General features: G+C 72.6%; 47 protein-coding genes (2 of these 47 only partly in view). 25 read left to right on the top strand and 22 right to left on the bottom strand.

The features are described 5' to 3' along the window. From aceA to pgm, 5 genes are all read left to right on the top strand, one after another. Positions 1–1,191, top strand: the 3' portion of a protein-coding gene (aceA, locus tag A3Q37_RS15940) for an isocitrate lyase (protein ID WP_065484820.1). 90 nt of this gene lie to the left of the window's left edge; 1,191 of the gene's 1,281 nt are visible here — the last part of the coding sequence; its start codon lies off the left edge, out of view; the stop codon is at positions 1,189–1,191. An 80-nt stretch (positions 1,192–1,271) separates the two neighbouring features. After that, positions 1,272–2,864, top strand: a complete 1,593-nt coding sequence (gene aceB, locus A3Q37_RS15935) for a malate synthase A (protein WP_065484813.1) — start codon at positions 1,272–1,274, stop codon at positions 2,862–2,864. Further along, the gene (locus tag A3Q37_RS15930; protein WP_065484812.1) at positions 2,861–3,730 is read left to right on the top strand and encodes a 3-hydroxybutyryl-CoA dehydrogenase; all 870 of its coding nucleotides are present in this window, start codon (positions 2,861–2,863) and stop codon (positions 3,728–3,730) included. Before aceB ends, A3Q37_RS15930 begins: the two co-directional genes overlap by 4 nt. Before the next feature lie 263 nt (positions 3,731–3,993). After that, positions 3,994–5,061, top strand: coding sequence for a chitinase (locus A3Q37_RS15925; RefSeq protein ID WP_065484809.1), 1,068 nt, complete (start codon positions 3,994–3,996; stop codon positions 5,059–5,061). A gap of 239 nt (positions 5,062–5,300) precedes the next feature. Continuing rightward, positions 5,301–6,944 (top strand): phosphoglucomutase (alpha-D-glucose-1,6-bisphosphate-dependent), encoded by a 1,644-nt coding sequence (gene pgm / locus A3Q37_RS15920; protein ID WP_065484804.1) that lies wholly within the window; start codon positions 5,301–5,303, stop codon positions 6,942–6,944. Here pgm and A3Q37_RS15915 read toward each other — a convergent pair. From A3Q37_RS15915 to A3Q37_RS15890, 6 genes are all read right to left on the bottom strand, one after another. Continuing rightward, entirely contained in the window at positions 6,941–8,212 is a 1,272-nt protein-coding gene (locus tag A3Q37_RS15915) for a DUF6357 family protein (protein WP_065484797.1), read from the bottom strand. The genes pgm and A3Q37_RS15915 overlap by 4 nt on opposite strands. A gap of 133 nt (positions 8,213–8,345) precedes the next feature. Beyond that, positions 8,346–8,576 carry a phosphopantetheine-binding protein gene (locus A3Q37_RS15910; protein WP_225681615.1) on the bottom strand — a complete coding sequence of 77 codons (231 nt, stop codon included), beginning with the start codon at positions 8,574–8,576 and terminating at the stop codon, positions 8,346–8,348. A 5-nt stretch (positions 8,577–8,581) separates the two neighbouring features. Continuing rightward, a complete protein-coding gene (locus A3Q37_RS15905; protein WP_065484793.1) occupies positions 8,582–9,214 on the bottom strand; it encodes an isochorismatase family protein in 633 nt (210 codons plus the stop codon). 29 nt (positions 9,215–9,243) lie between these two features. Further along, positions 9,244–10,881, bottom strand: coding sequence for a (2,3-dihydroxybenzoyl)adenylate synthase (locus tag A3Q37_RS15900; protein WP_065484790.1), 1,638 nt, complete (start codon positions 10,879–10,881; stop codon positions 9,244–9,246). Next, positions 10,878–12,083 carry an isochorismate synthase DhbC gene (dhbC, locus tag A3Q37_RS15895; protein ID WP_065484782.1) on the bottom strand — a complete coding sequence of 402 codons (1,206 nt, stop codon included), beginning with the start codon at positions 12,081–12,083 and terminating at the stop codon, positions 10,878–10,880. Before dhbC ends, A3Q37_RS15900 begins: the two co-directional genes overlap by 4 nt. A gap of 107 nt (positions 12,084–12,190) precedes the next feature. Next, positions 12,191–13,021 carry a 2,3-dihydro-2,3-dihydroxybenzoate dehydrogenase gene (locus A3Q37_RS15890; protein WP_065484776.1) on the bottom strand — a complete coding sequence of 277 codons (831 nt, stop codon included), beginning with the start codon at positions 13,019–13,021 and terminating at the stop codon, positions 12,191–12,193. 99 nt (positions 13,022–13,120) lie between these two features. Between A3Q37_RS15890 and fhuB the strand changes: the two genes are divergently transcribed. Continuing rightward, a complete protein-coding gene (fhuB, locus tag A3Q37_RS15885) occupies positions 13,121–15,433 on the top strand; it encodes a Fe(3+)-hydroxamate ABC transporter permease FhuB (protein WP_107471541.1) in 2,313 nt (770 codons plus the stop codon). Positions 15,434–15,586: 153 nt separating this feature from the next. Then, positions 15,587–16,795 (top strand): enterochelin esterase, encoded by a 1,209-nt coding sequence (gene fes / locus A3Q37_RS15880; protein ID WP_255311829.1) that lies wholly within the window; start codon positions 15,587–15,589, stop codon positions 16,793–16,795. A 74-nt stretch (positions 16,796–16,869) separates the two neighbouring features. Here the strand turns inward: fes and A3Q37_RS15875 are convergent, their stop codons facing one another. From A3Q37_RS15875 to A3Q37_RS15865, 3 genes are read right to left on the bottom strand one after another with little or no spacing between them, the layout of a single operon-like run. Next, positions 16,870–18,336, bottom strand: coding sequence for a DHA2 family efflux MFS transporter permease subunit (locus A3Q37_RS15875; RefSeq protein ID WP_065484764.1), 1,467 nt, complete (start codon positions 18,334–18,336; stop codon positions 16,870–16,872). Then, entirely contained in the window at positions 18,333–18,542 is a 210-nt protein-coding gene (locus A3Q37_RS15870; RefSeq protein ID WP_065484761.1) for an MbtH family protein, read from the bottom strand. Before A3Q37_RS15870 ends, A3Q37_RS15875 begins: the two co-directional genes overlap by 4 nt. A 5-nt stretch (positions 18,543–18,547) precedes the next feature. Beyond that, complete coding sequence (locus tag A3Q37_RS15865) at positions 18,548–25,996, bottom strand: non-ribosomal peptide synthetase (RefSeq protein WP_107471540.1); 7,449 nt, start codon at positions 25,994–25,996, stop codon at positions 18,548–18,550. Between the two features lie 134 nt (positions 25,997–26,130). On the opposite strand from A3Q37_RS15865, the gene A3Q37_RS15850 reads away from it, so the two are divergent. Beyond that, positions 26,131–27,324 carry a M20 family metallopeptidase gene (locus A3Q37_RS15850; protein ID WP_065484754.1) on the top strand — a complete coding sequence of 398 codons (1,194 nt, stop codon included), beginning with the start codon at positions 26,131–26,133 and terminating at the stop codon, positions 27,322–27,324. 76 nt (positions 27,325–27,400) lie between these two features. Here the strand turns inward: A3Q37_RS15850 and A3Q37_RS15845 are convergent, their stop codons facing one another. After that, complete coding sequence (locus A3Q37_RS15845; RefSeq protein ID WP_065484749.1) at positions 27,401–28,408, bottom strand: iron-siderophore ABC transporter substrate-binding protein; 1,008 nt, start codon at positions 28,406–28,408, stop codon at positions 27,401–27,403. Positions 28,409–28,557: 149 nt separating this feature from the next. Between A3Q37_RS15845 and A3Q37_RS15840 the strand changes: the two genes are divergently transcribed. Next, positions 28,558–29,346 carry an ABC transporter ATP-binding protein gene (locus A3Q37_RS15840; RefSeq protein WP_065484745.1) on the top strand — a complete coding sequence of 263 codons (789 nt, stop codon included), beginning with the start codon at positions 28,558–28,560 and terminating at the stop codon, positions 29,344–29,346. A gap of 94 nt (positions 29,347–29,440) precedes the next feature. Here A3Q37_RS15840 and meaB read toward each other — a convergent pair whose 3' ends face one another. From meaB to A3Q37_RS15825, 3 genes are read right to left on the bottom strand one after another with little or no spacing between them, the layout of a single operon-like run. Beyond that, a complete protein-coding gene (gene meaB, locus A3Q37_RS15835) occupies positions 29,441–30,445 on the bottom strand; it encodes a methylmalonyl Co-A mutase-associated GTPase MeaB (RefSeq protein WP_065484742.1) in 1,005 nt (334 codons plus the stop codon). 12 nt (positions 30,446–30,457) lie between these two features. Next, positions 30,458–32,689 carry a methylmalonyl-CoA mutase gene (gene scpA, locus A3Q37_RS15830; protein ID WP_065484737.1) on the bottom strand — a complete coding sequence of 744 codons (2,232 nt, stop codon included), beginning with the start codon at positions 32,687–32,689 and terminating at the stop codon, positions 30,458–30,460. Then, positions 32,689–34,551 (bottom strand): methylmalonyl-CoA mutase subunit beta, encoded by a 1,863-nt coding sequence (locus tag A3Q37_RS15825; protein ID WP_065484734.1) that lies wholly within the window; start codon positions 34,549–34,551, stop codon positions 32,689–32,691. Before A3Q37_RS15825 ends, scpA begins: the two co-directional genes overlap by 1 nt. A 267-nt stretch (positions 34,552–34,818) precedes the next feature. Between A3Q37_RS15825 and A3Q37_RS15820 the strand changes: the two genes are divergently transcribed. Both A3Q37_RS15820 and A3Q37_RS15815 read left to right on the top strand, forming a co-directional pair. After that, entirely contained in the window at positions 34,819–35,337 is a 519-nt protein-coding gene (locus tag A3Q37_RS15820; RefSeq protein ID WP_065484731.1) for a DUF6325 family protein, read from the top strand. A 75-nt stretch (positions 35,338–35,412) separates the two neighbouring features. Continuing rightward, a complete protein-coding gene (locus A3Q37_RS15815) occupies positions 35,413–36,210 on the top strand; it encodes a tyrosine-protein phosphatase (RefSeq protein WP_065484728.1) in 798 nt (265 codons plus the stop codon). An 86-nt stretch (positions 36,211–36,296) separates the two neighbouring features. Here the strand turns inward: A3Q37_RS15815 and A3Q37_RS15810 are convergent, their stop codons facing one another. Beyond that, a complete protein-coding gene (locus tag A3Q37_RS15810; protein ID WP_065484725.1) occupies positions 36,297–36,767 on the bottom strand; it encodes a hypothetical protein in 471 nt (156 codons plus the stop codon). After that, entirely contained in the window at positions 36,764–37,342 is a 579-nt protein-coding gene (locus A3Q37_RS15805) for a hypothetical protein (RefSeq protein ID WP_065484722.1), read from the bottom strand. The genes A3Q37_RS15810 and A3Q37_RS15805 overlap by 4 nt, the downstream gene beginning before the upstream one ends. Positions 37,343–37,536: 194 nt before the next feature. Between A3Q37_RS15805 and A3Q37_RS15800 the strand changes: the two genes are divergently transcribed. After that, complete coding sequence (locus tag A3Q37_RS15800) at positions 37,537–38,022, top strand: GNAT family N-acetyltransferase (RefSeq protein ID WP_065484719.1); 486 nt, start codon at positions 37,537–37,539, stop codon at positions 38,020–38,022. A gap of 9 nt (positions 38,023–38,031) precedes the next feature. On the opposite strand, the gene A3Q37_RS15795 is transcribed toward A3Q37_RS15800, so the two are convergent. Beyond that, positions 38,032–38,412, bottom strand: a complete 381-nt coding sequence (locus A3Q37_RS15795; RefSeq protein WP_065484712.1) for a VOC family protein — start codon at positions 38,410–38,412, stop codon at positions 38,032–38,034. A gap of 143 nt (positions 38,413–38,555) precedes the next feature. On the opposite strand from A3Q37_RS15795, the gene A3Q37_RS15790 reads away from it, so the two are divergent. After that, positions 38,556–39,104, top strand: coding sequence for a DUF6328 family protein (locus A3Q37_RS15790; protein WP_065484705.1), 549 nt, complete (start codon positions 38,556–38,558; stop codon positions 39,102–39,104). 6 nt (positions 39,105–39,110) lie between these two features. Here the strand turns inward: A3Q37_RS15790 and A3Q37_RS15785 are convergent, their stop codons facing one another. From A3Q37_RS15785 to A3Q37_RS15775, 3 genes are all read right to left on the bottom strand, one after another. Beyond that, a complete protein-coding gene (locus A3Q37_RS15785; protein WP_065484698.1) occupies positions 39,111–39,923 on the bottom strand; it encodes a VOC family protein in 813 nt (270 codons plus the stop codon). A gap of 107 nt (positions 39,924–40,030) precedes the next feature. After that, complete coding sequence (locus A3Q37_RS15780) at positions 40,031–40,945, bottom strand: cation diffusion facilitator family transporter (protein ID WP_065484695.1); 915 nt, start codon at positions 40,943–40,945, stop codon at positions 40,031–40,033. 72 nt (positions 40,946–41,017) lie between these two features. Next, the gene (locus tag A3Q37_RS15775) at positions 41,018–41,359 is read right to left on the bottom strand and encodes a DUF6479 family protein (protein ID WP_065484692.1); all 342 of its coding nucleotides are present in this window, start codon (positions 41,357–41,359) and stop codon (positions 41,018–41,020) included. A 154-nt stretch (positions 41,360–41,513) separates the two neighbouring features. On the opposite strand from A3Q37_RS15775, the gene A3Q37_RS15770 reads away from it, so the two are divergent. From A3Q37_RS15770 to A3Q37_RS15735, 8 genes are all read left to right on the top strand, one after another. Further along, the gene (locus A3Q37_RS15770) at positions 41,514–41,903 is read left to right on the top strand and encodes a hypothetical protein (RefSeq protein WP_065484687.1); all 390 of its coding nucleotides are present in this window, start codon (positions 41,514–41,516) and stop codon (positions 41,901–41,903) included. A gap of 60 nt (positions 41,904–41,963) precedes the next feature. Then, positions 41,964–42,524 carry a 2Fe-2S iron-sulfur cluster-binding protein gene (locus tag A3Q37_RS15765; RefSeq protein WP_065484684.1) on the top strand — a complete coding sequence of 187 codons (561 nt, stop codon included), beginning with the start codon at positions 41,964–41,966 and terminating at the stop codon, positions 42,522–42,524. After that, positions 42,521–43,525: a xanthine dehydrogenase family protein subunit M gene (locus tag A3Q37_RS15760; RefSeq protein ID WP_065484681.1), complete on the top strand. Its 1,005-nt coding sequence runs from the start codon at positions 42,521–42,523 to the stop codon at positions 43,523–43,525. Before A3Q37_RS15765 ends, A3Q37_RS15760 begins: the two co-directional genes overlap by 4 nt. 109 nt (positions 43,526–43,634) lie before the next feature. After that, positions 43,635–45,734: a xanthine dehydrogenase family protein molybdopterin-binding subunit gene (locus tag A3Q37_RS15755; RefSeq protein ID WP_065484678.1), complete on the top strand. Its 2,100-nt coding sequence runs from the start codon at positions 43,635–43,637 to the stop codon at positions 45,732–45,734. 181 nt (positions 45,735–45,915) lie between these two features. Then, positions 45,916–46,374 (top strand): ATP-binding protein, encoded by a 459-nt coding sequence (locus A3Q37_RS15750; RefSeq protein WP_065484675.1) that lies wholly within the window; start codon positions 45,916–45,918, stop codon positions 46,372–46,374. Between the two features lie 161 nt (positions 46,375–46,535). After that, positions 46,536–47,948: an NADP-dependent succinic semialdehyde dehydrogenase gene (locus tag A3Q37_RS15745; protein WP_065484669.1), complete on the top strand. Its 1,413-nt coding sequence runs from the start codon at positions 46,536–46,538 to the stop codon at positions 47,946–47,948. A 48-nt stretch (positions 47,949–47,996) separates the two neighbouring features. Further along, positions 47,997–50,375 (top strand): phosphoketolase, encoded by a 2,379-nt coding sequence (locus tag A3Q37_RS15740; protein WP_065484664.1) that lies wholly within the window; start codon positions 47,997–47,999, stop codon positions 50,373–50,375. Positions 50,376–50,463: 88 nt separating this feature from the next. Further along, positions 50,464–51,423: a D-2-hydroxyacid dehydrogenase family protein gene (locus A3Q37_RS15735; protein WP_065484660.1), complete on the top strand. Its 960-nt coding sequence runs from the start codon at positions 50,464–50,466 to the stop codon at positions 51,421–51,423. 27 nt (positions 51,424–51,450) lie between these two features. Here the strand turns inward: A3Q37_RS15735 and A3Q37_RS15730 are convergent, their stop codons facing one another. Next, positions 51,451–52,566, bottom strand: coding sequence for a chemotaxis protein (locus tag A3Q37_RS15730; protein WP_065484657.1), 1,116 nt, complete (start codon positions 52,564–52,566; stop codon positions 51,451–51,453). A 130-nt stretch (positions 52,567–52,696) separates the two neighbouring features. On the opposite strand from A3Q37_RS15730, the gene A3Q37_RS15725 reads away from it, so the two are divergent. The 3 genes from A3Q37_RS15725 to glsA all read left to right on the top strand — a co-directional run bounded on the left by A3Q37_RS15725 (position 52,697) and on the right by glsA (position 55,185). Next, the gene (locus A3Q37_RS15725; RefSeq protein WP_065484655.1) at positions 52,697–53,191 is read left to right on the top strand and encodes a DUF1269 domain-containing protein; all 495 of its coding nucleotides are present in this window, start codon (positions 52,697–52,699) and stop codon (positions 53,189–53,191) included. 78 nt (positions 53,192–53,269) lie between these two features. Next, a complete protein-coding gene (locus tag A3Q37_RS15720; protein ID WP_065484652.1) occupies positions 53,270–53,824 on the top strand; it encodes a hypothetical protein in 555 nt (184 codons plus the stop codon). A gap of 11 nt (positions 53,825–53,835) precedes the next feature. Beyond that, positions 53,836–55,185: a glutaminase A gene (gene glsA / locus A3Q37_RS15715; RefSeq protein WP_065484649.1), complete on the top strand. Its 1,350-nt coding sequence runs from the start codon at positions 53,836–53,838 to the stop codon at positions 55,183–55,185. A gap of 7 nt (positions 55,186–55,192) precedes the next feature. Here glsA and A3Q37_RS15710 read toward each other — a convergent pair whose 3' ends face one another. Further along, entirely contained in the window at positions 55,193–56,011 is an 819-nt protein-coding gene (locus tag A3Q37_RS15710; protein WP_065484646.1) for an endonuclease I family protein, read from the bottom strand. Between the two features lie 207 nt (positions 56,012–56,218). Further along, positions 56,219–56,770, bottom strand: coding sequence for a GH25 family lysozyme (locus tag A3Q37_RS15705; protein WP_065484643.1), 552 nt, complete (start codon positions 56,768–56,770; stop codon positions 56,219–56,221). Between the two features lie 159 nt (positions 56,771–56,929). On the opposite strand from A3Q37_RS15705, the gene A3Q37_RS15700 reads away from it, so the two are divergent. After that, positions 56,930–57,011: the 5' portion of a hypothetical protein gene (locus A3Q37_RS15700; RefSeq protein ID WP_032788903.1), read on the top strand. It continues 131 nt past the right edge of the window; only the first 82 of its 213 coding nucleotides appear in the window; it begins with the start codon at positions 56,930–56,932; the stop codon falls past the right edge of the window.

The raw sequence follows: 57,011 nt of genomic DNA, 5'->3' as shown, positions 1-57,011 counted from the left end.
GAGGACGTGGTCCGGCTCTCCGGCAGCGTCCGTGAGGAGCACACCCTGGCCCGGCGCGGTGCCGAGCGGCTGTGGCGTCAGCTCCACGAGCAGGACTACATCCACGCGCTCGGCGCCCTGACCGGCGGCCAGGCCGTCCAGCAGGTCAAGGCCGGCCTCCAGGCCATCTACCTCTCCGGCTGGCAGGTCGCCGCCGACGCCAACCTGGCCGGCCACACCTACCCCGACCAGAGCCTCTACCCGGCCAACTCGGTCCCGAGCGTCGTCCGCAGGATCAACAACGCCCTCCTGCGCGCCGACCAGATCGCCACCGCCGAGGACGCGGGCGACACCACCGACTACCTGGCCCCGATCGTCGCCGACGCCGAGGCCGGCTTCGGCGGCCCGCTCAACGCCTTCGAGCTCACCAAGGCGATGATCGAGGCGGGCGCGGCCGGTATCCACTACGAGGACCAGCTCGCCTCCGAGAAGAAGTGCGGCCACCTCGGCGGCAAGGTCCTCGTCCCCACCGCCCAGCATGTGCGCACCCTCAACGCGGCCCGTCTCGCCGCCGACATCGCGGACGTCCCGACCCTGATCGTGGCCCGCACCGACGCACTCGCCGCCAACCTCATCACCAGCGACGTCGACGAGCGCGACGCGCGGTTCATCACGGGCGACCGGACCGCCGAGGGCTTCTACCGCGTCCAGAACGGCATGGCCCCGGTCATCTCGCGCGGCCTCGCCTACGCCCCGTACGCCGACCTCATCTGGGTCGAGACCGGCACCCCGGACCTGGCGCAGGCCCGCGAGTTCGCCGAGGCGATCCACGCCGAGCACCCGGACCAGATGCTCGCGTACAACTGCTCCCCGTCCTTCAACTGGCGGGCCGCGCTGGACGACGACCAGATCGCCAAGTTCCAGCGCGAGCTGGGCGCGATGGGCTACCGCTTCCAGTTCATCACCCTGGCCGGCTTCCACTCCCTCAACCACGCCATGTTCGACCTGGCGCGCGGCTACGCCGAGCAGGGCATGACCGCCTACGTCGACCTCCAGGAGCGCGAGTTCGCCGCCCAGGCGCAGGGCTTCACCGCCGTCAAGCACCAGCGCGAGGTCGGCACCGGCTACTTCGACCAGGTCTCCACCGCCATCAACCCCGCCTCCTCCACCACGGCCCTCACCGGCTCCACCGAGGAAGAGCAGTTCCACTAGAAGTCCCGGCCGGCCGCGGGGGAGCCCACACCCCCGCGGCCGGGGCCACCCCCCGCCCGCACACCGCTGAGGAGACCCGCATGACCACCCTTGCCACGACCGGCCGCGTCCAGGTCCTCGGCGTACCGGGCGACCGGCACGAGGAGGTCCTCACCCCCGAGGCCCTCGACTTCATCGGCCGCCTCGACGCGGCCTTCGCCGCCCGCCGCTTCGACCTGCTGACCGAGCGCCGCCGCCGCTCCGCCCTGCTGCGCGGCGGCACACCGCTCGACTTCTCCCGTGCCACCAAGTCGATCCGCAAGGACCCCGACTGGCAGGTCGCCCGGCCCGCCCCCGGTCTGACCGACCGCCGGGTGGAGATCACCGGCCCGCCCGAGCGGTCCATGGCCGTCAACGCGCTCAACTCCGGCGCCCAGGTGTGGATGGCCGACTTCGAGGACGCCACCTCGCCCACCTGGGAGAACATCGTCCGGGGCCAGCTGACCCTGATCGACGCCATCGACCGCCGCATCGACTTCACCACCACGAGCGGCAAGGAGTACCGCCTCACCGACCGGCCCGCCACCATCATGGTCCGGCCGCGCGGCTGGCACCTCACCGAGAAGCACCTCGTCATCGACGAGCGGCCCGTGCCCGCCGCACTCGTCGACTTCGGCCTCTACTTCTTCCACTGCGCCCGGCGGCAGATCGACGCGGGCAGCGGACCGTACTTCTACCTCCCCAAGCTGGAGAACCGGTACGAGGCCCGGCTCTGGAACGACGTCTTCCTCCTCGCCCAGGACCTGCTGGACATCCCCCGGGGAACGATCAGGGCGACCGTCCTCATCGAGACGATCACCGCCGCGTTCGAGATGGAGGAGATCCTCTACGAGCTGCGCGAACACAGCGCGGGACTCAACGCGGGCCGCTGGGACTACCTGTTCAGCCTGATCAAGAACTTCGCGCACCGCCCCGACTTCGTCCTCCCCGACCGGGCGAAGGTCACCATGACCGCCCCGTTCCTGCGGGCGTACACCGAGCTCCTGGTCCGCACCTGCCACAAGCGCGGCGCGCACGCCATCGGCGGTATGGCCGCCCAGATCCCCGGCCGCGAACCGGCCGCCCGGGAAGCCGCCCTGGCGAAGGTCCGGCTCGACAAGGAGCGGGAGGCGGAGGACGGCTTCGACGGCTCCTGGGTGGCCCACCCCGGGCTCGTCCCGGTCTGCCGGACCGTCTTCGACGAGGTGCTGGGCGACCGCCCGCACCAGCTGGAGCGCACCCGCGACGACGTCCACGTCAGTGCCGACGACCTCGTCGCCGTCCGGCGCACGGCGGGCCGCCCGACCCCGGAGGGCGTCCGCGACAACATCGCCGTCGCCCTGCGCTACTACGACGCCTGGCTGCGCGGACAGGGGGCCGTCGCGCTGAACGGGCTCATGGAGGACACGGCCACCGCCGAGATCGCCCGGGTCCAGATCTGGCAGTGGCTCAAGCACCGGGCCGTCGACCGCGAGACGGTGCTCGGGCTCCTCGACGAGGAACTGGCCGCGCTCGGCGCCACATACCCCTGGGCCCAGCTCGACCAGGTCCGCGACCTGTTCGAACGCACCGCGCTCGGCAAGGAGCTGCCCGCCTTCTTCACCACCGAGGCGTACGCCCGCCACCTCGTCGGCCGTCCGGCGGTGCGGGCATGAGCGCCGCCGTCGCCCGGGTGGGCGTCGTCGGCGGCGGCCAGATGGGGGCCGGGATCGCCGAGGTCTGCGCCCGCGCCGGGCTGGACACCATCGTCTGCGAGGCCGACCGCGCCGCCGCCGACCGGGCCCGCGAACGCGTGGCCGTCTCCCTGGAACGGGCCGTCCAGCGCGGCAAGCTCGACCGGCTCTCCGCCGAGGACGCCCTCGGCCGACTGGTCTTCACCGGAAGCCTCGACGATCTGGCCGACCGTCAACTCGTGATCGAGGCCGTCGTCGAGGACGCCGCGGCCAAGACGGAGATCTTCACCGCCCTCGACAAGATCGTCGAGGACCCGGAAGCGATCCTGGCGACCAACACCTCCGCCATCCCCGTCATGCGGCTCGGCATGGCCACCCAGCGCGCCGACCGCGTCCTCGGACTGCACTTCTTCAACCCCGTGCCGGTCCTCCCGCTCGTCGAGGTGGTGACCTCGCTGCACACCTCCGCCGAAACACTGGCCGCAGCCGAGGAGTTCGCCACCACGGCGCTCGGCAAGACGGTGGTCCGCTCCCAGGACCGGGCCGGCTTCGTCGTCAACGCGCTCCTCATCCCGTATCTGCTCTCCGCGATCCGGATGGCCGAGTCCGGGTTCGCCACCGCCGCCGACGTGGACGCCGGGATGGAGCTGGGCTGCGCCCACCCGATGGGCCCGCTCAAGCTCGCCGACCTGATCGGCCTCGACACGGTGGCCTCCATCGCCGCGTCGCTGTACGACGAGTTCAAGGAACCTCTCTACGCCCCGCCGCCGCTGCTCCAGCGGATGGTGGAGGCGGGGCTGCTCGGCCGGAAGACCGGGCGCGGGTTCCACATCTACGACCGGGGCTGAGGGGCCCGGGTTCCGGGTCGCGGCTGAGGGGCCGCGACCACTGACCGGACGGGGTGGGAAGCGGTTGACTGTGCCGCTGCCCACCCCGCCGCGGTGTCCGCCGCACGGTCCCTGCCCTACGGTCCTGACGGGCCGTCTGGTCCAGACCTCTTGACCGAAGGTCTGGACCATTCTACGTTTTGACGGGGTCACGACACAGGGCGGGTCGGGGCGAACGTTTCGCACCGACGGCGGCTGACCCGGGCAGGAAGGACAACCGGATCATGGGGCGTACATCACGACTGCTGGGCCTCGGCCTGGCCGCGGCGCTCGTCGTACCGATGCTGGTCGGAGCCGCACCGCCGAAGGCCGCGGAGAGAGCCGGGGCGGCCGCCGAGACCTGTGCGGTCAAGTCGAAACCCACGGGCAAGGTGCTCCAGGGGTACTGGGAGAACTGGGACGGCGCGGCCAACGGCGTGCACCCGCCGCTCGGCTGGATCCCGATCACCGACTCCCGCATCGCCCAGCACGGCTACAACGTCATCAACGCGGCCTTCCCCGTCATCCTCTCCGACGGCACCGTCCTCTGGGAGGACGGCATGGACAGCACCGTGAAGGTCGCCACCCCCGCCGAGATGTGCGAGGCCAAGGCCGCCGGCGCCACCGTCCTCATGTCGATCGGCGGAGCCACGGCCGGGATCGACCTCAACTCCAGCACGGTGGCCGACCGGTTCGTCGAGACGATCGTCCCGATCCTGAAAGAGTACAACTTCGACGGGATCGACATCGACATCGAGACCGGCCTCACCGGCAGCGGCAACATCGACCAGCTGTCCCCGTCGCAGGCCAACCTCATCCGCATCATCGACGGCGTCCTCGCCGCCATGCCGTCGAACTTCGGCCTCACCATGGCCCCCGAGACGGCGTACGTCACCGGCGGCAGCGTCGTCTACGGCTCCATCTGGGGCGCGTACCTCCCGGTCATCAAGAAGTACGCCGACAACGGCCGCCTGTGGTGGCTGAACATGCAGTACTACAACGGCAGCATGTACGGCTGCTCCGGCGACTCCTACTCCGCCGGAACCGTCGAGGGCTTCACCGCCCAGACCGACTGCCTGAACAGCGGCCTTGTCATCCAGGGCACCACCATCAAGGTGCCCTACGACAAACAGGTCCCCGGTCTGCCCGCCCAGCCCGGCGCCGGCGGCGGCCACATGTCCACCGGACTCGTCTCGCAGGCCTGGAACCACTACAACGGCTCCCTGAAGGGGCTGATGACCTGGTCGCTGAACTGGGACGGCTCCAAGGGCTGGACCTTCGGCGACAACGTGAAGGCCCTCCAGGGCCGTTGAGCTCCTGCCGTACGGCTCCCGCACCCCTGCCCGTACGGTTTCCGCGCCCCCGGTCCGCCGATGACCGGGGGCGCGGCGCTGCTCCGGGCGGGGCACAACACGAGGAAGGCGTGAACCGGTCGCACGCCGGGGCGGTCGAGAGAGCAGAATCGGGTACGGACCGGGGGTGATCGTTTCCCGGTGCGACGGGCCCGTCCCCCCGCGGGCCGGCCGACGACGAAGACGTACGAGGAGACCCGATGGCGCACGAACGGGCCGGTCACCCGGCACAGTCCGCAGACCTGGTCGACGTGGCACGGCTGGTGACGGCCTACTACGCCCTCCACCCCGACCCGGCCGACCCCGCCCAACGCGTCGCCTTCGGCACCTCCGGCCACCGGGGCTCCGCGTTCGCCGCCGCGTTCAACGAGGACCACATCGCCGCCACCACCCAGGCGATCTGCGACTACCGCACCCGCCAGGGCACCGACGGACCCCTGTTCCTCGGCGCGGACACCCACGCGCTCTCCGAGCCCGCCCGGGTCACCGCCTTGGAGGTGCTCGCCGCCAACGGGGCCATCGTCCTCATCGACAGCGAGGACGGCTACACCCCGACCCCGGCCGTCTCGCACGCCATCCTCACGTACAACCAGGGGCGCACCGAGCACCTCGCCGACGGCATCGTGGTCACCCCGTCGCACAACCCGCCCGCCGACGGCGGCTTCAAGTACAACCCGCCGAACGGGGGACCGGCCGCATCGGATGCCACCTCCTGGATCCAGGACCGGGCGAACGCCCTGATCGAGGCCGGACTCGGGGAGGTCCGCCGGATCCCGTACGCTCGCGCCCTGGCCGCCGACACCACCCGCCGCCACGACTTCCTGACCGCGTACGTCGACGACCTGCCGTCCGTCCTCGACCTCGACGCCGTACGGGACGCGGGGATCCGCATCGGCGCCGACCCGCTCGGCGGCGCGTCCGTCGCCTACTGGGGGCGGATCGCCGAGCGCCACCGGATCGATCTCACGGTGGTGAACCCGCTGGCCGATCCCACCTGGCGGTTCATGACGCTGGACTGGGACGGCAAGATCCGCATGGACTGCTCGTCCCCGCACGCCATGGCCTCGCTCATCGAGCAGCGCGACGCGTACGCCATCGCCACCGGCAACGACGCGGACGCCGACCGGCACGGCATCGTCACCCCCGACGGCGGGCTGATGAACCCCAACCACTACCTCGCCGTCGCCATCGACTACCTCTACACCCACCGCGACGCCTGGGCCGCCGGGACCGGCATCGGCAAGACCCTGGTCTCCTCGTCCATGATCGACCGGGTCGCCCACGACCTCGGCCGGACCCTGGTGGAGGTCCCGGTCGGCTTCAAGTGGTTCGTCGACGGCCTCTACGACGGCAGCCTCGGCTTCGGCGGTGAGGAGTCCGCCGGGGCCTCCTTCCTGCGCCGGGACGGCCGGGTCTGGACCACGGACAAGGACGGCATCCTGCTGGCCCTCCTCGCCTCCGAGATCACCGCCGTCACCGGCGCCTCCCCCTCCGAGCACTACGCCCGCCTCACCGACCGCTTCGGCGACCCGGCGTACGCCCGTATCGACGCCCCCGCCACCCGCGAGGAGAAGGCCGTCCTGGCGAAGCTCTCCCCGCAGCAGGTCAAGGCCGACACCCTGGCCGGCGAACCCGTCACCGCCGTCCTCACCGAGGCCCCCGGCAACGGGGCCCCGATCGGCGGCCTCAAGGTCTGCACCGACAGCGCCTGGTTCGCCGCCCGCCCCTCGGGCACGGAGGACGTCTACAAGGTGTACGCGGAGAGCTTCCAGGGCCCCGGCCACCTCGCCCGGGTCCAGGAGGAGGCGCGGGCGCTGGTGTCCGAAGCGCTGGGCGGCGCCTAGGCGTCGGGCCGGCCGCCGCGTCGCCGCCGCCGGGCGCGTTCCAGCTCGGCGGCGTCCGACAGCCAGGAGCCGTACCGGTCGAGGGCGGCCCAGCCACCGCGGACGTAGGCGCTCACCAGGGTCCGGTACCCGCTCATCCCGTCGATGAGCGTGTACTCGACCCGGTACTCCGGATCCGACCCGCCGCGGCCCTTGCGCACCGTCATGACCCGGGCGGCGGTGTCGGCGTAGAAGTGCAGCTGGATCCCCTCACCCAGCTCCTCGTCCTCGACGGTGAACACCTCGTTGTCGCCGGCGGAGCGATCACCGACGAACTCCCAGAACTCCGCCGAGGCGGTGCGGCCGCTGCCCGCGCGCCACTTCTTCTCGACGCCCTTGTCGTCGGTGAAGGACAGGACGGTCTTCCTCGTCCCCGCGCCCTCGCCGGGGCCGCCGGTGATCTCCTCGTCGTCCTCCAGAGGCGCGTTCCTGGAGCGATGGGCGGCTTCCGAGCACATCAGGAAGCTCACGGTACGGACGGCGTCGGCGGCGAGATCCGGGTGCGCCTGGCGCACGGCGGCGTCCACCGCCGTCTCCATCCGGCTCCAGTCGCGCTTGTCCGTGGCGCGCTTGCCCCGTCGCGGGTCGCGGCCGATCCGCATTCCGGCGCACGCCTGCTCGGCGGTGGCGAGCACCCGCATGACCTCGGGCAGCAGCGCGGGGTCGACGGCGTCCGGCACCCGCTTCGGGATCGTCGCGCCGTGCAGGTACTGGCCCGTGTACTTCAGTAGCGCCGTATCGAGCGGACCGAGGGCCACGCCGCGCTCGGCGCGACGGCGGTTCGCGTGATGCTCCTGAGCCCGCTTCTCGTCGGACGTCTCCGTCACCGCGCGCACCGCCGCGCAGACCTGACCGTGCTCCAGCAGTTCGATATCGGCCCCATGGGCGATGAGCCGGCCCCTGTCCCACGGGACGCGTCCGAAGTGCGCGTCGACGTCGGCGGGCGCGGCGAGGAGAACCGGATCCAGGAGCGCGACGGCGGCGTCCTCGTCGAGCCGGCCCCGGGTTCCGGCGGCATCGCACAACGGAAGGACCGCACTCCACAGGAGCAGGTGCCTGCCCAGGTCCGCCCGGATCACCGCGAGATGGGCTTCCCGGATCGGGAACGTGAACTCACGGGGCGAGTGGTTGACGTCCGCCCCGGCACCGAGCATCATCTTCAGCTCGCCGTCCTCGCGGATCACGTTCGGGATCCAGCCGTTCGCGCGCGTGAAAACGATGTCTCTCATGGCCCCAGTCTTTCCCATCGGACCAGGCCGGCGGCCCGGGCCCCACGACGACGGCCCCCGGGCCGCCGGCACCGTTCGCTCCGGTGCTCGGCGACTCCGAAGAACGCGCGTCGGACGTACAGGTACGCCAGGGTCAGCCGGTCACGCCCAGCAGCGGGGCCCAGGCCTCCAGCGCCGGCTTCTCGGCCAGGTCGGCGAAGGCGACCTCGATGCCGTGGTCGCGACGCCAGGCGGCGGCCAGCGACATCAGGCGTACGGAGTCGAGGCCGTAGTCGACGAGGTTCTCGTCGACGGGGATCTCCTCGGGGTCCTCGCCGAGGATGTCCGCGACATCGGCACGGAGCTGTTCGAGCGTGAGCGCCACGGCGGTCACTTCCCTTCGAAGACGGTCCGGGCGGTGGTGACGACGGCGCACTTGCCCGCCGCCCACCGCAGCGCCATCGCATGGTCCTCGGCGGAGAAGTCCGCCACCGCGTCGGCCACCACGAACGCCTGGATGTCCTGCATCCAGGCGTCGCACGCGGTCATCAGCACGCCGATGTGGGCGTAGACGCCGGTGATGACGATCTGGTCGCGGCCCTGCTCGCGCAGGCGCTCCAGCAGATCCGTGCGGACGAAGCCGCTGTACTTCCACTTGGTGAGGACGGTGTCGTCCGCGTCGGGTGCGACCTCGTCCGCGATCGCCGCCAGCCGCTCGTCGGCCGGCAGTCCGGGTCCCCAGAAGTCCTGCTGGAGACCGCGTTCCTCCGCGCTCTGGCCGCCGGGCTGCGCGGTGTAGAGCACCGGGACCCCGAGCCGTGCCGCGTCCTTCTTCAACTCGGCGACATGGGAGAGGAGTTCGGGGACGGGCGCGGCCTCGCGGTCGTACGCCGACAGGAAGTAGTTCTGGAGGTCGTGGACGAGGAGCACGGCGCGCGCCGGGTCGACGGTCCAGTCGACCCGGTTGGCGGGCAACTCGTCCGCGGACGGCATGGGATAGGGGACGACGGCGGGCAGAGCCATGGTGGAGAGGGTTCCGTTCGGGGGGTCGTTCAGTGGGACGGTGAGGAAGGAGCGGTGCGGGCGGCGGCGTTGCGCAGGTCCTTCTTGGAGACCTTGCCCACGCCGGTCTGCGGGAACGCGTCGACGAACTCGACCCGGTCCGGCACCTTGTAGGCAGCCAGGCCCCGTTCGCGGACGAACCGCTTCACGGCGACCGCCTTCAGCGGGCCCGCGCCCGAGCGCAGGATCACATAGGCGCAGGTGCGTTCGCCCAGATACGGGTCCGGCTCGGCCACCACGTTGGCGTCGTGCACGGCCGGGTGGGCGAGGATGTGGTTCTCGACCTCCTCGGCGGCGATCTTCTCGCCGCCCCGGTTGATCTGGTCCTTGGCGCGCCCCTCGACGACGATGTGCCCGGTCTCCGTTACCCGCACGATGTCGCCGGTGCGGTAGAAGCCGTCCTCGGTGAAGGAACGGGCGTTGTGCTCGGGGGCGTTCCAGTAGCCCCGGATGGTGTACGGGCCCCGGGTCAGCAGGTGACCCGTCTCGCCCGGGGCGACTTCCTGATCCTCGTCGTCGACGACGAGGATCTCGTCGTCGGGCGAGATGGGCCGGCCCTGGGTGGTGACGATCGTCTCGACCGGGTCGTCCAGCCGGGTGTAGTTGACCAGCCCCTCGGCCATGCCGAACACCTGCTGGAGCGTGCAGCCGAGCGCGGGCCGCACCCGGCGGGCCGCCTCCTCGCTGAACTTGGCGCCGCCCACCAGCAGGACGTCCAGGCTGCCGAGGTCGTGCGCGGTGCCGGGCGCGGCCTCGGTCCAGAGCAGGGCCAGCGGCGGCACGAGCCCGGTGATGGTGACGCCCTCGCGCTCGATCAGCGGGAACGCCACCTCCGGCGAGGGCGCCGGGCACAGCACCACACGGCCCCCGGCGTACAGCGTGCCGAGCGAACCGGGGGAGGAGAGCGGGAAGTTGTGGGCGGCGGGCAGCACGCACAGGTAGACGCTGTTCTCGTCGACCGCGCAGATCTCGTTGGACCCCCGCAGCGAGTAGATGTAGTCGTCGTGGGTGCGCGGGATCAGTTTCGGGATGCCGGTGCTGCCGCCGGAGAGCTGGAGGAAGGCCAGATCGTCGGGGCGGGGCCCGCCGTAGCCGACCGGCTCCTCGGCGACCTCGGACAGAGCCTCGAACTCACCCGGGTCCCCCTGGGCGACGAACACATGGCGCAGCGTGCTCACATTGGCATGGGTCTTCGACGCCAGCTCACGGTAGTCGTAGCCGCCGTGCTCGGCCGCGACGACGTACGCCACCGCCTCGGTGAACTCGCAGAAGTAGGTGATCTCGCTCTCGCGGTGCGCGGGCAGCGCGAAGACGGGCAGCGCGCCGATCCGGAACAGCGCGAAGATCACCTCGAAGAACTCGGCGATGTTGGGGAGTTGCACCACCACCTTGTCGCCCTTGACGATCCCCCGGGAGAGGAAGCCCGCCGCCAGCCGGTCGGCGCGTAGGTCGAGATCGGCGTACGTCCACCGGCTGCCCGCCACCGGGTCGACGATCGCGACCCGGTCCGGGTGGGCCTCGGCGCGCTGCCGCAGCATCTCCCCGAAGGTCTCCCCGCGCCACCAGCCGGCCGCCCGGTACCTCTCGGCGAACTCGGCGGGCCAGGTGGGCGCCGTTTCCGTACTCACAGCTCGGCTCCCACGGCGCTCAGGAAGGTGCGGAACTTGGCCGCGGTCTCGGCGGTCTCCGCCTCGGGCTCGGAGGCGGCGACGACGCCCGCTCCGGCGTACAGGCGCAGGGTGCGCTCCTCGGCCTCGGCGCAGCGGATCGTGACGACCCAGTCGCCGTCACCCCGGGCGTCGCCCCAGCCGATCACGCCGGTGAAGAAGTCCCGGTCGAACGGCTCGGTCTCCGCGATGACCTCACGGGCCGTCTGCGTCGGCGTGCCGCACACGGCGGGCGTCGGGTGCAGCGCGAGGGCCAGCTCCAGCGCCGAGGTGTCGGGGGAGCGCAGGGTGCCGGTGACCGTGGTCGACAGGTGCCACATGGTGGCGGTGCGGATGAGCGTCGGCCGGGCCGGGACGGTCAGCTCCGTGCAGTGCGGCGCGAGCGCCTGGTGCACGGCGTCGACGACGACGGCGTGCTCGTGGAGGTCCTTGGCGGACTCCAGCAGCGTCGCCGCCCGGCGCACGTCCTCGGCCAGGTCGGCGCTGCGCGGGGTCGAGCCGGCGAGCGGGTTGGCGACGACCCGCTGTCCGTGGCGGGAGACGAGCAGCTCGGGGCTGGCGCCGATGAGGGTACGCCCGGGGCCGGTCGGCAGGGCGAACGTGTAACCGGAGGGGTCGCGGCGGGCGAGGCGCTGGAGCATCGCGGGCAGGTCGACCGGGGCGTCCGAGGTGAGTTCGAGGGTGCGGGCCAGGACGACCTTGCTGAACTCGCCGCGCCACATGCGTTCCACGGCGGCGGCGACGCCCTTGCCGTAGATCTCCGGCTCGGGCACCTGGCGTATCTCCCAGGACCCGGCGGTGGGCGCGGTCGCGGGCAGGGCGATCAGCGGGTCCGAGGCGAGCGCGGGCGCGGTGCGCACGGACTCCGGGACGCTCAGGGCGGCCGGGGCGGTGTGGTCGAAGGGGATGGCGCCGATGACCACCGGTGATTCCTGTCCGGCGGCGACCGCGGCGGCGAGCGTCTCGTCCACGCGCGCGGTCAACGGTCTCTCGTCGTGCGGGACATGGCGTCCCGGCCCCCGTGCGAGCAGCGTGCGTCCGGGGGTGGCGAGAAAGTGGTCGCCCGGTGTGTAGGCGTCCAGAAGCGAGGTGGCCGCTCCTACGGCCGGGTGGGCCGGATCGGCCGGGGCGGTGTGCGTGGCGACCTGGGATGCCGTCGACACGGGGGACTCCATTCTCGATGGTCCCGTCAGCGGGTGCGGGGGGCTGGATGGGAGGTGAAGGCAGGTGAGGGCAGGCGAAGGAACGGGAGGAGGGGCGGGCCGGGCGGTCAGCGCAGGGTCGCGCCGCCGTCCACGTACAGCTCCTGCATGGTGATGTGGCGGGCGCGGTCCGAGGCGAGGAACGCCACCGTCTCCGCGATGTCCCCGGGGTCGGCGATCCGGCCCAGCGGAATGCCGGTGCGGTATGTGGCGGGGTCCCCGTCGACGACGCGCTGTTCGGCGCCCGGGTCGGTCCACAGCGCGCGTTGCATCGGGGTGTCGGTGGAACCGGGCGCGACGACGTTGCAGCGGACCCCGCTGCGGGCGAGTTCGAGCCCCAGACATTTGGTGAACATGGCGGCGGCGGCCTTGGAGGCGGCGTAGGCGGCCATGCCGGTGCGCGGGATCCCGGCGGCGTTGGATCCGACGGTGACGATCGCGCCGGATCCGCGGGCCGCCATGAGCGGGGCGACGGCCTGGGAGACGTGGAAGACACCGGTGGCGTTCACCGCGAAGGTGTCCGCCCAGTCCTGCGCGGAGAGCACGGCCGCCGGGCCGGTGCGCAGGATTCCCGCCACGTTCACCAGGATGTCGACCGGGCCGAGTTGGCGCTCGACGCGGGCCACGGTGCTCTCCACCGAGCTCCGGTCGGTGACGTCCATCACATACGGGTCCAGACTGCCCGCCGAACGCTCGCCGGCGGGCAGTTTCTCCTGCGTCCGGGTCCACTCGGCGGCCGTCGCCTCGATGCCCGGCAGAGCCAGGTCGGTGGCGGCCACGCGAGCGCCGAGAGTGGCGAGCAGGCCGGCGACTGCCGCGCCGATGCCTTGGGCGGCACCGGTGACCAGGGCAGTGCGGCCGATGAACTCGCCGCTTCTGCCCGGTATGTGCTCAGACATGAGCAACCTCCTCCGGGTGTTAGGTAAGGGTAACCTAAATTGAAACGACCGCCCAGAACGTGTCGAGCCGTCGATATCTACTTAGGCTAGCCTCACCTTATGCAAACGCCGCACACGGGGACCACGGCCTCGGCTCCCGAACATGACTCCTCGACCGTTCAGTTGGACGAGGGAGAAGCCGACCGGCCGATCGCCGTCGCGGTCGTGCCCGCGACACCTGCCGTCACCCCCGGCGATTCCTCCGCCACGGCCGACCCGCGGCGGCGGACCGTGGTGGTGGCCGTCGCCGGACTGGCCGTCGCCGTCCTGCTGTTGACGGCCCTCTCCCTCTCGATCGGCGCGGGTGAGGTCGGCCCCGGCGGCGTCCTGGACTACCTGCTCGGCCGGGACGGCGCGCGCGACAACGCCCGGCTCTCCCTCGTCGTCGGCGACCTGCGCCTGCCGCGCACCTTCACCGCGCTGCTCGTCGGGGCCGCCCTCGGCGTCGCCGGCTGCCTCCTCCAGGCGGTCACCCGCAACCCCCTGGCCGAGACCGGGCTGCTCGGCGTCAACGCGGGCGCCTCGCTCGGCGTCGTCGCGGGCATCGCGCTGCTCGGCTTCGATTCCGGTTACGCCTACCTCGTCTGCGCGTTCGTCGGCGCGGTGGTCGCCAGCGGACTCGTCCTCCTCATATCCGGAAGACGCGGCGGCGGCTCTCCCATGCGCCTGGTCCTCGCCGGTGCGGCGCTCGGCGCCACCTTCGGCGGGCTCACCAGCGTCATCGTCGTCAACTCCGCCGAGACCTACGACAGATTCCGCTTCTGGGTCCTCGGGTCCCTCGCCGGGGTCGAGGGCTTCGGCGAACTCGGCCGGCTCGCCCCCGTTCTCGCCCTCGGCTTCGTCGTCGCGCTGCTGATCGCCCGCCCGCTCTCCGCCCTCGCCCTCGGCGACGACCTCGCCCGCAGCCTCGGCCACCGGCCCCCCGTGATCCGTACGGTCGTCGCCATCGGCGTCACCCTGCTGACCGCGGCCGCTGTCGCGCTCGCCGGGCCCATCTCCTTCCTCGGCCTGCTCGCCGGCTTCCTCGCCCGCGCCCTCGCCGGCACCCGGCTCGCCGCCCGCATCCTGCTCGCCGGGCTCATCGGCGCCTGCGTCCTGACGGTCTCCGACATCGCTGCCCGCGTGGTCTCCCGGCCCTTCGAAGCGCCCGTCTCCGTCATCGTCGCCCTCATCGGAGCGCCCGTCCTCATCGCCATCGTCCGCTCCAAGCAGCTGGCCTCGATGGGCATGACGGAACCGGCCACCGAGGAACGCGCACCCGACCGGCCCCGCCGCTTCCGGATCACCCTGCCGCGCCCGGCCCGCCGCACCCCGAAGGCCAAGACCCCGCGGGTCAGCCCGGCCGACACCCTCGTCCTGCGCCGCGGCCCGCTGTCCCTCCTCGTCACCCGGCGCGCCGCCCTGGCCGCCCTCGCCCTCACCGGGGTCCTCCTGCTCGCCGTCGTCCTCTCCGCCTACGCGGGCCAGAGCGACATGGGCGTCGCCCGTACCTTCCGCGCGGTGTTCGGCCAGGGCGACCGCTTCGACGTGCTGCTCGTCCAGAAGTTCCGCCTCGGCCGCATCGTCGCCGGACTCACCGCCGGCGCCGCCCTCGGCCTCGCGGGCTGCCTCACCCAGACCCTGGCCCGCAACCGCCTGGCCACCCCCGAACTCCTCGGCGTCAACGACGGGGCCACCGCCGCCGTCCTGCTCTCCGTCACCCTCAGCGCCACCGGAACGTTCGGCGCCTGGTGGGCCGGGCCGATCGGCGCCCTGGTCGCCGTCATCGTCGTCACCACCGTCTCCGGCGGCCTCGGCCAGCGCGGCTACCGCGTCCTCGTCGTCGGCCTCGCCATGTCCGCCCTGGCCTCCGCCATCACCCAGGTCGTCCTCTCCCGCCGGTCCCTCTCCTCCGCCAGCTCGCTGTACGTATGGACCTCGGGCAGCCTCAACGGGCGCAGCTACTCCGTCGCCGTCCCCGTCCTCATCGGCCTCGCGGTGCTCGTCCCCGTCAGCCTCGCCGTCGCCCGCCACCTGGGCGTCCTGCGCTTCGACGACGCGACCGCCTCCTCGCTGGGCTCCGCCCCCGGCCGGGTCCGCGCCCTGGCTCTGCTCCTCGCCGTCGCCCTCGCCGGCCTCGCGGTCGGCATCTGCGGACCCGTCGGCTTCGTCGCGCTCGCCTCCCCGGTCATCGCCTCCCGGCTCGCCGGACCCCTGCGCGTGCCGCTTGTCGGCTCGATGCTTACCGGAGCCGTCCTCGTCGTCGCCGCCGACACCCTCGGCCGCATCGTCCTCGACGGGGCCGAACTCCCCGTCGGCATCGTCACCACCGTCCTCGGCGGCCCCTTCCTGCTCTGGGTGCTGCTCGGCCGCTCGGCCGCCACCCGCGTGTAGCGACCCGCCACCCACGTACAGAACAGCGAGACAGCCATGACTCAGAAGCCGGCCTACCCGCCGCGCAAGAACCCGCCGCCCCCGCCCGTATCCACGGAACCGACATCCACGGGACCGATATCCACCGGGCCGACCGAATCCGAGGCGACCGCTGTGCGAAGCCCCCTGTTGCGTACGCTCCTCGCGGACGTCCGCGCCGGCAAGCCCGACGCCGAGGAGGCGTTCTGGCGGTACGCGGCCGCCACCGGCACCCCGCTCGTCGAACCCGACCCCGAGGGCGACCCGGACCACCGGCTCGTCACCTTCGTCCGCCGTGAGGACCCCGCGCGCCCCGCCACCCATGTCCTGGCCCTCGTCCACACGGTCACCGACAAGGACCGGCACGCGGGTGACCTCGCCCCCCATCTGATGCGACGGATCGAGGGCACGGGCGTGTGGGCGATCAGCCACCGGCTGCGCGCCGACCACCGTGCCTCGTACCAGTTCCACGCCACCGACGGCACCCGCGAGGACGCCCTGCGCGCCGACCGGGCCGCCTGGCTCCGGGTCCTCGACCACGCCGAACCCGACCCGCTCAACGACCGTACCCCGCTGCCCTCCCGGGACGGCCGCAACCCCGCCTCCGTCCTCGAACTCCCCGATGCCCCGCCCCAGTCACGCATCCGGCGGCGCGACGACGTGGACCGGGGCCGCACGCTCGACGCCGAGGTCGACGGCCGCTCCATCACCGTCCACCTGCCGCCCGGCCACCGCCCGGACGGCGGTCCGTACGCGCTCGCCGTGCTCCTCGACGGCGAGATGTGGGGGCCGGTCCTCGGCGTCGGCGACATCCTCGACAACCTGCACGCCGACGGAGACCTGCCGCCCACCGTGGCGGTCCTGGTCGACACCATGGGCCGGCGCATGGACGACCTCGCGTGCAGCGCCCCGTTCGTCGACTGGCTCGCCGACACCCTGCTGCCCTGGACCGAGCGGGAGTACGGGGCCGGGGCCGACGCCACACGGACCGTCGTCGCAGGCCAGAGCGCGGGCGGCCTCACCGCCGCGTTCGCCGCGTTCCAGCGGCCCGACCGCTTCGGCCTCGCCCTCTCCCAGTCGGGCTCCTTCTGGTGGCCCGACGACGAACGCGGCAGCGAATGGCTCACCGGGCAGTACGCGTGGGCGGAGCGCAGGCCGGTGACCCTCCATCTGGAGGTCGGCCTCCAGGAGTGGATGCTCCTCCAGGAGAACCGCAGGCTCCGCAATGTGCTGCGCGCCCGCGGATACGACGTCCGCTACCGGGAGTTCAACGGCGGCCACGACTACGCCTGCTGGCGGGGCGGCCTCGCGGACGGGCTGGCCGCTCTCCTCGGCGGGAGCTGAGCCACCTCCCCGTAACTCCGCGTCGGGCGGCATCCCCCCTCCGGATGCCGCCCGCCCCTCACTCGTATGCCCGCTCAGCCCTTGACGACCGGGGCTTCCTCCGGCGACACGCCCTCGCCGGGCGGCTCGGGAGCGTCCTCGTCGTCGAACGGCGGTGGCTGCGGGGCCTCGCGCGGCAGCCGCAGCGCGATCAGCGCGCCCACGGCGACGAGTCCCGCCGTCACCCAGACCGCCGTACGGTACGGGCCCGGGTCGGCGGAGGCCTCCGTCACATGACCGCCGCCGATCACCGCCGCACAGGCGGCGATGCCCAGCGCGCCGCCCAGCGTGCGGACGATCTGGAACAGGCCCATCGCCTGCCCCATGTCGGGCGGTGCGATCGACTCGAAGCCGGAGATCTGCACGGTGAGCACCGCCGTCCCCAGCACCAGACCGATCAGGAACATCAGCCCGCGCACGCTCCACGCGTTCTCCGCCACTCCGGGCACGGCCAGCGCACCGAAGACCGCCGCCGCGACCAGCAGCGCCGGAACGGTCAGCAGCCGGGGGCCGAGCCGAGGCAGCAGCCGGTCCACCACCTGCGAGGCCAGCATCAGCCCCACCGCCTCCGGGAACACGCTCAGCCCGGCGTCCAGCGCCGAAGCGCCCAGGCTCGCCTGGTAGAGCAGCGGGAAGACGAACAGCACGCCCATCAGCCCGGCCGCGGTCACCCCGGCGAGCGCCGAGGCCGACCCGTACACCCGGTCGGCCAGCAGCCGCAGCTTCAGCAACGGCGTCTTCGCCCGCACCTGGTGCAGCACCGCCGCCACCAGCAGGACGGACCCCAGCGCCGCGCTCACGGCGACCGCGGGCTCCGTCCAGCCCTGCGAGGGGCCGAAGCCCAGCGCGTACGTCAGCAGACCCAGCGCCGGGGTCGCCAGCCAGAAGCCGACCGTGTCGAACTTCCCCTCCGGTCCCTCGACATGCTCCCGCAGACCGAGGACGCCCAGCGCGACGGCCGCCGCCCCGATCGGCACGTTCACGAAGAACAGCCAGTGCCAGGAGAGGTGTTCGGTGAGCAGGCCGCCCAGTGGCGGGCCGAGCGCGGGCATCAGCGCCGTCGGCACGATCAGCACCTTCGCCAGCTTCATCCGCTCGTGCGGCGGGAACGCCCGGAACAGCAGCGTCATCCCGACCGGCGTCAACAGCCCGCCCGCCAGGCCCTGTACGGCCCGGGCGACCACGAGCGTCGTGAGGTCCGGAGCCAGCCCGCAGACCGCCGAGGCGATCGTGAACGCGGCCAGCGCGCCGAGGAACACCCGCTTCGTCCCGAACCGGTCGCCCAGCCACCCCGCCACCGGCAGCCCCACCGCGAGCGCGACCAGGAAGGCCGTCTCCACGGTGTTCGCCGCCGACAGCGGGCGGCCGAAGTCGCCCGCGATCGTGTAGAGCGCCGGGTTCACGATCGTCGAGTCCAGGCCGTTCATGCACATCGCGGCCGTGTAGACGAGGACGACCGCGACCCGGGGACGTATCCGGGGCCGGATCAGCAGCCCGCTCACCGCGCGGCGGCGGAGACGGGGGCGGGGCCGGCCCAGTGCGCGGTGATCCAGTCCAGCGCGTCCTGCCGGGCGCACGGACCGTGAGCCGTCGACCAGCCCTCGGGCACCGCGGCGAACAGCGGCCACAGCGAGTGCTGACCCTCCGCGTTGGTCAGGACGAGGAACTCCCCGTCCGCGTCGAAGGGGTTGGCGGATGCGTCGCTCATCGGTGTCACTTCTCCAGCTCGGTCAGTCGGTCGGCGACCACGCGCGCGATGTGCGCGATCGGCTCGGGCAGGGTCATGTCCTTGTGCGAGCAGGCGACGTTGGTGTTGTCGATGCGCCCGCTCACGTACGGGGTCCAGGTCTCGGGCGTCAGGGTGTCGTCGATGGTGTCCACCGTGGCCCGGAAGAACAGCACATCGCCCTGGAACACCCGGTGGTCGTAGGCCCGGACGAGGTCGTTGGTGTTGAGGTACACCTCGCCGAGCGCCTCGATCTTCGCGGCGGACAGCGCGGCCAGCGGGGAGCCCTCGCGGCGCAGTACCTCAACCACGTTGGCCGTGTTCAGCTCCTTGTCCCCGAGGCTCTCGGGGCCGTAACCGCCCATGGTGAGCAGCGATTCGAGCGCTTCGGCCTGATCGGGCACCGGCAGGTCGCGGAAGCCCTCGGCGGGGTACGCGTCCAGGATCGCCAGCAACTCGACCTCCTGGCCCGCCTCCTGGAGCACCGCCGCGATCGCGTGCGCGATGATGCCGCCGGTCGACCAGCCGAGCAGCCGGTAGGGACCCTCCGGCTGGACCTCCCGGATCCGGGACGCGTAGTGCGCCGCCAGCTCCTCCAGCGTGGTGGGCAACGGCTCGTCCGCCGTCGCCTCGCCGACGCCCTGAGCCTGGAGCCCGTAGATCGGCACATCGGCGGGCAGGTGGCGGATCAGACCGGCGTAGCACCAGCTCAGGCCGCCCGCCGGGTGCACGCAGTGGACAGGGGCCCGGTCGCCGGGGCGGGCGGGCCGCAGCGGCAGCAGCACATCCAGCGGGTCCTCCTCGCGCGAGACGTCCAGCGCCGTGTCCAGCGCGGCGGGCGTCGGCGCCTGGAAGACCGTGCCGATCGACACCTCGATGCCGAACGCCGACCTGATCCGCCCGGCCAGGCGCACCGCGAGCAGCGAATGGCCGCCCAGGTCGAAGAAGTTGTCCTCCACCCCGGCGGACGGCAGCCCCAGCACCTCCGCGAAGATCGAGCAGAGCTGCTCCTCGCGGACCGTGCGCGGCGCGCGGCCTCCGGCGTTCACCGGAACGCCCGGGGCGGGCAGCGCCTTGCGGTCCAGCTTGCCGTTGCCGGTCAGCGGCAGCCGGTCCAGCACCACCACCGCCGAGGGCACCATGTGCACCGGCAGCGTGGCGGCGGCGTGCTCGCGCAGCGCCGCCGGGACCGGGTCCGTGCCGGGCGAGGGCACGACGTAACCGACCAGCCGCTTGTCGCCGGGCTGGTCCTCGCGGACCACGACCGCCACATCCGCGACCTCCGGATGCGCGGCCAACACCGCCTCGATCTCGCCGAGTTCGATACGGAACCCACGGATCTTGACCTGCTGGTCGCCCCGGCCGAAGTACTCCAGCGTGCCGTCGACGCGCCGCCGGGCGAGGTCGCCCGAGCGGTACATCCGCCGCCCGCTCTCCCCGAAGAGATGCGCGAACGGGTCGGCGACGAAGCGTCCCGCCGTCAGGTCCGGGCGGCCCAGATAGCCGAGCGCCACGCCCTCGCCCGCGACGTACATCTCGCCGGTCACCCCGGGCGGCACCGGCTGGAGCCGGTCGTCCAGGACGTAGACGCGCAGGTCGGGGATGTTCACGCCGATGGTGCTGGAGACCGCGGAGGCGGCGGCCGCCCGGTCCAGCGCCAGATACGAGACATGGACGGTCGTCTCGGTGATGCCGTACATGTTGACCAGCGTCGGCGCGTTCTCCTGGTGGCGGGTGTACCAGTCCGCGAGCCGCCCCAGCTCCAGCGCCTCCCCGCCGAACACCACGTACCGCAAAGCCAGTTCGTGACCGGGAGCCTCCCGGTCGGCTGCGGCGAGCTGGTAGAAGGCGGACGGCGTCTGGTTGAGGACGGTCACCCGCTCCTCCGCCAGCAGCCGGAGGAAGGCCTGCGGGTCACGGCTGGTCACATGCGGTACGACGACGACCCGGCCGCCGTACAGCAGCGCGCCCCACAGCTCCCACACGGAGAAGTCGAACGCGTAGGAGTGGAACAGCGTCCACGCGTCGTCCGGCCCGAACGAGAACCAGTGCTCGGTCGCCTTCAGCAGCCGCGTCACATTGTGCTGGGTGACGACAACTCCCTTGGGCCGCCCGGTGGATCCCGAGGTGTAGATGACGTACGCCGGGTCCTGCGGGGTCAGCGGCCGGGTGCGGTCCGCCTGGGTGACCGGCCCGTCCGGGAAGCCGGCCGCCTCGTCCACCGTGATCAGCGGCAGATCGTGCGCGGGCAGCCGCCCGGCCGTCGCCGCGTCGGTGATCAGCGCCGCCGGGCGGGCGTCGTCCAGCATGTACGCGAGCCGGTCCGCCGGGTAGTCCGGGTCCATCGGCAGATACGCGGCCCCCGCCAGCGACACCGCGAGCAGCCCGGCCACCAGGTCCAGGGAGCGCGGCAGCGCGAGCGCCACGATCGAACCGGGGCCGATGTTCCGGTCCGCCAGCAGCCGGGCCAGCGACTGGGCCCGGGAGGACAGTTCGGCGTACGTCAGCGCATCGCCCTCGCAGCTGACCGCGACCCGCTCCGGGTGGCGGCGCGCGGCGGCCCCGTACACCTCGGCCAGGGTGAGCGGCGCGGGCCGGTCGCCGGAAGGGACGCCGTTGGCCTCGACCAGGGCGCGGTGCACCTCGTCCTCGCCGAGCACGGGCAGCAGACCGACGGGGGTCTCCGGCCGTTCGGCGGCGGCCGTCAGCAGCCGGGACAGCCGGTCCGCCAGGGCCTGCGCGGTCGACCGGTCGAAGAGGTCGGTGCGGAACTCCAGGAAGCCGCCGATCCCGCCGTCGGGCAGCTCGCCCGCGTTCAGGGTCAGATCGAACTTCGCGGTGCCCGACGGCACGGCGGTCAGCCGCGCGGTGGTGTCCGGGCCGAGGGTGACGGGCGCGTCCGCGATCGACTGCCAGGCCAGCATCACCTGGAACAGCGGGTGCCGGGACAGCGAGCGCGGCGGGTTCAGCGCCTCGACGAGGTGGTCGAACGGCAGCGCGTCGTGCTCGTACGCGGCCAGCGTGGTCGTCCGCACCCGGTCCAGCAGATCACCGAAGGCCGGATCGCCGGAGGTGTCGGTGCGCAGGACCACGGTGTTGGTGAAGAAGCCGACGAGCCCGGCCGTGGCGCCGTCGTCGCGGCCCGCCACGGGGGTGCCGAGGGGGATGTCGGTGCCGCAGCCGTGCCGGGTCAGCAGAGCGGCGAGCCCGGCCTGCACGGTCATGAACACGGTCGCCCCGTGCGCCCGCGCGAGCCGGCGCAGCGCCTCGTGCGCCGTGGCGTCCAGGGCGAAGGGCACGGTGTCGCCCGCCGAGGTGGCCACCGGCGGGCGGGGCCGGTCGGTGGGCAGCTCCAGCTGGTCCGGCAGCCCGGCGAGCGCCTCGCGCCAGTGGGCGAGCTGGGCCTCGGCGAGCGCGGTCGGCTCGGCCGGGGAGCCCAGGAGCAGCTGGAGCCGGGCCGTGTGGTCCACGTACTGGCCGGCCAGGGGCGCGAACTCCGGGGCGCGGCCCGCCAGGCGCGCGGTGTAGGCGGTGGCCAGGTCGCGGGCGAGGGGAGTGGTGGAGGCCCCGTCGCCCGCGATGTGGTGGAGCAGCAGGAGCAGGGTCTGGTGGCCGGGTCCGTCGTTGAAGAGGACCGTGCGCAGCGGCGGCTCGGTGGCGAGGTCGAAGCAGTGGCGGACGGCCTCGGTCAGATCGCTGCCCAGCTCCGCGAGGTGCAGCACCGGCCGGGCCGACTCCGCGCCCGGAGGAAGAATCAGCTGGTGAGGGGTGCCGTCCGCGTCGGCTCCGGACCCGTCTCCGGACGCGTTGTCAGTGCGCGGATATACCGTTCTCAGTGTCTCGTGACGGTCCACCAGGTCGTGCAGGGCGAGCTGGAGAGCGTCGTGGTCCAGGGGGCCGGTGACGCTGAGCACGAGCGGGATGTTGTAGGTCGGGCTGGGGCCTTCGAGGCGGTGGAGGAACCACAACCGCTGCTGGGCCGGGGAGAGAGGGAGGGGACCGGTGCGGGGGACGGGCGAGAGCGGCACGGAAGCGGTGCCCGCGCCGCTGCGGGTGCGGACCTGCGCGGCGAGCGCCGCCGGGGTGGAGTGGCGGAAGACGTCGGCGATGGAGAACGGGACGGCGAAGTGCTCGCGGACGCGGGCGGCCAGCCGGGCGGCGAGCAGCGAGTGCCCGCCGAGGTCCAGGAAGCCCGCGTCGGCGGCCGGGGGCTCCGCGATACCGAGCACGTCGGCGTAGAGACCCCGCACGATCTCGGTGTGCGGGTTGCTCCCGTCGGCGGCCTCCGCCCCGGCGGCGGAGGAGAGCGGTTCGGGATCGGGCAGCGCCCGGTGGTCCAGCTTGTCGTTGGCGGTACGGGGGAGCGCGTCCAGCAGCGTCACGGTCGCGGGGACCATGTGCTCGGGCAGGGCGGCGGCCAGATGGTCGCGCAGCTCGCCCGGCGCGGGCGGCGTGGCGGCGTCCTTCGTCGGCACGGCATAGGCCAGCAGCCGCTTGCCCTGGCCGGTGTCGCGGGCGATGACGGCGGCTGCCGAGACCTGGGGGTGGGCGGCCAGGCGTGCCTGGATCTCACCGAGTTCGATCCGGAAGCCACGGATCTTCACCTGGTCGTCGCTGCGGCCCAGGAACTCCAGGGTGTGGTCGGCGCGGCGGCGCACCAGGTCGCCCGTGCGGTACATGCGGCCCCCGGGCTCGCCGTGCAGCGCACCGAACGGGTCCGCGACGAACCGCTCGGCGCTCAGATCGGGGCGGCCCAGATAGCCGAGGGCCAGGCAGGCCCCCGCGACATACAGCTCACCCGTCACATCGGCGGGCACGGGACGGAGGGAGGAGTCCAGGACGTAGACGCGTGAGCCGCGCACGGGGCGGCCGTCGGGCCGGGCGGGGGAGTCTCCCGGCACCCAGTAGTAGGCGTCGACCGTCGTCTCGGTCGGCCCGTAGAGGTTGACCGGGTGCACGGCCGTCGCCTCGGTCAGCCGCTCCCACAGGGCCGGGGGGACGGTCTCCCCGCCGACCACGATGTGGGCCGGGTGGTGGCGGCCCTCGTCCAGCAGGCCTTCGGCGAGCAGCGCTTCGGCGTAGGAGGGGGTGACATCGAGATAGTCGACCAGGTGTGCGTCGACGTACGCGGTGAGGGCAGCCGGGTCCCGGTAGGCGGCGTCGTCCAGCAGATGCAGTTCGTGCCCGTGGACCATCCACAGCAGCGGGTCCCACGACGCGTCGAAGGCGAACGAGGCGCTGTGCGCGACCCGGAGGCGGTCCCGGCCGGTCCGTGCCACGGCCGGGGCGATGTGGTCCGTGCCGTGCCCGGCGCAGAGGTTGGCGAGCGAGGCGTGGCTGACGAGGACGCCCTTGGGGCGGCCCGTGGAACCGGAGGTGTGGATGAGATAGGCGGGGTCACCGAGCGCGGGCCCGGCGGGCAGCGGACCGTCGGGGCAGGCGGCGAGGGCGTCGGCCGTGGCGGGCGCGTCGAGCGCGACCGTCGGCAGCCCGTGGTCGGGCAGCGCGGCGAGCGTCGCCGCCGTGCCGATCACGCACAGCGGGCGCGCGTCCTCCAGAACGGCCAGCGTCCGGGCGGCGGGGTGGCCGAGGTCGAGCGGCTGGCAGACCCGGCCCGCCTTGAGCACGGCCAGCAGCGCGACGACCATGTCGGCGGTCCGGGGCAGCGCCAGCGCCACGGTGCCGCCTGCGTTGGGGGCGTCGTCCGCGTCGTCGGCGCCACCAGCACCTTCGGCGCCACGGGCGGCCCCCCGGCGGCCCGAGGCGTCGAGGCCGGTCAGCAGGTGGGCCAGGCGGTCGGAGGCGGCGTCCAGTTCGGCGAAGGTGAGGCGGGCGCCGGGCGCGGCGGCTGCCTCGGCGGCGCCCGCTCCCGGCTCCGTACGCGGGCCGGCCCCGGCGTCCGTCCCGGAGTCCGCCTCCGCGTTCGCCCCCCGGAACGTGCCCGCCACGGTGGAGCGTACGGCGACGGCGTCGGGCGTCCGGGCGGCCTGCGCGGTGAACGACCGGGGGAGGGGGAGCGCGGCGGCGGGTTCGGTGCGGCCGGAGGTGGCCTCGCGCACCTGGTCGCCGGTGAGCAGGTCCAGGGTGCCGATCGCCCGCGTCGGGTCGGTCAGGAGCAGCTCGGCCAGCCCGTCCAGATAGTGCAGCCAGGTGGCCTCGTGGGCGGCGAGGTCATCGGGGCCGTACGCGGCGGGGTCGGCGTCCAGGGTGAGCCGCAGGCCGCCGTCCGGGCCGGGGGCCGCGCCGACCGCGAGCCCTTCCACGGGCCCGGCCGCGAGATTGCGTACGGTGCCGGTGGTTCCGGCGAAGTCCAGGGCGTCGTCGAACGGCTTGACGTTGACCATCGGGCCGGTCAGCGGGGTCTCGGCCGACTCCAGGGCCAGATCGCGGCGCAGGTCCGCCTGCGGGTAGCGCTGGTGGCGGCGGACCTCACGGATCTCCAGCACCACCCGGCGCAGCAGCTCGGCCCCGGTGTCCGCAGGGCGTACGGCGATCCGCAGCGGCAGGACGTTCACGGCCATGGCCGGGGTGCGCAGGGCGGCGGGACCCCGGCGGTTGGTCAGCGGAAGACCCAGCACCACGTCCTCGGCGCCGGTGAGCCGGTGCAGATGACCGGCGGTCGCGGCCACCACCAGCTCGGCCCAGGTCGCCTTCACCGCACGCGCCGCCGAGGACAGCCGTTCCAGGGCATCGGCCGGGAGATCGGCGGTGCGGTGGGGGCGACCGCCGTCCGGTGCGTTCTCAGTCGGTGCGAGGACCGGGGAGCGGTGCGGCACCGCCACCGCGGCGCCCGCCATACGGGCCGACCAGAAGGCCCGGTCCGCCGCGTACTCCTCACCGGCCAGATACGCGGTCTCCTGCTCGGTCAGTTCGCTCAGCGGGGCGAACCGGCTCTCGGGCAGCGGCTCTTCGGCCACCAATGCGCGGTAGAGCTCGGCGACGCGCTGCCCGATCAGGGACAGGGCGTAGGCGTCGACGGCTATGTGGTGCACCCGCTGGTACCAGCGGTGGCGCCCCTCGCCGACCCGGATCAGCGCCTGCGTCATCAGCGAGCCGTCGGCGGCGAGGTCCACCGGCCGGGCCAGGTCCTCCCGCATCCACGCCTCGGCCTCGGCCTCGGTCAACTCCAGCCGGTGCACCACGGGTTCGGCGACGGGCGCGATCCGCTGCACCGGTACGCCGTCGGCCTCCGACACGCGCAGGGCGAGGGTCTCCGCCTCGCCCACCGCCCGTCTCAACGCCTCCACGAACAGGTCCGCGTCCAGTGGCCCGTCGATCTCCACGCAGTCCGCCGTGTTGAACTCGGTGCCCAGCGGCGCCAGCTGGTGTGCGTAGTAGATGCCCGACTGGGCCGTCAGCAGGGGGAGGCCCGGGGAGGGTGCGCCGCCGGAGTGCGCTGCCGAAGTGCTGGTCGGGCGGTTCGGACGCTCATGCATAGGTGTGACGACTCCCCTGAAGGACAACGGACACCGGCCATCGGGCACGGCGCACACTTAGGTAAGGCTAAGTTAACCTATTTCCGACAGTGCAGGCGACCGCCCCGGGGCGGTCCGGAACGCCAGGAGAGCCCATGACCGTCCCCGCAGCCCCCCGCCCCGAGACGCGGGCCGACGACGTTGCCGGCGAAGGGGCCGACGAGCGGGCCCAGGCGCTCAGGGCCGCCGTCCGGGAGGCGGTCGCCGGTCACGCCCCGGCCCTGCTGGACCTGAGCAGGCGCCTGCACGCCGAGCCCGAGACCGCCTTCGAGGAGCACAAGTCCGCCGCGCTCTGCGCCGAACTCCTCGCCGCGCACGGCTTCGAGGTCACCGCACCCGCCCACGGCCTGGACACGGCGTTCCGCGCCACGATCGGCTCCGGACCCGTCACCGTGGCCATCGCCTGCGAGTACGACGCGCTGCCCGGCCTCGGCCACGCCTGCGGGCACAACCTGATCGCCGCCGCCGGAGTCGGCGCGGCCCTCGGCCTCGCCCCCCATGTGGACGAACTCGGCCTGACCGTACGGGTCATCGGCACCCCCGCCGAGGAGCGCGGAGCCGGCAAGGCGCTGCTGCTGGACGCCGGGGCGTTCGACGGGGTCGACGCCGCGATGATGGTGCACCCCTGCCCCTTCGAGATGGCCGACTTCCGCTCCTTCGCCCTCGGCACCCTCGACGTCACCTACACCGGCCGCGCCGCGCACCCCAGCCTCAACCCGCACGAGGGCCGCAACGCCGCCGACGCCCTGACCGTCGCCCAGGTCGCCCTGGGCCTCCTGCGCCAGCAACTGCCCCCGCAGTGGCGGGTGCACGGCATCACCACCGCCGCCGGAACCGCGCCCAACGCGATCCCCGACCGGGCCACCGCCACCTATGAGATACGGGCGCTGGCCGCCGAGGACCTGCGGGAGCTGCGGCAGCGGGTCGAGGACTGCTTCCGCGCCGGGGCGCTCGCCACCGGCTGCGAAGTGACCCTGGAGCGGCCGGAGCCCGACTACCTGGACTTCCGCGGCGACCCGGAGCTGCTACGGCTCTGGACCGCCAACGCCCGCGAGCTGGGCCGCGCCGAACCGGTCGAGCGCCCGCCGTTCGCCTGCACCGACATGGGCAACGTCTCGCACGTGGTGCCGTCCATCCATCCGGTGCTCGACATCAGCGGAGGGGCCTGCGGCCCGCACGAGGCCGCGTTCGCCGAGGCGGCGATCTCCCCGGCGGCCGAACAGGCCCTGCTGGACGGGGCGGTGGGCATGGCGTGGACGGCCGCCGACTTCGCGGCCGCCAGGAGCTGAGCGGCGGGACCGAAGCCGTGCGGCCCGGACCGGAGGATCCCGGTCCGGGCCGCACGGCGTTGCCGTCACCCGGAGGTCACTTGGCGGAGAGCGCCTTGACGTAGTCGCCGAGGACGACGTCCGCCGCGAGCGGGCCGCCGCGCGTGGACCACACCGAGCCGTCGACGGTCACCGCGTGGCCGTTCTTGACGGCGCCCAGCTCCTTGTAGGCGGGCTTGGACTGGACGTCCTTGAGCGCCTTCTCGCCGTCCGAGGTCAGCGTCGAGAGGAACAGCCAGTCGCCGTCGATCTCGTTGATCTTCTCCAGGCTCAGCGACGGCGTGTGCGCGTTGCCGTCCTTGTCCTGGGACTTGGGCCGCTTCAGCCCCATCTCCAGCGCGACGCCACTGGCGAACTGCTTGTTCTCCATCCAGCTGGGACCGTCCGGGTTCCAGCGGACGATGGAGACCTCGGCGCCCTTGTTCTTCCCGAGCTTCTCCCCGGCGGCCTTGGCGGCGGCCTCGTGGTCCGTGATGAACTTGTTGGCCGCGTCGAGCTTGTTGACGGCGTTGCCGACACCCCGGAAGAACAGCTTCCAGTCATCGGTCGGCGCCATCGTCACCAGCGTGGCCGGGGTGATCTCCCGGAGCTGCTTCAGCACCTGCTCGTCCTGCATGTCACCGGCGAGGATCAGGTCGGGCTTGGCGGCGACGACCTTGTCCATGACGGGCTGGAGAAGGTTGCCGACGACGTTGATGCCCTCGACCTTGTCCGCCAGGTAGGCCGGCGGCTTGTCCAGGCCCTGCCCGTTGGTGATGCCGACCGGCTTGATGTCCAGCGCCAGCACCGCGTCCAGGTCCTCCTGGGTCAGCGTGACGATGCGCTTGGGCTCGGCCGGAATCTCCACGGCCTTGCCCGTGGCGTCCTTGACCGTACGGGTCGAGGAGGAGGCGGTGTCCGCCTTGCCGGCCTTGTCCCCGGAGGACTTGCCCGAGTCGGAGTCCGAGCCGCAGGCCGTCAGGAGCAGGGTGGCGGCTCCGAGTGCGGCGACGGCTTGCGCCGCTCTTCGGACGGCGGTGCGGGCGGGGCGGCTGTGCAGGGTCATCAAGGGCTCCGGGTTCAACGGGACATGAAGCGTCGACGATCGAACGGTCGCACGGATGCGGCCGTCGGCTCGTGAGCGAGCTAAGGTTAGCCTTACTTTAGCGTCATCGGGCAAAATGCTGTCCAAGTCCTTCGGAAAGGCCGGTCTCCGTGGAAATCCGTGTCGAACAGCTCACCGCTGGATACGCCGGTCATACCGCCGTGGATCAGGTCGACCTGACGGTCCCCTCCGGTCAGGTCGTGGCGATCGTCGGCCCCAACGGCTGCGGCAAATCGACCCTCCTGCGCTCCATGGCCCGCCTCCACCAGCCCCGCTCCGGCACGGTGTACGTCGGTGACGCCGACGTATGGAAGCTGCGCCAGCGCGACGCCGCCCACCGCATCGCCCTGCTGCCCCAGGCCCCGCAGGCCCCCGAAGCGGTCACCGTGGCCGGACTCGTACGGTACGGACGCCACCCCCACCAGGGGCTGTTCCGGCAGTGGTCGCACGAGGACGAGGAGGCCGTCACCCGCGCCCTGGAGGCCACCGGCACCGCCGCTCTGGCCGGACGCCGCCTCGACCAGCTCTCCGGCGGCCAGCGCCAACGCTGCTGGCTCGCCATGGCCCTCGCCCAGGAGACCCCCGTCGTCCTGCTCGACGAGCCCACCAGCGCTCTCGACATCGGGCACGCCGTGGAGGTCCTGGACCTGGTCCGCGAAGTCGCCGCGGAGGGCCGCACCATCGTCATGGTCGTCCACGACCTGGCCGCCGCCGCGCGCTACGCCGACACCCTGGTCGCCATGCGCGACGGCAGGATCGTCGCCTCGGGGCCGCCCCGCGAGACCGTGGACGCCGCGCTCGTCCAGGAGCTCTACGGCATCGAGGCGGAGATCCTCACCGCGACCTCCGACGGGACCCCCGTCGTCGTACCGACCGTGCGCACGCCCACCGCCGTCTGAGCCACAGGCGACCGCGCAAGCGCCCGCGGGCGCCCGCAAACGCCGAGGGGCCCCTCCGTCCGGGGGCCCCTCGGTCCACTTCCTCTGCCGGGCTTCAGCCGGACGTGCCCGATCCGCCGCCGCGGAACGCGCCGAGGATCTCCTCGGCCGCCAGCGTCGCCGTCAACGTGCCCTCCCGGACCCGCTGTTCGAGCTCCGGCGCGAGCTTCCGCACCGCCGGATGGCCGTACAGGCTGTCCAGCAGCTCGTCCCGGACCATGGCCCAGGTCCAGTCCACCTGCTGATCGCGGCGCTTGGCCGCCAGCCGACCGGTGGACTCCAGGACCGTACGGTGCTGCTCCAGCCGGTCCCACAGCGTGTCCAGCCCGGTCGACTCGCGCGCGCTGCACGTGAGCACCGGAGGCGTCCACGCCGCGTCCGCCGGATGCATCAGCCGCAGCGCGCCCGCCAGTTCACGGGCGGCCGAGCGGGCGTCGCGTTCGTGCGGGCCGTCGGCCTTGTTCACCGCGATGGCGTCCGCCAGCTCCAGAACACCCTTCTTGATGCCTTGCAACTGGTCGCCGGTACGGGCCAGGGTGAGCAGCAGGAACGTGTCGACCATGTTGGCCACCGCCGTCTCCGACTGCCCGACCCCCACCGTCTCCACCAGCACCACGTCGTAACCCGCCGCCTCCATCACCACGATGGACTCCCGGGTCGCCTTGGCCACCCCGCCCAACGTGCCCGCCGTGGGGGAGGGGCGGACGAAGGCGGCCGGGTCCACCGCCAGGCGCTCCATCCGGGTCTTGTCGCCCAGGATGGAACCGCCCGTACGGCTGGAGGACGGGTCGACCGCGAGCACCGCCACCCGATGGCCCAGCCCGGTGAGCATCGTGCCGAGCGCGTCGATGAACGTGGACTTGCCCACGCCCGGCACCCCGCTGATCCCGATCCGCCGGGCCGCCCCCGCGTGCGGCAGCAGCCGGCTCAGCAACTGCTGGGCCAGCACCCGGTGTTCGGCCCGCGTCGACTCGACGAGCGTGATCGCGCGCGCCACGAACGCCCGCTTCCCGTCGAGCACTCCCTGCACATAAGCGTCGATGTCGATCTTCGCAGCCATCCGGTCAGCGGCTCACAGCTCGTGGCCGAGCGCGGCGCCGAGCCGCGTCACCAGGTCGTGGGCCGCGTCCGGGATCACCGTCCCCGGCGGGAAGACCGAGGCGGCGCCCGCCTCGTGCAGGGCCTCGACGTCCTGCGGCGGAATCACCCCGCCCACCACGATCATGATGTCCTCGCGGCCCTCGGCGGCCAGCTCCTCGCGCAACGCGGGCACCAGCGTCAGATGTCCCGCCGCCAGCGAGGAGACGCCCACGATGTGCACGTCGGCCTCGACGGCCTGCCGCGCCACCTCGCCCGGCGTCTGGAACAGCGGGCCGACGTCCACGTCGAAGCCCAGGTCGGCGAAGGCCGTGGCGATCACCTTCTGGCCCCGGTCGTGGCCGTCCTGGCCCATCTTGGCGACCAGGATGCGCGGCCGACGGCCCTCCGCCTCCTCGAACGCGTCGACCAGCGCACGGGTCCGGTCCACGGAAGGGGACTCTCCTGCCTCTTTGCGGTACACACCGGAGATCGTACGGATCTGCCCCGCGTGCCGGCCGTACACCTTCTCCAGCGCGTCCGAGATCTCGCCGACCGTGGCCATCGCGCGCGCCGCGTCGACCGCCAGCGCCAGCAGATTGCCCTCCAGGCCCGGACCGGGGTCGCGCTCGGCCGCGGCCGTCAGCGCCCGCAGTGCCTCCTGGCACGCCACCTCGTCGCGCTCCTCGCGCAGCCGGCGCAGCTTCTCGATCTGCTGCGTCCGCACCGAGGAGTTGTCGACCTTGAGCACATCGATCTGCTCGTCGGTCTCCACCCGGTACTTGTTCACGCCGATCACCGGCTGCCGCCCGGAGTCGATCCGCGCCTGCGTCCGCGCGGCCGCCTCCTCCACCCGGAGCTTGGGGATGCCCGCGTCGATGGCCTTCGCCATCCCGCCGGCCGCCTCGACCTCCTCGATGTGCTGCCAGGCCCGCTCCGCGAGGTCGCGCGTCAGCTTCTCCACGTAAGCGCTGCCGCCCCACGGGTCGATGACCCGGCAGGTGCCGGACTCCTGCTGGAGCAGGAGCTGGGTGTTACGGGCGATCCGCGCCGAGAAGTCGGTGGGCAGCGCCAGCGCCTCGTCGAGGGCGTTGGTGTGCAACGACTGGGTGTGGCCCTGCGTCGCGGCCATCGCCTCCACACACGTACGCGTCACGTTGTTGAACACGTCCTGCGCGGTCAGCGACCACCCCGAGGTCTGCGAATGGGTGCGCAGCGAAAGCGACTTGGGGTTCTTCGGGTCGAACTGCTTGACCAGCCGCGCCCACAGGAGCCGGGCCGCCCGCAACTTGGCGACCTCCATGAAGAAGTTCATCCCGATCGCCCAGAAGAACGACAGGCGCGGCGCGAACGCGTCGACGTCCAGGCCGGCTTCCTGTCCGGCGCGCAGATACTCCACGCCGTCGGCGAGCGTGTACGCCAGCTCCAGATCGGCCGTCGCCCCGGCCTCCTGGATGTGATAGCCGGAGATCGAGATGGAGTTGTAGCGCGGCATCTTCTGCGAGGTGAACGCGAAGATGTCGGAGATGATCCGCATCGAGGGCGACGGCGGATAGATGTAGGTGTTGCGGACCATGAACTCCTTCAGAATGTCGTTCTGAATGGTCCCGGCCAACTTCTCGGGCGGTACGCCCTGTTCCTCGGCGGCCACGATGTACAGCGCCAGCACGGGAAGCACCGCGCCGTTCATCGTCATCGACACCGACATCCGGTCCAGCGGAATGCCGTCGAACAACTGGCGCATGTCGTAGATGGAGTCGATGGCCACCCCGGCCATACCGACGTCACCGGTCACGCGCGGGTGGTCGCTGTCGTAACCCCGGTGGGTCGGCAGGTCGAAGGCGACCGACAGACCCTTCTGCCCGGCCGCGAGGTTACGCCGGTAGAAGGCGTTGGACTCCTCGGCCGTGGAGAAACCGGCGTACTGACGGATCGTCCAGGGCTGGTTGACGTACATCGTCGGGTAAGGCCCGCGCAGATACGGGGCGATGCCCGGGTAGCTGTGCAGCGCGTCCAGGCCCTCCAGGTCCTCACCGGTGTAGAGCGGCTTGACCGTGATCCCCTCGGGCGTCTCCCAGAGCGGCGCCTCGGCGCCGTCGGCCGCCTTGGTCACGGCCGCCTGCCACTCCCCGGCCGAAGCAGCCGAAGCGGCGGGCTCGGTGGACACGAGCGGTACGTCGGAGAAGTCGGGAACGGAGGCGTTGCGGTCCGTGGGCGAGGTCGGCATCACGCCACTCCCATGCGGTCGAGAACGGAGGTGAGAACGGCGACCGCGTCGCAGCCCGCGAAGACATAGGAGTCGACATCGGCGTACTCGCCGGGGCGCCCCGCGAGGAACACCTGCGTCGCGCCCGCCGACTTCAGCGCACCGGCCACGGCGTCCGCCTGCTCGGCGTAGAGCGCGTCCGACGAGCACAGCACGGCGACCGGCGCCCCGGAGGCGGCCAGCGCACCGGCGGCCGTGTCCGCGTCGACGGAGACCGGGTCGTGCACCGCCTCGACCCCGCCCGCCCCGAAGAGGTTGACGGCGAAGGAGACCCGTGCCGTGTGCGCGGCGGCCGGGCCGAGCGCCGCGACGAACACCTTCGGACGGCTACCCGTCGCCGCGAGGTGCGCGTCCGACCGCGCGCGCAGCACCTCGAACGCCTCGTCCCGCCGGACCCGGGGCAGACCGCCCGGGGCACCGGCGTAGGCGTCGGGGGCCGGCTCGCGCTCCACCGGGCGCTCGCCGGGCATCGGGAACTCGCTGACCCCGGTGATCGGTTCCTTGCGACGCGCCAGCTTCGCGCTGCGCGCCGCCCAGGTCGCGGCCAGCCGCTCGGCGACCGTGCCCGAGCGCAGGGCGGCGGGCAGGCCGCCCGCCCGCTCGGTCTCCTGGAAGTACGCCCAGGCGGCCGCGGCGAGTTCGTCGGTCAGCCGCTCCACGTACCAGGAGCCGCCCGCCGGGTCGATGACCCGCGCCAGGTGCGACTCCTCCATCAGGATCGTCGAGGTGTTACGGGCGATGCGCCGCGCGAACGCGTCGGGCAGGCCCAGCGCGTGATCGAACGGCAGCACGGTCACGGAGTCCGCGCCGCCCACCCCCGCGCCCAGCGTGGCGAGCGTGGTGCGCAGCATGTTCACCCACGGGTCGCGGCGCGTCATCATCACCGGCGAGGTGACCGCGTGCTGCCGCTGCGCCCCGGCGGCGGGAGCCCCGGACGCCTCGGCGACCCGCGCCCACAGCCGGCGCGCCGCGCGCAGCTTGGCGATGGTCAGGAACTGGTCGGCGGTGGCCGCGTACCGGAACTCCAGCTGCCCGCAGGCCGCTTCCACGCTCATCCCGGCAGCGGTCAGGGCCCGCAGATAGGCGACGCCGGTGGCCAGGGAGAGCCCCAGCTCCTCACCGGCCGAACCGCCCGCCTCGTGGTACGGCAACGCGTCCACGACGATCGCCCGCAGCCCGGGGTACTCCGCGTCGCACCGCTGCGCCCAGCGCACGGCCGGGCCGAGATCCGCCTCGACGCCCGTCCGGGCCTCATGGCCCAGCGGGTCCGCGCCCAGCGTGCCGCGCGCCTCGTCCTTGGCGACGCCGCGCTCCTCGTACAGGCGCAGCAGCTCCGTCGCGGCGCCGTCCAGGTCGGCCGGGGCGTCCAGCGCGAGGGGCGCGAGATCGAGGTACACACCGTCCAGCGCCCGCGCGAGCCCGTCGACGGGCACGCCTGCCGGACCGCCCACCGTGAGCCAGAGCGAGGTGACCCCGTTCTCCAGATCGCCGAGCAGCGCCTCATTGAGCCGGGCCGGGTCGGTCAGGGCGTGGCGCTGGCGCACATCCCAGCCGCCCGCCGCGTTCCCCTCGGCCCTGCTGCCCCGGGTGAAGGGGGCGAAGCCGGGAAAACCGGTGTCCGGCGACTCGTCGCTCGCGGTGTAGAGGGGGCGGGTGGTGAGCCCGTCCTCCAGTGTGGTGGACAGCGCTTCCTCGGCGGCCGGGCCCGAGACTTCCTTGCCCGACTTGCGCAGTACGCCTTCGACGAGGCTCTGCCACTGGTCGTGGGAAGGGTCGGGGAACGCGGCGGCCGGAGAGAGCCCGTCAGCAGGCTGGACCGTCATGCTCAGATGCTAGGGCAGTGCGCCGAAGGAGCAGCAGGGGCACATGCTGTGACCTTGCCCTCTCAGGCATGTACTTGATCCTTTACCTACGGTCGCGTAACCGGTCCGGGCGGACGCGCGAGGGCAACACGACGATCCTCGACATCGGATGAATTGGGGTACTGATGCATATTATGTGCGAAGTTTCCTGATTTCTTATGCCATCCCTGGAATGCCGTATCCACCCCGGCGCCCCCGCGGCCGCCGGGACACGGAGAGGACGCGACCGTGGCCGTCGGACCTGTGGAACACCTCGTCATCGCCTTTCCCGGCAGTCGCTTCACCGGGTCGGTCGCCCCCGCGCTCGCCGAAGCCGTGTCGTCCGGTGCCGTACGCGCCGCTGACCTGGCCTTCGTCCGGCGGACCGAAGGCGGCGCCCCGGCCCCCGTGGAGCTGCGGGAGCTGGACCCCGAGGGAGTGGTTCCCGCCGATACGGGGGAGGGCGGGGCGGCGGCGGTGCTGAGCCCGGAGGACATCGACCGGCTCGACAAGGGCGTTCCGGCGGGCGATGTCGTCGCGATCGTCGTCCGGGAGGACCTGTGGACCACGGAGCTCGCCCGTACGGCCCGCGAGGCGGGCGGCACGTTCGTGGCACACGAACGACTCGGCGCCGACGGGGCGGGTACGGACGAGGCCGCGGGCGACGACATCATCAACCGGCTGGAGCGGCTCGCCGAACTGTGGAAGCGCGAGATCCTCACCGACGCCGAGTTCGTGGAGCAGAAGACCAGGCTTCTGTCGGACTGACGCGTACGTCGTCGGTCCTGGTATGGGGAATTCCTGGAATTCATCGGGGAAAATCGGGGAAAGAGGCAGTTCATCGTGCAGACCGCCCGGACCGTTCCGGCCTCCACCGTTCTCAATCTGCGCGACCTGGGCGGTATCGCCCTCGGGCGTGACCGCCGGGTGCGGCAGGGCGTCCTGTTCCGCTCGGGCCAGCTGAGCGAACTCGACCCGGCACGCGACCGCGCGGTGGCCGCGCTCGGCATCCGCACCGTCGTGGACCTGCGCACCGCCGACGAGCGCCAGTGGGCCCCGGACCGGCTGCCGGACCGGGCCCGGCTCTTCGTCGCCGATGTGCTGGGCGACCACCCGGGCGTGGCACCCGCCCGGCTCCGCTCCCTGCTCGCCGACCCGGTCGAGGCCGAACGGACACTCGGGGGCGGCCGGGCCGAGGAACTCTTCGCCGAGACCTACCGCAAGATGGTTCTCTCACCGGGCGCCGCGGCCGCCTACCGGGCCTTCCTGGAGACGGCGGCCGACGCCGCCGCCCGCCCGGTGCTCTTCCACTGCACGGCGGGCAAGGACCGTACCGGCTGGGCGGCGGCCGTCCTGCTGATGATCCTCGGAGCGCCCCGCGCGACGGTGCGCTCCGACTTCCTCGCGGTCAACCCCGCCGTACGGGCCGCCTTCGCCCCGTACGTGGCGAAGTTCCTGGACGGCGGCGGCGACCCCGCCGTCGCCGCGGCGATCATCGAGGTCCGCCCCCGCTATCTCGACGTGGCGCTCGACGCCATGGACGAGCGGTGGGGCGGCTTCGACGGCTACGTCCGCAACGGCCTGCGCGTGTCCGACGCCGTACGGGAACGGCTGCGCGACGGCCTGGTGGTCCGCGGCTGACGCGGCCACGGGTGAAGGGGCCGGTCCGGCCGAGAACGCTCTCGGCCGGACCGGCCCCTTCCCACCCACGGTCGTACGAGCCCCCGTCACAGGCGTACGAGGCGCTCCGTCAGGTCGCGGTAGTGCTGAAGGGCGATCCGCAGATCCTCGGTGTCCGCGCCGGAGTCCGCTCCGCTCCCGTCCTTCCCGGACCGCAGCCGCCGCCCGCGTTCCGCCAGGGCGGCTCCGAGGTCCGCGACGACCTCCTCGTACGTGGCGTCGGCGTCCCGTACCGCCCGGCGCGGGTCCTCCACGAATCCGGTCACCGCCTGCTGGATCCGGGCGGCGAAGGCCTCCCGCTCCTCGGGGGCGAACAGCGGCTTCCCGGGGTGCGGGCCGTCCTCGGCCGGCCCTGCCGGTTCCGGTTCCGTCTCCTTCTCCATGCCCGTGGCCGTCCTCGTGGCCGGGTCCGGCGTGCCCGGGCGCCGGACGGGCGTACCCGTGTCGATGGGGTCGGCGCCCTCCGGAAGCCGGGTGCCGACGGGCGGGTTCGTCCTGTCGTTCGGTGTCCGCGTCATGAGGTGCCGCGTCCCTTCACCAGATGCCGGCTGCCGTGCTCACGCCCCGACGGGCCGCCCCCGAGCAGGGCGTCGAAGAGCTTGCGGGCCTCGATGAGGGCCGCGCGCCTCTCCTCGGTGTCCGCGTCCCCGCCTCGCGCGGTGTGCACCCGGCGGTAGCCGTCGACGTGCGCGGCGTGGTGGACGGAGAGCGCGTCCGTACGGTCCTCGAAGTCGTCGCCGTCCGGGAAGCCGCGCTCGCGCGACAGATCGGCCAGCAGCGCGTCGGCCTCGGCCAGCGAGCGCTCCGGCGATTCGACGAACAGCTCCTGGGCGCCCGCCCAGCGGGCGGCGTAGCGAGCCCGGGCTTCCTCGGTCAGCGGGCGCTCGTCGATGGCCCCGTGCCGCTTCACCCGATCGGCGAGCTCCCGCTCGGCCGCCTCCGTGTCGCCGCCGTGGCGGGCGACCACCCGGTCGTACTCCGGGCCGAAGCGGCTGCGCAGCCCCCGGCCGCCGCCGATACGTCCACGGAGCAGGAAGAACGCGGCGATGGCCGCCACGGCGACCACGGCGATGATGATGATCGCTGTCGTCACGGCTACCGCCCCCAACGTTCATCGGCCGGTACGTAGCTCTGCTGTCGCACAGTGGTCAACCCCTTTCGGTCCGGGCCCGGCGGCAATCGCCGGACGGCGTGCTGGAGTTCGTGTACCCCCGGATCCCCGTTCGAGGCAGGCGGGCTGCCCCGGGCCGAACCCGCCGCCCCGGGGAGGTGCCGCATAATCGCCGTATGGGAGTGGGCAGCGCAGGACAACGACACGGGCGTGCCGACGTGGTGATCCGCCGGGCCGTGGCGCGCGACGCCGCCCGGCTGACCCGGCTCGTCCGGACGTCACGCGCGTACGAGGGCCCGTACGCCCCGATGGTCGCGGGCTACCGGGTCGGACCGGACTACATCGAGGCGCACAGGGTTTTCGTCGCCGTGGACGACGCGACGGACCAGGTTCTCGGGTTCTACGCGCTGCTCCTGGACCCGCCCGAACTGGACCTGATGTTCGTCGCCGACGCAGCCCAGGGGCTCGGCATCGGCCGGCTGCTCGCCACCCATCTGCGCGAGGAGGCCCGCGACGCCGGGCTCACGGGCGTCCGGATCGTGTCCCACCCGCCCGCCGAGGGCTTCTACCGGAGCATCGGCGCCGAACCCGTCGGCACGGTCCGGGCGCGCCCGCCCGCGGTGATGTGGGACCGACCCGAACTCCTGCTCCGGACCGGCTGAGGGTGCCGGTCAGCCGCCGTACGGGCGGGTGATCAGCTCCAGCCAGTGACCGCCGGGATCGGGGAAATACACGCCCCGCCCGCCGTCATTGTGGTTGATCTCGCCGGGGTGCTTCTTCTGGGGATCGGCGTAGAACTCGATTCCCTGCGCCTGGATCTTCGCGAACGCGGAATCGAACTCCGCCTCCGAAATGAGGAAGGCGTAGTGCTGCGGGGTGATCGAATCGGCGGGAATCGTCGCGAAATCCAGCGTGACGCTGTTCGCGAGAACGACCGGAATGAACGGACCCCACTCCTCGCCGACCGGCAGATCCAGCAGATCCGCGAAGAACTCGGCGGACTCGCGGTTGTCCTTGCAATGGACGATGGTGTGGTTCAACTCGACTGACACGGTGGAATGCCTCCAACGGGCATCTCACGGGCTACCTCCACGCCTCACCCGGCCGGTGACCGACGCGCGATGCCCTGCGGCGATCTTAGACGCGCCGGGCAGCCGGGTCGAGCGCGTTCGGGTCGAGACGAGGAGAGACACCGATGACGGAGACCTCTGGCAGAGGGCGGGAGGAGACCCAGGAGGAGCGGGCGGACCGGCAGTGGTCCGAACTCCTCCAGGAACTGCGCGTCGCGCAGACCGGGGTGCAGATCCTGTTCGGCTTCCTGCTCGCGGTGGTCTTCCAGTCACGGTTCGAGGAGCTGGGGGACGTCGACCGGAACATCTACGTGGTGACCGTGATGCTGGGCTCCGCGACCGCCGCGGCGCTCATCGGGCCCGTCTCGTACCACCGGCTGCTCACCGGCCGCCGGATGAAGCCCGAGACGGTGATCTGGGCCTCGCGGATGACCGTCCTCGGCCTGGTGCTCCTCTTCTGCACCATGTGCTCGACGCTGCTGCTGATCCTGCGCGTGGCCCTGCACAACGAGACGGCCCTGTGGCTGGTCGGCGGGATGGCCCTGTGGTTCCTCATCTGCTGGTTCGTCTTCCCGCTGTGGGCCATCGCCCGAGGGCATTCCGGCCCGCGCGAGACCGACACGGATGACATGGATGACATGGACAGCACGGGAGACCGGGGGCGCGGCGCCTAGGCGGCGTCAGGCGGGGCTGCGTACATCCGTGACCGCGAACAGCGCGCCGTCCGGATCGCGCAGCGTGACCTCGGTGCCCTCGAAGCCGGTGCGGTCCTCGACGAGGGCGCCGCCGTGCCGCTCGGCCGCGGAGACCGTCTCCGCGAGGTCCGCCACCGGGAACTGGACCTGCCAGTGCGGGCGCACCAGCGGGTCGGCCGCGGCCTCCACGGCCCCGGAGCTGATCCGGGCCAGCGGATGGCCCTCGCACCGCACGATGACCTCCTCGCCCTCGTACGCGACATCGCAGCTCCCCGGCCGCCCGCTCGCCCAGTCGAGCACCTCGCCGTAGAAGATCGCCGCGTCGAAGGCGTTCCGGGTCCGCAGCCGCAGCCAGGAGTGCGCGTGGTCGGCGGGGGCCGGCGGCGACGTGGAGGGTTCGGTGCGCTCCCACAGGCCGAAGGCCGCCCCGTCCCGGTCCGAGGCCAGCACACCGCGCCCCTTGCCGAGCGTCAGCGGCCCCACCGCCACGGTCCCGCTGCGCTCCCGGATCCGGGCGGCGGCCACGTTCGCGTCCTCCACCGCGAAGTACGGCGTCCAGGCCACCGCGACCTGGAACGCCGAGGAGACGGCGAAGAGGCCGGCCACCGGGACCTGGCCTCGGTAGGCGACCGAGAAGTCGGACCCGAGCCGTCCGGGGCGGAACGACCAGCCCAGGACCTGGGAGTAGAACCGCTCGGCGGTCTCCCGGTGCCGCGTCATGAGGGTGACCCAGCACGGTGCGGCAGGACCCGTCAGAGGCGCTGCCGAGGAGGCCGTACGGGGATCGCTTCCGGTCATGGTCCACTGCCTTCGTCGGGGAGCGGCGTCCTGCCCGGCCGCTGCGGTCCAGGAACCAGCGTCGACCGGCCCGCCCGGTCCCGCAACGCGGGCCGGACGCGCGCGGGTCACAGCCCGGCGCGCGGCGGGGCGTTCGTGACGTCGAGGAAGACCTGGTCGGCCTGCGGCCACCGGTCGGCCATCGCCTCCCTGATGCGCATCGAGACCTCCTCGACGCGCTCGCTGTCGATGCCCGGGGCGAGGTCGATACGCGCGGCCACCAGGACCGAGTCCATGCCGAGGCGCATCGTGAGCAGCTCGGCGACGTTGTCGATCTCGCCCTGGCGCATCAGGAACCCCACCAGCTCGCGGCGCAGCTCCGGATCGACGGCCTCGCCGATCAACTGGTCACGGGCGTCCCGCCCGAGCCGGAAGGCCACATAGACGAGCAGCAGCCCGATCCCCAGCGAGGCCGCCGCCTCCCACACCACACTGCCGGTGGCCAGATGCAGACCCATGCCCGCCATCGCCAGGGTGACGCCGAGAACCGCCGTGCTGTCCTCCGCGATGACGGTGCGCAGCGCCGGGTCCAGCGAGCCGCGCTTCTCGCCGCGCGCCTGATGCAGGGCCCGCGTGAGGGATGTGGCCTCGGCGACGAAGGCCACTCCGAGGACGATCAGCCCCGCCGTGTAGCCCGCGGGGGTCTCCTGTTCGTCCCGGCGCAGCGCGGAGAGCCCCTGGTAGAACGAGAAACAACCGCCCATCACGAAGATCCCGACCGCGGCGAGCAACGCCCAGAAGAACCGCTCCTTGCCGTATCCGAACGGATGACGGGCGTCGGCGGGACGGCGGCTGCGCCGCAGCGCGGCGAGGAGGAAGACCTCGTTGAGGCTGTCGGCGACCGAGTGGGCGGCCTCCGACAGCAGGGCGGGGGAGCCCGAGGCCAGTCCGCCCACGGTCTTGGCCGCGGCGATCACGAGGTTGGCCGCGAGCGCGACCAGGACCGTGAGACGCGTACGTCGGTCGGCGGCCGAGCCGGCCATCACAACCTCCTGGACCGAGGGGGCCGGCGAGACGCCCTCCGGGGGACGGGCAGGACGGGCTGGACGGGCGGATCAGCCTCGGGGCTGCTCCTCGTCGGGCGGCAGCGGGCCGTTGCCGTGGTCCTTCAGCTCGTACGGTGACAGAGCGTGGCCGTCCTCGGGGAACCGGTCGGAGGAGTGCGGGTCGGTCTGCTCGATGTGCGTACGCCGTTCGGGCTTCGGCGGCTGCTCATCGGGCCGGGGCGGCGGAGGCTCGGCGTCGTGCTTGCGCTTGCTGAGGAGGAAGCCGCCGATCAGCAGGGCCACGACGGCCACCGCCACGACGCCCAGGAAGACCCCGAGGGCGCCTGTGCCGTCCGCGAGCGGGACCTCGGCGGGCGCATCGACCGCATTGACTGCCTTCAGAACATCCATGTCATCCGCATACCCCGAGAGAAGGGCATCAGTCAGCTATTCACAGCAATTCATGTTTTATGGGTATCTCAGGGGAAACGCGTTTCAAGACCGCGAGTCAGGACAGCCCTCCTGCCCGCCCTCAGGAAGTTTCAGACCCCCGGAAGGAACCACGGTGAACAGCACCCCCGAGCAGAGCGGCGAGGAGCACCCGGCGGGCCGGGAGGTGGTGGTCTCGCTCAGCCGCTGCGACACCGAGGACGCCCGGACCGTGTTCGACGTGCTCGCCACCGGCTTCGCCTCCGACCACCCGATGGGCGAGACCCCCGAGCAGACCTCGGGCCCCCGCCCGACCGTCTGGGTCACCACCGTCGACGTGACCGAACCGATGGCCGACGCCACCCCCGCCCGCCTCACCGCACCGGTCACGGTGGACGCCCAGGGCGGCTACTGGGCCGTCGACCGGCTGCGGACCCATCTCACCGGGGCCTTCGCGGTGAGCGTCGTCGGCACGGCCGCCGGGGACCAGGAGCAGGAGGTCCGGCTGCGGCTCCAGAACCGCTGACCGGGCCCGAACCAGTCCCGGCCGGGGTGACCCGGCCGTACGGCGAAGCGAAAGGCGCGCATGGATTCCCTCGCTCTCGGAGCGGACCTCGAACCCGAACCGGTCGTCGACGAACACTCCACCGTGACCCTGTTCGTCAACGGCGAGGAGACGACGCTGACCGTCGACCACCGCGCCACAATCCTGGAGACGCTCCGGGAGCGCTTCGGCCTCACGGGAGCCAAGAAGGGCTGCGACCACGGCCAGTGCGGGGCCTGCACGGTCCTCGTCGACGGGCGGCGGGTCAACAGCTGCCTGCTGCTCGCCGTGGCCCAGGACGGCGCCACGGTCACCACGGTGGAAGGGCTCGCCGACGGCGAGAGCCTGCACCCGGTGCAGCGGACGTTCGTCGAGCGGGACGCCCTCCAGTGCGGCTTCTGCACCCCGGGCCAGATCTGCTCGGCCGTGGGCATGCTCCGCGAGGCCGCCGACGGACACCCCTCGCACGTCACCGCGCCGGACACCGCGACCGGGCCGGTCGCACTCGACGCCGACGAGATCCGCGAACGCATGAGCGGCAACCTGTGCCGGTGCGGGGCCTACCCCCGGATCGTCGAAGCCATCGAGGACGTGATCGGGTGAAACCGTTCGGCTATGCGCGCCCCGCCTCCACCGACGAGGCCGTCCGGCTCTGCGCGGCCGGCCCCGGCGCCCGCTTCCTGGGCGGCGGCACCAATCTGGTGGACCTGATGAAGCTCGGCGTGGAGACGCCCCGGGTCCTCATCGACGTCTCCGGCCTGCCTCTGCACCGGGTGACCCGGACGGCGGAGGGCGGCCTGAGCATCGGCGCCACCGTGCGCAACAGCGACCTCGCCGCCCACCCCGACGTCACGGAGAACTACCCGGTCCTGTCCCAGGCGCTGCTGGCCGGGGCGTCGGGCCAGCTCCGCAACGCGGCCACCACCGGCGGCAATCTGCTCCAGCGCACCCGGTGCCGCTACTTCCAGGACGTCTCCAAGCCCTGCAACAAACGGCTCCCCGGCTCCGGCTGCCCCGCGCGCGAGGGGACCCACCGCGACCTCGCGGTCCTCGGGCACTCGCCGGAGTGCGTGGCCACCAACCCCTCAGACATGGCCGTGGCCCTCGCCGCGCTGGACGCGGCCGTGCACCTCCTCGGGCCCGAGGGCGAACGGGCCGTGCCGCTCACCGAATTCCACCGTCTGCCGGGGGAGAACCCCGACCAGGACACCGTGATCAGGCCCGGCGAGCTGATCACCGAGGTGGTGCTCCCGCCGCCGGTCCCCGGGGCGGCCTCCCGCTACCGCAAGGCCCGCGACCGGGCCAGCTTCGCCTTCGCGCTGGTCTCCGTCGCCGCGACGCTGCGAGTGGCGGCGGGCCGCGTCGAGCACGCCACGCTCGCGTTCGGCGGCGTCGCCCACCGGCCGTGGCGGGCCCGCAGGGCCGAGGCCGAACTGCGGGACGCCCCGGCCACCCCCGCCGCCTTCCAGCACGCCCTGATCGCCGAACTGGCCGAGGCACGGCCGCTGCGCGACAACGCGTTCAAGGTGGACCTCGCGCGCCGCCTCGCCCTGGACGTACTGGGCGAACTCACCGAGCGCCAGCAGCCGGCCCGGACCGGCTGACCCGCGCTCCTGGCTGACCCCGCCAACTCCGCCGACTCCGGCCGGACGCGCAGGGACCGGCCGACCCCGCCCGTACGGCCGATCTCCCCCACCCCCGAGGACCCCCGCCATGACCACGCAAGCCCCGCAGTTCCCCGGTGCGCCCGTCGTCCGCAGAGAGGCCCGGGACAAGGTCACCGGCACCGCCCGCTACGCGGCCGACCGCACGCCCGCCGGCTGTCTGTACGCCTGGACCGTCCCGGCCACGATCGCGGCCGGACGCGTCACCGCCGTACGGGCCGTCGACGCCCTCGCCGTACCCGGCGTCCACTCCGTGCTCACCCACGACAACGCGCACCGGCTCCAGGAGCCCGACGACCCGATCCTCGCCGTGCTCCAGGATGGCCGCGTCCCGCACCACGGCCGCCCGGTCGCCCTCGTGATCGCGGATTCCCCGGAAGCCGCCCGGACCGGAGCCGGGGAGCTCCACATCGAGTACGAACGCGACCCGCACGACGTCACCCTCACCGAGGACCACCCCGGCCTGTACACGCCCGAGGAGGCCAACGGCGGATTCCCCGCCGTCCGCAACCGGGGCGACGTCGAACGGGCCCTGGCCGCCTCGCCCGTCCAGATCGACGCGACATACCGGATGGACGCGCTGCACAACCACCCCATGGAACCGCACGCCGCCACCGCCGTGTGGACCGACGGACACCTCACCGTCCACGACTCCAGCCAGGGATCCGACAAGGTACGCGGCAGCCTCGCCCAGGCGTTCGGTCTTGACCCGGAACAGATCACCGTGGTCTCCGAGCACGTCGGCGGCGGCTTCGGCTCGAAGGGCACCACCCGCCCCCAGGGGGTCCTGGCCGCGATGGCCGCCCGGCACACCGGGCGTCCCGTCAAGCTCGTCCTCCCGCGGGGCCAGCTCGCCGAGGTCGTCGGGCACCGGGCTCCCACGATCCAGCGGGTCCGGCTCGGCGCCGACCTCGACGGCATGCTCACCGCCGTCAGCCACGAGGTGGTCACCCAGACCTCCACCGTGAAGGAGTTCGTCGAGCAGGCCGCCGTGCCCGCCCGCGTCATGTACGCCTCGCCGAACAGCCGCACCGGGCACCGGGTGGTCGCCCTCGACGTGCCCAGCCCCTCCTGGATGCGCGCCCCGGGAGAGGCCTCGGGGATGTACGCCCTGGAGTCCGCCATGGACGAACTCGCCTCCGCGCTCGGCCTCGACCCCGTGGAGCTGCGGCTGCGCAACGAACCCGCCACCGAACCGGACAGCGGCCGCCCCTTCAGCAGCCGCGGCCTCGCCGCCTGCCTCCGCGAGGGCGCGGCACGCTTCGGCTGGCACGACCGCGACCCCCGCCCCGCCGCCCGCCAGGAGGGCCGCTGGCTCCTCGGTACGGGCGTGGCCTCCGCGACGTACCCCGTCCTCGTCTCCCGGTCCACCGCGAGCGCCCACGCCGCACCGGACGGCTCCCTGCGCATCCGGGTCAACGCCACCGACATCGGGACCGGGGCCCGCACCGTGCTGGCCCAGATCGCCGCCGACGCGCTCGGGTCCGACCCCGCGGCCGTCCAGGTCGACATCGGCTCCACCGGCCTGCCCACCGCCCCGCTGGCCGGCGGCTCCTCCGGCACCGCCTCCTGGGGCTGGGCCGTGCACAAGGCCGCCGCCGCTCTCGCCGCCCGCCTCGCCGAGCACACCGGGCCGCTCCCCGCCGAGGGGATCACCACCACCGCCGACACCGAGCAGGAGACCGCCGAGGAGTCCCCGTACGCCCGGCACGCCTTCGGCGCGCACTTCGCCGAGGCGGCCGTCGACGCCGTCACCGGCGAGGTGCGCGTCCGCCGCCTCCTCGGCGTGTACGCCGCCGGGCGGATCCTCAACGCGCGCACCGCCCGCTCCCAGTTCACCGGCGGCATGGTGATGGGCATCGGCATGGCCCTCACCGAGGGCTGCGGCATCGACCCGGTCTTCGGCGACTTCACCGCCAAGGACCTCGCCTCCTACCACGTGCCCGTCTGCGCCGACACCGCCGACATCCAGGCCCACTGGATCGAGGAGGACGACCGCCACCTCAACCCCATGGGCAGCAAGGGCATCGGCGAGATCGGGATCGTCGGCACCGCCGCCGCCATCGGGAACGCGGTCCGCCACGCCACCGGAGCCCGGCTGCGCGAACTGCCCCTCACCCCGGACACCTTGCTGCCCTACCTGCTGTGACCGGGCACCGCCCCCACCAGCACGGACGGCCCAGCTGTTGCGCGTCCGGCGTACCGGCCTCACCCTGAGGAGTGACCCAGAAGTGATAGGTGCTCACGCTTCGTGTTCGGGGGTCGTTCGTACGACGGGGTGAAGTACGACGGGGTGAAGCACGTGGGCCTCGTGGTGAGGAGCCTCGACGATGACCGTTCCACTCGACCGGCACTATTCGGTCGAACTGCACGTGTCGGCAGAGCGCGTTTCCCAGCTGCGGCGGATCGTCGCCGCGCACCTCCGTCACTGGAGTCTCGATCTGCACGTCCGGCCCGTGTGCCGGGCCCTGGACGAACTCCTGACCAACGTCCACCGGCATGTCGGCGACGGCAACACCTGCGTCCTCGAACTCCGCTGGACCGGACGGCACGTGACCGTGTCCGTCGCCGACAACAGCGCCCGGATGCCCCGGCTCCTGCCGGCCGGCGGCGGGCTGAGCCGGGTCATGGCCCTCAGCGACAGCTGGGGCACCTGCCGGACCACGGACGGCAAAGTGGTCTGGTTCACCCGCTACGCCGAGGCGCCGAAGACCGCGGGACTGCTCCCGTACGCCCCGCTGCCCGGCGTCCGCACCGCCCTCGACGTCCCGGCGGCGGCGCTCGTGTGACCGCCCCGAGCAGGGCGGCCCGCACACCGGCCGACGCGGATCGTGCCCCCGGGCACGCATGATCCGCGTCGGCCGGGTACGTGCGGGGGAGGGGAGGGCCGCGTTGCGCGGACCGGTGCGGCGCGGCACGGTCGGACTACCGATGCAAGGAGGCCACTGCCATGCCCATCGCGACGGTCAACCCCGCGAACGGCGAACTTATCAGGTCATTCGACGCCCTCGGCGAGGAGGAGACCGAACGCCGGATCACCGCCGCCGCGGAGACCTTCCGCCAGTACCGCACCACCCCCTTCCAGCAGCGCGCGGCCTGGCTGAACCGGGCCGCCGGCCTCCTCGACGAGGACCGCGACACCATCGCCCGCACGATGACCCTGGAGATGGGCAAGCCCATCACCGCGGCCCGCGCGGAGGCGGCCAAGTGCGCGAAGGCGATGCGCTGGTACGCCGACCGTGCCGAGGGGCTGCTCGCCGACGAACACCCGGACCCCGCCGATGTGACGGACTCCGGCGCCTCCCGCGCCCTGGTCCGCTACCGGCCGCTCGGCGTGGTCCTCGCCGTCATGCCGTGGAACTTCCCGCTCTGGCAGGTGGTGCGCTTCGCCGCGCCCGCGCTGATGGCGGGCAACGTCGGACTCCTCAAGCACGCGTCGAACGTCCCGCACACCGCCCTCTACCTGGAGGACCTCTTCCACCGGGCCGGATTCCCGGCGGGCTGCTTCCGTACGCTGCTGATCGGCTCGGGCGCCGTCGAGGCCGTCCTGCGCGACCCGCGCGTCGTCGCCGCCACGCTCACCGGCAGCGAACCCGCCGGGCGTGCCGTCGCCGCCACCGCCGGTGACGAGGTCAAGAAGACCGTGCTGGAACTCGGCGGCAGCGACCCCTACCTCGTCCTGCCCTCGGCGGACGTGGAGAAGGCCGCCGCCACCGCCGTCACCGCGCGCGTCCAGAACAACGGTCAGTCCTGCATCGCCGCCAAGCGGTTCATCGTCCACACCGACGTGTACGACGCGTTCGCCGAACGCTTCACCGCGGGCATGCGGGCCCTGACCGTCGGCGACCCGCTGGAGGAAGCCACCGACATCGGGCCGCTCTCCACCGAACAGGGCCGCGCCGACCTGGAGGAACTCGTCGACGACGCCGTCGAGCGCGGCGCCGAGACGCTGTGCGGCGGCCGCCGTCCCGACAAGCTGGGTGGCGGCCTGGAGAACGGCTGGTTCTACGAGCCCACCGTGCTCGCCGGTATCACCACCGCCATGCGCATCCACCGCGAGGAGGCCTTCGGCCCGGTCGCCACCCTCTACCGGGTCGCCGACCTCGACGAGGCGATCCACCTGGCCAACGACACCCCCTTCGGCCTCAGCTCCAACGTCTGGACCCGCGACCAGGGCGAACAGGAACGCTGCGCCCGCGATGTGGAGGCCGGCGGCGTCTTCTTCAACGGGATGACCGCCTCGCACCCCGCCCTCCCCTTCGGCGGCATCAAACGCTCCGGTTACGGCCGTGAGCTGGCCGGACACGGCATCCGCGAGTTCTGCAACACCACCACGCTCTGGTACGGCCCCAAGACCTCCTGACACCGGACAGCCGCCCGTGTGCCGTCACCCGACGAGGAGACCTGCTCCGTGAGCGACACCCGTACGCCCGCCACCCTCACCGACGACGAACTCGCCGCGCTCGACGCGCACTGGCGCGCGGCCAACTACCTCGCCGTCGGCCAGATCTACCTGATGGCCAACCCCCTGCTGACCCGGCCGCTCGTCCCCGACGACATCAAGCCCCGGCTGCTCGGCCACTGGGGAACCTCGCCTGGACTCAACCTCGTCCACACCCACCTCAACCGGGTGATCAAGGCCCGCGACCTGAGCGCCCTGTGCGTCTGGGGACCCGGCCACGGCGGACCCGCCGTCCTCGCCAACGCCTGGCTGGAGGGCAGCTACTCCGCCACCTACCCGGACGTCGGCCGCGACGCCGAGGGCATGGGCGCGCTGTTCAAACAGTTCTCGTTCCCCGGCGGCGTGCCCAGCCATGTCGCCCCCGAGACCCCCGGTTCCATCCACGAGGGCGGCGAACTCGGCTACGCCCTCAGCCACGCCTACGGGGCCGCCTTCGACCACCCGGAGCTGCTCGTCGCCTGCGTGATCGGCGACGGGGAGGCCGAGACAGGGCCGCTCGCCGCGTCCTGGCACGCCAACAAATTCCTCGACCCGGTCCACGACGGGGCCGTCCTGCCCATCCTCCACCTCAACGGCTACAAGATCGCCAACCCGACGGTCCTGGCCCGCATCCCCGAGGAGGAGCTGGAGCAACTGCTGCGCGGCTACGGCCACGACCCGCTGTTCGTCGGCGGCGACGACCCGGCCGCCGTCCACCGGGACCTGGCCGCCGCCATGGACACCGCCCTCGACCGCATCGGCGCGTACCAGCGGGCGGCCCGCGAGGACGGTGTGACCGAGCGCCCCCACTGGCCCATGATCGTGCTGCGTACCCCCAAGGGCTGGACCGGCCCCGAAGAGGTCGACGGGCAGCCCGTGGAGAACACCTGGCGCTCCCACCAGGTCCCGCTCTCCGGCGTCCGCGACAACCCCGAGCATCTGCGGCAGCTGGAGGACTGGCTGCGCTCCTACCGGCCCGCCGAACTCTTCGACGCCGACGGCCGCCCCACCGCACAGGTCCTCGCCTGTGTGCCCGAGGGGGAGGCCCGCCTCGGCTCCACCCCGTACGCCAACGGAGGGCTGCTCCTGCGCGGCCTGCCGCTGCCCGATCTCGCGGACCACGCCGTACGGGTCGACAGGCCCGGGACCTCCCTCCACGAGCCGACCAAGGTGCTCGGCGGCCTCCTGGAGAGCGTCATGGCCGCCACCGCGGACCGCAGGGACTTCCGGGTGGTCGGCCCCGACGAGACCGCGTCCAACCGGCTGGACGCCCTCTACCGGGCCACCGGCAAGGCCTGGCAGGCCGGCACCCTTCCCACCGACGAACACCTCGCCCACGACGGCCGGGTGATGGAGGTGCTCTCCGAACACCTCTGCCAGGGCTGGCTGGAGGGCTATCTCCTCACCGGCAGGCACGGGCTCTTCTCCAGTTACGAGGCGTTCGCCCACATCGTCGACTCCATGGTCAACCAGCACATCAAGTGGCTGCGCACCTCGCGCCGGCTGCCCTGGCGGCGGCCCATCGCCTCGCTCAACTACCTGCTGACCTCGCACGTCTGGCGCCAGGACCACAACGGCTTCTCGCACCAGGACCCCGGCTTCGTCGACCACATCCTCAACAAGAGCCCCGAGGTCGTCCGCGTCTACCTCCCGCCGGACGCCAACACCCTGCTCTCGGTCGCCGACCACGCGCTGCGCAGCCGGGACTACGTCAACGTCGTCGTCGCCGGGAAGCAGCCGACGTTCGACTGGCTCACCCTGGACGAGGCCCGCGCCCACTGCGCGCGCGGCGCCGGGGCCTGGGAGTGGGCCGGGACCGAGGACGGCGGCCGGGAACCCGACGTGGTCCTCGGCTGCGCCGGGGACGTACCCACGCAGGAGATCCTGGCCGCCGCCGACCTCATCCGCCGCCATCTGCCGGAGCTGGCGGTGCGTGTGGTCAACGTCGTCGACATCGCCCGGCTGATGCCCGAGTCGGAACACCCGCACGGCATGCCGGACTCCGAGTTCGACGCCCTGTTCACCCGCGACAAGCCGGTGATCTTCGCCTACCACGGCTATCCGTGGCTGATCCACCGGCTCGCCTACCGCCGCAACGGCCACGCCAACCTCCATGTGCGCGGCTACAAGGAGGAAGGCACCACGACCACCCCGTTCGACATGGTCGTCCGCAACGACCTCGACCGCTACCGGCTGGTCATGGACGTCATCGACCGGGTCCCGGGCCTCGGTGTCCGCGCCGTCGCCGTACGCCAGGAGATGGCGGACATCCGCAGCCGCCACCACGACTGGATCCGGGAGCACGGCACGGACCTGCCGGAGGTCGTGGACTGGAGGTGGGGCGGCTGACCGGCCTGTTCACCGGGGGCCCGTACGGCCCGCGCGAGGCGATGCGCGATCATGGACGGCGACCCTGCCCGGCCGGAGAGAGGCTGCCATGAAGCTGCGCTGCGCCGTCATCGAGGACTTCCAGTCCGTGGCCACCACCGTCGTCGACTGGTCGCCCGTCACCGACGACGTCGAGATCGTGACGTTCACCGACCACCTCGCGACCGTGGACGAGACGGTCGCCGCCCTCGACGGCTTCGACATCGTGGTCACCCTGCGCGAGCGGGTGCCCTTCCCGGCGGAGCTGTTCGCCCGGCTGCCCCGGCTGCGGCTGCTCGTCGCCTCCGGTATGCGCAACTCCGTCATCGACCTCGACGCCGCGCGGCGGCACGGCGTCGAGGTCTGCGGCACCGCCAGCTCCTCCACCCCGCCCGTCGAGCTCACCTGGGCGCTGCTGCTGGGCCTGGCGCGGGGGATCGTCCCCGAGGCCGAGGCCCTGCGCACGGGCGGGCCCTGGCAGTCCACCCTCGGGGCCGATCTGCACGGGCGGACGCTCGGTCTGCTGGGGCTCGGGAAGATCGGCGCCCGCGTGGCGCAGGTGGGCCTGGCCTTCGGCATGGACGTGGTGGCCTGGAGCCAGAACCTCACGAAGGAACGGGCCGACGAGGTCGGGGTGAGGCCGGCCGCCTCCAAGGAAGAGCTGCTGGCCGAGAGCGACTTCGTCTCCGTGCACCTGGCGCTCGGCGAGCGGACCCGGGGGCTGATCGGCGCGGCCGAACTCGCCCGGATGCGCCCGACCGCGTACCTGGTCAACACCTCCAGGGCGGCCATCGTCGACACGGCCGCCCTGCTCGCCGCCCTGGACGCGGGCACCATCGCCGGGGCGGCGACCGATGTGTTCGACGTCGAGCCGCTGCCCGCCGACGACCCGGTGCGGACGGCCCCGCGTCTGCTGGCCACCCCGCACCTGGGTTATGTGACCCGCGCCAACTACGAGACGTACTACGGCCAGGCGGTGGAGGACATCAGGGCGTTCCTCGACGGGCAGCCGGTCCGCCGCCTGGGCTGACGGCCACCGGCCCCTCCCCGGGGCTGGTCAGTAGCGCAGGGCCGCCGCGATCCGGCCGTGCTCCGCCAGCGAGTCGTCCTCCACGAACACGACGTCGGCACCGCTGTCCAGCGCCGCTTCGACCAGTTCGTCGACGATGTCCTCGCGGACCGTGCCGTCCGCGCTCTGCTCCGTCCCCTCGGGCACCGGCTCCAGATGCTCGTCGGTCACCCGCACGGTCGCCTGGAAGTGTTCCTCGACCGCGACCAGACCCGCCCGGCCCTCCCGGACGGCGGCCCACACCTCGTCGAGCCCGCCGGCGAAGGAGTGGGCGCTGCGGGCGTGGTCGAGCCGGGTCTCCACCCCGGCCGCCGCCTGATGCGCGCCCTCCTCCAGGGCGGGCCGCAGCTCCCGGAGGACATCGGCGGGCGGCAGGTCGGCCGGCGCCCCCTTGGCGACCCGGCCGATCGCGGACCGCGAGCTCTCGCCGACCTCGTCCAGCAGGGCGAGAGCGGGGGCGAGGCCCATCACGTACAGCGGACGCGGATCGTCGGCGAGCACCGTGCGCAGCTTCTCGTCGACATCGCGGAAGAAGTTCCGGGTCTCCTCGTCGGTGAACGTGCTCGGGGTGTCCCCGATCCGCTCCTCGCGCTGCGGGTTCGGGGGCTCCTTCGGCGCGGTCAGCGGGAAGCCGCCGGTCCTCTCCGGCCGGATGCCGTCGCCGGTCCCGATCCACAGCGTGGCGTGGTCGGCGGCGACGGTCAGCGCCCGGAACGGCCGCGTCTGGGCCTTCGCCGCGACGAGGTTGCGGGTGAGGAAGGTGTCGCTGAGCACCACCCGTTCGGGTGCGGTACGCGGCAGCCGCCAGATCTGGTAATCGTCGGTGGTGACCAGGAGCACCAGGGAGTCCAGCGCCCCGCGCGGGTCCACCTCCTCCGCCGCCCGCTCCAACTGGGCCCGCAGAGCGGCCGCGACCTCACGGCTGACCTCCGGGTCGGCGTCGAGCCGGTGCCCGGCCTCCGCCACCAGATTCCGCAGCCGGACCGGGTCCTGGGCGTTGTCCGGGGCCTTGCGATGGGTCGGCATGGTCAGGGACAGCGCCGGATAGGGCCGGGTCGCCCGCAGCTCCCGCAACACATCGGCGGTCAGGGCGTCCGTATCCATCGTTCCCTCCCGGGGCTCGACCCGCTCCCGTATGAAGCGGATGCTTCGACGAGTCAATTCATACCTTTTGATCCTAATATGGGCGAGTTGTTGCTCGGAGTGCAGGAGCGGGTGTGCAGGAGGGTGCGCGATGTCCACGCTCACGGTGTGGAAGTTCCGGACGGCCGACGGCGCGGAGCAGGTCGAGGAGTCCCTGAAATCCCTTCAGAAGGAAGGGCTGATCAAGATCCTCGACGCGGCCGTGGTGAGCTGGCCCGCCGACCGGGCCAAGCCGCGTACCAAACAGCTGAACAACCTCGTCGGCGCCGGAGCCCTCAGCGGCACCTTCTGGGGCATGCTCTTCGGGCTGATCTTCCTCATGCCGCTGCTGGGCGCGGCCATCGGAGCGGCCGCCGGAGCGCTCGGCGGGAAGCTCGCGGACGTCGGGATCGACGACGACTTCATCGCCGAGGTCAAGGAGAAGGTGACGCCCGGAACCTCGGCGCTGTTCCTGCTGACCATGAACGAGGTGCCCGACCGGATCGGCGCCCAGCTACCCGGCGACGGCGCCGAACTCCTCCACAGCAACCTCGACACCGAGCGCGAGGCGAAACTCCGCGACATCTTCGGCGACGACACGGCCTGACCCGCCCCGCACACCTTCTTCCCCCACCCGGATCTCTTCCGCACCCCGGACCCCACTCTTGGATTGGACGGACCGTCCGTGAAAGCGAACCTCCCCGCGCGCCGGGCCCGCGCCGCGCGCGCCCTGGCCCCCGCCGCGGTCGCGGCCCTGCTGCTCGCCGGTACGGCGGCCTGCGACTCCGACACCACCGGCGAAGGCACCGACCGGGGCGTCCACACCCTCACGCCCGAGCCGGAGGAGTCGCCCGCCGAGTCCCCGAGCCCGCGCACCCAGGAGAGCTTCGCCGCCTCGGTGTCCGCCGAGTCCGAACGCGTACGGCAGGAGGCGACGAAGCGCCTCGACGAGGTGGAGGGGCGGGGCAACGCCGTCGCCGACGTCTCGGTCAACGGGCTGCCGCTCAGCGGCTCCGAGGAGGTCCGCAGCGCGCTCGTCCGCGTCACCAACCCCACCGACGAGGCCGCGTTCTACGCCGTGAAGGTGGAGTTCGTCGACGCCGGGGACAAGGTCCTGGACACCGTCGTCGTCGGCATCGAGGACGCGCCGCCGGACCGCACGGTCGACGCCCAGGCCAACAGCCGCAAGGCCGCCGGGGTGAAGACCTTCCCCCGGATCGCCCAGGCCGAGCGCGGCTGAGGGGCGAGGGCATGAGCGCCGCCGACGCGGTGACCGACTCGCTGGAGAACCTGCGCGCCCGGTTCATCGGCGTACGGGACGGGAAGCCGGCCGACTATATCCCCCAGCTGGCCCTCGCCGACCCGGACGCCTTCGGGCTCGCGCTGGTCAGCATGGACGGACACCGCTACAGCGCGGGCGAGGCCGACATCCCCTTCACCCTCCAGTCCGTCTCCAAACCCTTCATCTACGCCCTCGCGCTCTCCGCGCTCGGCCTCGACGAGGTGAGCCGCTGGGTGGGCGCCGAGCCGAGCGGCGAGGCATTCAACGCCATCAGCCTCGAACCCGACACCGGCCGGCCCGCCAACGCCATGGTCAACGCCGGTGCGATCGTCACCACCGCCCTGATCCCCGACACCCCCGACGAGCCCGCCTTCGACCGGATCCTGCACTGTCTCGGCCGGTTCGCCGGACGTGAACTGGACGTCGACGAAGAGGTGTTCAGCTCGGAATCGGTGACCGGGGACCGCAACCGGGCGCTGGCCTATCTGATCCGCTCCACCGGCACCATGCCCGTCGACCCGGTCCTCGCCGTCGACCGCTACTTCCGCCAGTGCGCGATCCGCGTCACCACGATCGACCTCGCCACGATGGCCGCGACGCTCGCCTACGGCGGCGTCAACCCGGTCACCGGCGAGCAGGTCGTCTCCGCCGAGGTCGCCGCCCGGGTCCTCGCCGTCATGGCGACCTGCGGCATGTACGACGGCTCCGGCGACTGGCTGCTGCGCGTCGGGCTGCCCGCCAAGAGCGGGGTGTCCGGCGGCCTCATCGCGGTGGGCCCCGCCCGCTTCGGGGTCGCCACCTACAGCCCGCCGCTGGACGCCACCGGCGGTTCGGTCCGCGGCCACGCCGCGCTGGAGACGATGTCGGAGCGGTACGGGCTCCACCTCATGCTCAACCCCGCGCTGCCGGGCTCCACCGTCACCCTCGTCACGACCGCGGACGATCTGCCGTCGGCGCCCTCCGCCGAGCACGAACGGGTCCTCCACGAACAGGTCGGCGTCGTCGTCGCCCAGGGATCCATCGACTTCACCGCCGCCGAACGCGTGCTGTACGCCCTGGACGAGTCGGGGCCGAACGGCGGCTCCGTGGTACTCGACCTGCACGACGTCACGGCCATCGACTCGGTGGCCCTGGCCATGCTGCACACCGGACTCGCGCGGCTCCTGTCCGACGGGCGGCGCGCGGCCGTCGTCGACCCACGCGATCTGCTGGGGCCGCCCGACGTCCTGCGGGAAGGGACCGGCCAGAACCTGCCGCGCTACGCCACCCGCGAGGATGCCGTCGAAGGCTGCGCGCAGGCCCTGGCCGGGGAGGGCTGAGCCGGGACTACCAGATGGCGCCGACCCACTCGGGGTGGTCGATGAACGGGTTCCGGTTGTGCTGGAACTGCTCGAATATGACGTCGTTGCGGCGCTTCTCGAAGGCGTCCGGCGGGTCCTCCTGGCTCCACTGCTTCAGGACGGACAGCTTGCCCATCTTCGGCGCGGACCCGTTGTTCACCTGGTCGTTGGGTTCGAGGTCGGCGAAGGAGTCGTTGCCCTCGTAACGCACGGCCATGTAGAGGATCATGCGGGCGACGTCGCCCTTGACCGCGTCGCGCGGCTCGAAGGAGTCGCCGTCGGTGAAGTTCCCCGGGGCGTTGCCCAGTTCGCTCCCGCCGTTGTCGAAGTCCTTGTTGCCCCGGGTGGAGTTGACCTGGACGTCCTCGGGCCGCAGATGGTGGATGTCGGTGCCCGGACCCGTCGACGTACCGAAGTCGCCGTGCGACTTGGCCCAGACGTGCTCCCGGTTCCACTGGCCCGAGTTGCCGCCGTTGTCGTTCTTGGACTGGGAGCGCCCGGTGTACAGCAGGACGACGTTGGAGGAGTTGGCGGGGTCCTCGTCGGTCGCCTTGAGGGCGTCCCACACCTGGCTGTAGGAGAGCTTGGTCTGGTCGCTGATGATCGTGTGCAGGGCGGCTTTCAGCTCGGCGCCGGTCTTGCCGATGGCGTCCTGGTAGTAGGTGTCGTCGAGGGCGGCGGCGGTGGCGGTGTACCGGCCGGGGGAGGAGTCCGCGGGGGCCGCGGCCGCGGTGCCGGCGAGCACGGTGACGGCGGCCGCCGCGGCCAGCAGTGGACGCGCGTAGAACGAGTGACGACGGGACATGTGGGGTGTCCTCTCCGGAACGCGGACGCCGCGGCGGGCCCTGGGTGGGGGCGCTCGCGCGGCGGCCGTGCGGTAGGTGGTCAGCCGGGAGCCTTCCACACGCACCGTGGCCCGGGTGTGAACACTCTGTACCTATCATGTGCAGGTCAAGAGTCGCTTTGCCGTCACCTCTCGCGGACGGCCGTCCGCGAGAGGTGTGCCCGGGTGCTATCCGGCAGCCCAGTCGCGCAGGGCCCGGACCGAGGCGAAGTCGGCCACGTTCCTGTCGAGCGGGTCGTCGGTGTACTGGTGGATGCGCCAGTCCGCCTCGATACGGGGCTTGCCCGCGGAGACGTAGTCGGCGATCCACAGCCCGTCGCCGGCGTAGCTCGTGGTGTCGTGGTTGAGCCAGAACGAGCGGTTGCAGTACAGCAGGACCCGGTGGCCGGGCCGTTCCTTCTTCACCGCGCGGATGAACCGGTCCTTGTCCGCGTTGCTCGCCCGGGTCCCGCCGCCGGTCTCCTCCCAGTCGACCGCGAGCAGATCGCCCGCCTTCTCGGGGGTCCTGCTCAGGAAGTACGCCACCTGGTCCGCCACGTTCCCCGGCCAGAGGAAGTGGTAGAAGCCGACGACGCACTCGGCGTCCCTGGCCCGCTTCACCTGCGCCTCCATCCGCGGATTGACGTAGGTGCGGCCTTCGGTGGACTTGATGAGGACGAAGTCGAGACCGTCCGTGTCGTAGGAGGGCTGATAGGCGCTGACGTCGACACCGTGGAGCATGGGCACCCGCCTCGGGAATATGGGGCAACGATCTCCCTCTCCTGCCCACTCCCCGGGCCCGCCAAGGGCCGATTCACCCTCCCGGGTAACGGGCGCGCGCTCATCGGATGCGGCCGGGTCCGCGGAGGGTGAGAATTGCCGCAAGGACGAGGAGGCGGTATGAGCGAAGAGTCCGAATCCGTATCCGAGGCCCTGGCCGGACCGGGGGGCGTCACGCCCGACCGGCTCCTGCACACGGGCG

Source organism: Streptomyces sp. PTY087I2, assembly GCF_001687325.1.
Classification (GTDB): domain Bacteria; phylum Actinomycetota; class Actinomycetes; order Streptomycetales; family Streptomycetaceae; genus Streptomyces.
The sequence above is the reverse complement of the archived record's forward strand: the minus strand, read 5'-3'. Positions and strand labels throughout refer to the sequence as shown.

What these genes read in the sequence shown, in the direction of transcription:
- A3Q37_RS15925 (WP_065484809.1), top strand. Translation starts at nt 3,994, where the DNA reads ATGGGGCGTACATCACGACTGCTGGGCCTCGGCCTGGCCGCGGCGCTC.
- A3Q37_RS15915 (WP_065484797.1), bottom strand. Translation starts at nt 8,212, where the DNA reads ATGAGAGACATCGTTTTCACGCGCGCGAACGGCTGGATCCCGAACGTG.
- A3Q37_RS15745 (WP_065484669.1), top strand. Translation starts at nt 46,536, where the DNA reads ATGCCCATCGCGACGGTCAACCCCGCGAACGGCGAACTTATCAGGTCA.
- A3Q37_RS15730 (WP_065484657.1), bottom strand. Translation starts at nt 52,566, where the DNA reads ATGGATACGGACGCCCTGACCGCCGATGTGTTGCGGGAGCTGCGGGCG.
- meaB (WP_065484742.1), bottom strand. Translation starts at nt 30,445, where the DNA reads ATGGCTGCGAAGATCGACATCGACGCTTATGTGCAGGGAGTGCTCGAC.
- A3Q37_RS15825 (WP_065484734.1), bottom strand. Translation starts at nt 34,551, where the DNA reads ATGACGGTCCAGCCTGCTGACGGGCTCTCTCCGGCCGCCGCGTTCCCC.
- A3Q37_RS15850 (WP_065484754.1), top strand. Translation starts at nt 26,131, where the DNA reads ATGACCGTCCCCGCAGCCCCCCGCCCCGAGACGCGGGCCGACGACGTT.
- A3Q37_RS15930 (WP_065484812.1), top strand. Translation starts at nt 2,861, where the DNA reads ATGAGCGCCGCCGTCGCCCGGGTGGGCGTCGTCGGCGGCGGCCAGATG.
- fhuB (WP_107471541.1), top strand. Translation starts at nt 13,121, where the DNA reads ATGCAAACGCCGCACACGGGGACCACGGCCTCGGCTCCCGAACATGAC.
- A3Q37_RS15750 (WP_065484675.1), top strand. Translation starts at nt 45,916, where the DNA reads ATGACCGTTCCACTCGACCGGCACTATTCGGTCGAACTGCACGTGTCG.
- A3Q37_RS15790 (WP_065484705.1), top strand. Translation starts at nt 38,556, where the DNA reads ATGACGGAGACCTCTGGCAGAGGGCGGGAGGAGACCCAGGAGGAGCGG.
- aceB (WP_065484813.1), top strand. Translation starts at nt 1,272, where the DNA reads ATGACCACCCTTGCCACGACCGGCCGCGTCCAGGTCCTCGGCGTACCG.
- pgm (WP_065484804.1), top strand. Translation starts at nt 5,301, where the DNA reads ATGGCGCACGAACGGGCCGGTCACCCGGCACAGTCCGCAGACCTGGTC.
- A3Q37_RS15890 (WP_065484776.1), bottom strand. Translation starts at nt 13,021, where the DNA reads ATGTCTGAGCACATACCGGGCAGAAGCGGCGAGTTCATCGGCCGCACT.
- A3Q37_RS15775 (WP_065484692.1), bottom strand. Translation starts at nt 41,359, where the DNA reads ATGGATGTTCTGAAGGCAGTCAATGCGGTCGATGCGCCCGCCGAGGTC.
- A3Q37_RS15865 (WP_107471540.1), bottom strand. Translation starts at nt 25,996, where the DNA reads ATGCATGAGCGTCCGAACCGCCCGACCAGCACTTCGGCAGCGCACTCC.
- A3Q37_RS15725 (WP_065484655.1), top strand. Translation starts at nt 52,697, where the DNA reads ATGTCCACGCTCACGGTGTGGAAGTTCCGGACGGCCGACGGCGCGGAG.
- A3Q37_RS15870 (WP_065484761.1), bottom strand. Translation starts at nt 18,542, where the DNA reads ATGAGCGACGCATCCGCCAACCCCTTCGACGCGGACGGGGAGTTCCTC.
- A3Q37_RS15710 (WP_065484646.1), bottom strand. Translation starts at nt 56,011, where the DNA reads ATGTCCCGTCGTCACTCGTTCTACGCGCGTCCACTGCTGGCCGCGGCG.
- A3Q37_RS15810 (WP_065484725.1), bottom strand. Translation starts at nt 36,767, where the DNA reads ATGACGCGGACACCGAACGACAGGACGAACCCGCCCGTCGGCACCCGG.
- A3Q37_RS15705 (WP_065484643.1), bottom strand. Translation starts at nt 56,770, where the DNA reads ATGCTCCACGGTGTCGACGTCAGCGCCTATCAGCCCTCCTACGACACG.
- A3Q37_RS15845 (WP_065484749.1), bottom strand. Translation starts at nt 28,408, where the DNA reads ATGACCCTGCACAGCCGCCCCGCCCGCACCGCCGTCCGAAGAGCGGCG.
- A3Q37_RS15765 (WP_065484684.1), top strand. Translation starts at nt 41,964, where the DNA reads ATGGATTCCCTCGCTCTCGGAGCGGACCTCGAACCCGAACCGGTCGTC.
- glsA (WP_065484649.1), top strand. Translation starts at nt 53,836, where the DNA reads ATGAGCGCCGCCGACGCGGTGACCGACTCGCTGGAGAACCTGCGCGCC.
- A3Q37_RS15780 (WP_065484695.1), bottom strand. Translation starts at nt 40,945, where the DNA reads ATGGCCGGCTCGGCCGCCGACCGACGTACGCGTCTCACGGTCCTGGTC.
- A3Q37_RS15735 (WP_065484660.1), top strand. Translation starts at nt 50,464, where the DNA reads ATGAAGCTGCGCTGCGCCGTCATCGAGGACTTCCAGTCCGTGGCCACC.
- A3Q37_RS15755 (WP_065484678.1), top strand. Translation starts at nt 43,635, where the DNA reads ATGACCACGCAAGCCCCGCAGTTCCCCGGTGCGCCCGTCGTCCGCAGA.
- A3Q37_RS15800 (WP_065484719.1), top strand. Translation starts at nt 37,537, where the DNA reads ATGGGAGTGGGCAGCGCAGGACAACGACACGGGCGTGCCGACGTGGTG.
- A3Q37_RS15785 (WP_065484698.1), bottom strand. Translation starts at nt 39,923, where the DNA reads ATGACCGGAAGCGATCCCCGTACGGCCTCCTCGGCAGCGCCTCTGACG.
- scpA (WP_065484737.1), bottom strand. Translation starts at nt 32,689, where the DNA reads ATGCCGACCTCGCCCACGGACCGCAACGCCTCCGTTCCCGACTTCTCC.
- A3Q37_RS15905 (WP_065484793.1), bottom strand. Translation starts at nt 9,214, where the DNA reads ATGGCTCTGCCCGCCGTCGTCCCCTATCCCATGCCGTCCGCGGACGAG.